Annotated in this window: 56 protein-coding genes (2 of these 56 cut by a window edge); 27 read left to right on the top strand and 29 right to left on the bottom strand. The window is 54.8% G+C overall.

Annotated features, from left to right (window positions below; genetic code table 11):
- On the bottom strand, positions 1-995 hold the start of the coding sequence (gene clpA / locus ACFL9S_RS02970; RefSeq protein ID WP_405260209.1) for an ATP-dependent Clp protease ATP-binding subunit ClpA. Its footprint begins 1282 nt before the window's first position; 995 of the gene's 2277 nt are visible here — the first part of the coding sequence; its start codon is at positions 993-995; the stop codon falls past the left edge of the window.
- 31 nt (positions 996-1026) lie between these two features.
- Positions 1027-1347, bottom strand: coding sequence for an ATP-dependent Clp protease adapter ClpS (gene clpS / locus ACFL9S_RS02965; RefSeq protein ID WP_133841056.1), 321 nt, complete (start codon positions 1345-1347; stop codon positions 1027-1029).
- Positions 1348-1666: 319 nt separating this feature from the next.
- Here clpS and cspD point away from each other — a divergent pair, with 319 nt between their 5' ends.
- Positions 1667-1894, top strand: a complete 228-nt coding sequence (gene cspD, locus ACFL9S_RS02960; RefSeq protein WP_133841057.1) for a cold shock-like protein CspD — start codon at positions 1667-1669, stop codon at positions 1892-1894.
- Between the two features lie 146 nt (positions 1895-2040).
- Here the strand turns inward: cspD and ACFL9S_RS02955 are convergent, their stop codons facing one another.
- Entirely contained in the window at positions 2041-3699 is a 1659-nt protein-coding gene (locus ACFL9S_RS02955; protein ID WP_405260208.1) for a DUF2813 domain-containing protein, read from the bottom strand.
- A 200-nt stretch (positions 3700-3899) separates the two neighbouring features.
- Here ACFL9S_RS02955 and hcp point away from each other — a divergent pair, with 200 nt between their 5' ends.
- From hcp to ltaE, 4 genes are all read left to right on the top strand, one after another.
- A complete protein-coding gene (hcp, locus tag ACFL9S_RS02950; protein WP_405260207.1) occupies positions 3900-5552 on the top strand; it encodes a hydroxylamine reductase in 1653 nt (550 codons plus the stop codon).
- A gap of 3 nt (positions 5553-5555) precedes the next feature.
- Entirely contained in the window at positions 5556-6536 is a 981-nt protein-coding gene (hcr, locus tag ACFL9S_RS02945) for an NADH oxidoreductase (protein WP_405260206.1), read from the top strand.
- A gap of 132 nt (positions 6537-6668) precedes the next feature.
- Positions 6669-8390, top strand: coding sequence for a ubiquinone-dependent pyruvate dehydrogenase (gene poxB / locus ACFL9S_RS02940; protein ID WP_405260205.1), 1722 nt, complete (start codon positions 6669-6671; stop codon positions 8388-8390).
- A gap of 66 nt (positions 8391-8456) precedes the next feature.
- Positions 8457-9461, top strand: a complete 1005-nt coding sequence (gene ltaE / locus ACFL9S_RS02935; RefSeq protein ID WP_405260204.1) for a low-specificity L-threonine aldolase — start codon at positions 8457-8459, stop codon at positions 9459-9461.
- A 1-nt stretch (position 9462) separates the two neighbouring features.
- On the opposite strand, the gene ACFL9S_RS02930 is transcribed toward ltaE, so the two are convergent.
- Both ACFL9S_RS02930 and ACFL9S_RS02925 read right to left on the bottom strand, forming a co-directional pair.
- Positions 9463-10305: an N-acetylmuramoyl-L-alanine amidase gene (locus ACFL9S_RS02930; RefSeq protein WP_405260203.1), complete on the bottom strand. Its 843-nt coding sequence runs from the start codon at positions 10303-10305 to the stop codon at positions 9463-9465.
- Entirely contained in the window at positions 10305-10628 is a 324-nt protein-coding gene (locus ACFL9S_RS02925; protein WP_405260202.1) for a heavy metal-binding domain-containing protein, read from the bottom strand. Before ACFL9S_RS02925 ends, ACFL9S_RS02930 begins: the two co-directional genes overlap by 1 nt.
- A 108-nt stretch (positions 10629-10736) precedes the next feature.
- Here ACFL9S_RS02925 and ACFL9S_RS02920 point away from each other — a divergent pair, with 108 nt between their 5' ends.
- From ACFL9S_RS02920 to ACFL9S_RS02880, 9 genes are all read left to right on the top strand, one after another.
- Positions 10737-11267, top strand: a complete 531-nt coding sequence (locus tag ACFL9S_RS02920; protein ID WP_405260201.1) for a lipoprotein — start codon at positions 10737-10739, stop codon at positions 11265-11267.
- 253 nt (positions 11268-11520) lie between these two features.
- A complete protein-coding gene (locus tag ACFL9S_RS02915; protein WP_405260200.1) occupies positions 11521-12003 on the top strand; it encodes an Hcp family type VI secretion system effector in 483 nt (160 codons plus the stop codon).
- 28 nt (positions 12004-12031) lie between these two features.
- Positions 12032-12655: an N-acetylmuramoyl-L-alanine amidase gene (locus ACFL9S_RS02910; protein ID WP_405260199.1), complete on the top strand. Its 624-nt coding sequence runs from the start codon at positions 12032-12034 to the stop codon at positions 12653-12655.
- Positions 12649-13083: a hypothetical protein gene (locus ACFL9S_RS02905; RefSeq protein ID WP_405260198.1), complete on the top strand. Its 435-nt coding sequence runs from the start codon at positions 12649-12651 to the stop codon at positions 13081-13083. The genes ACFL9S_RS02910 and ACFL9S_RS02905 overlap by 7 nt, the downstream gene beginning before the upstream one ends.
- Before the next feature lie 271 nt (positions 13084-13354).
- Complete coding sequence (gene artP, locus ACFL9S_RS02900; protein ID WP_159338116.1) at positions 13355-14083, top strand: arginine ABC transporter ATP-binding protein ArtP; 729 nt, start codon at positions 13355-13357, stop codon at positions 14081-14083.
- A gap of 15 nt (positions 14084-14098) precedes the next feature.
- On the top strand, positions 14099-14830 hold the full coding sequence (gene artJ / locus ACFL9S_RS02895; protein ID WP_405260197.1) for an arginine ABC transporter substrate-binding protein: 732 nt from the start codon (positions 14099-14101) through the stop codon (positions 14828-14830).
- Positions 14831-14833: 3 nt separating this feature from the next.
- Entirely contained in the window at positions 14834-15550 is a 717-nt protein-coding gene (gene artQ / locus ACFL9S_RS02890; protein WP_405260196.1) for an arginine ABC transporter permease ArtQ, read from the top strand.
- Positions 15550-16218, top strand: coding sequence for an arginine ABC transporter permease ArtM (artM, locus tag ACFL9S_RS02885; protein WP_405260195.1), 669 nt, complete (start codon positions 15550-15552; stop codon positions 16216-16218). The genes artQ and artM overlap by 1 nt, the downstream gene beginning before the upstream one ends.
- A 138-nt stretch (positions 16219-16356) precedes the next feature.
- Positions 16357-17088, top strand: a complete 732-nt coding sequence (locus tag ACFL9S_RS02880; protein WP_405260194.1) for an arginine ABC transporter substrate-binding protein — start codon at positions 16357-16359, stop codon at positions 17086-17088.
- A 119-nt stretch (positions 17089-17207) separates the two neighbouring features.
- Here ACFL9S_RS02880 and rlmC read toward each other — a convergent pair whose 3' ends face one another.
- Together rlmC and ACFL9S_RS02870 are read right to left on the bottom strand one after the other, a co-directional pair.
- On the bottom strand, positions 17208-18335 hold the full coding sequence (gene rlmC / locus ACFL9S_RS02875; RefSeq protein WP_405260193.1) for a 23S rRNA (uracil(747)-C(5))-methyltransferase RlmC: 1128 nt from the start codon (positions 18333-18335) through the stop codon (positions 17208-17210).
- A 55-nt stretch (positions 18336-18390) separates the two neighbouring features.
- Positions 18391-18864, bottom strand: coding sequence for a YbjO family protein (locus ACFL9S_RS02870; RefSeq protein WP_405260192.1), 474 nt, complete (start codon positions 18862-18864; stop codon positions 18391-18393).
- A 378-nt stretch (positions 18865-19242) separates the two neighbouring features.
- Here ACFL9S_RS02870 and ACFL9S_RS02865 point away from each other — a divergent pair, with 378 nt between their 5' ends.
- The 3 genes from ACFL9S_RS02865 to ACFL9S_RS02855 are packed head-to-tail and all read left to right on the top strand — an operon-like array spanning position 19243 to position 21505.
- Positions 19243-19914 carry a nucleoside recognition domain-containing protein gene (locus tag ACFL9S_RS02865; protein WP_405260191.1) on the top strand — a complete coding sequence of 224 codons (672 nt, stop codon included), beginning with the start codon at positions 19243-19245 and terminating at the stop codon, positions 19912-19914.
- Positions 19904-20377, top strand: coding sequence for a YjiG family protein (locus ACFL9S_RS02860; RefSeq protein WP_405260190.1), 474 nt, complete (start codon positions 19904-19906; stop codon positions 20375-20377). The genes ACFL9S_RS02865 and ACFL9S_RS02860 overlap by 11 nt, the downstream gene beginning before the upstream one ends.
- Positions 20378-20401: 24 nt before the next feature.
- The gene (locus ACFL9S_RS02855; protein ID WP_405260189.1) at positions 20402-21505 is read left to right on the top strand and encodes an amidohydrolase; all 1104 of its coding nucleotides are present in this window, start codon (positions 20402-20404) and stop codon (positions 21503-21505) included.
- Positions 21506-21587: 82 nt separating this feature from the next.
- On the opposite strand, the gene potI is transcribed toward ACFL9S_RS02855, so the two are convergent.
- The 9 genes from potI to ACFL9S_RS02810 all read right to left on the bottom strand — a co-directional run bounded on the left by potI (position 21588) and on the right by ACFL9S_RS02810 (position 29513).
- Entirely contained in the window at positions 21588-22433 is an 846-nt protein-coding gene (potI, locus tag ACFL9S_RS02850) for a putrescine ABC transporter permease PotI (protein WP_133841077.1), read from the bottom strand.
- Positions 22430-23389 carry a putrescine ABC transporter permease PotH gene (potH, locus tag ACFL9S_RS02845; RefSeq protein WP_405260188.1) on the bottom strand — a complete coding sequence of 320 codons (960 nt, stop codon included), beginning with the start codon at positions 23387-23389 and terminating at the stop codon, positions 22430-22432. The genes potI and potH overlap by 4 nt, the downstream gene beginning before the upstream one ends.
- 2 nt (positions 23390-23391) lie before the next feature.
- On the bottom strand, positions 23392-24525 hold the full coding sequence (potG, locus tag ACFL9S_RS02840) for a putrescine ABC transporter ATP-binding subunit PotG (RefSeq protein WP_405260364.1): 1134 nt from the start codon (positions 24523-24525) through the stop codon (positions 23392-23394).
- A gap of 127 nt (positions 24526-24652) precedes the next feature.
- Complete coding sequence (potF, locus tag ACFL9S_RS02835) at positions 24653-25759, bottom strand: spermidine/putrescine ABC transporter substrate-binding protein PotF (RefSeq protein ID WP_405260187.1); 1107 nt, start codon at positions 25757-25759, stop codon at positions 24653-24655.
- A gap of 462 nt (positions 25760-26221) precedes the next feature.
- Positions 26222-26701, bottom strand: a complete 480-nt coding sequence (locus ACFL9S_RS02830) for a YbjN domain-containing protein (protein ID WP_405260186.1) — start codon at positions 26699-26701, stop codon at positions 26222-26224.
- Between the two features lie 194 nt (positions 26702-26895).
- Positions 26896-27471 carry a YceI family protein gene (locus ACFL9S_RS02825; protein ID WP_405260185.1) on the bottom strand — a complete coding sequence of 192 codons (576 nt, stop codon included), beginning with the start codon at positions 27469-27471 and terminating at the stop codon, positions 26896-26898.
- Between the two features lie 121 nt (positions 27472-27592).
- The gene (rimK, locus tag ACFL9S_RS02820) at positions 27593-28495 is read right to left on the bottom strand and encodes a 30S ribosomal protein S6--L-glutamate ligase (RefSeq protein WP_405260184.1); all 903 of its coding nucleotides are present in this window, start codon (positions 28493-28495) and stop codon (positions 27593-27595) included.
- Between the two features lie 24 nt (positions 28496-28519).
- Positions 28520-29242: an oxygen-insensitive NADPH nitroreductase gene (gene nfsA / locus ACFL9S_RS02815; protein WP_405260183.1), complete on the bottom strand. Its 723-nt coding sequence runs from the start codon at positions 29240-29242 to the stop codon at positions 28520-28522.
- The gene (locus tag ACFL9S_RS02810; RefSeq protein WP_405260182.1) at positions 29226-29513 is read right to left on the bottom strand and encodes a YbjC family protein; all 288 of its coding nucleotides are present in this window, start codon (positions 29511-29513) and stop codon (positions 29226-29228) included. Before ACFL9S_RS02810 ends, nfsA begins: the two co-directional genes overlap by 17 nt.
- 202 nt (positions 29514-29715) lie before the next feature.
- Here ACFL9S_RS02810 and ACFL9S_RS02805 point away from each other — a divergent pair, with 202 nt between their 5' ends.
- Entirely contained in the window at positions 29716-29979 is a 264-nt protein-coding gene (locus ACFL9S_RS02805; RefSeq protein WP_405260181.1) for a GrxA family glutaredoxin, read from the top strand.
- 185 nt (positions 29980-30164) lie between these two features.
- On the opposite strand, the gene ybjM is transcribed toward ACFL9S_RS02805, so the two are convergent.
- Positions 30165-30545, bottom strand: coding sequence for an inner membrane protein YbjM (ybjM, locus tag ACFL9S_RS02800; protein ID WP_405260180.1), 381 nt, complete (start codon positions 30543-30545; stop codon positions 30165-30167).
- A 303-nt stretch (positions 30546-30848) separates the two neighbouring features.
- Here ybjM and ACFL9S_RS02795 point away from each other — a divergent pair, with 303 nt between their 5' ends.
- The 4 genes from ACFL9S_RS02795 (at position 30849) to ACFL9S_RS02780 (ending at position 35947) form a co-directional block, all read left to right on the top strand.
- Positions 30849-32534 carry an aspartate:alanine antiporter gene (locus ACFL9S_RS02795; RefSeq protein WP_405260179.1) on the top strand — a complete coding sequence of 562 codons (1686 nt, stop codon included), beginning with the start codon at positions 30849-30851 and terminating at the stop codon, positions 32532-32534.
- Between the two features lie 220 nt (positions 32535-32754).
- Positions 32755-33495 (top strand): phosphatase PAP2 family protein, encoded by a 741-nt coding sequence (locus ACFL9S_RS02790; RefSeq protein ID WP_405260178.1) that lies wholly within the window; start codon positions 32755-32757, stop codon positions 33493-33495.
- Entirely contained in the window at positions 33495-34100 is a 606-nt protein-coding gene (gene ybjG / locus ACFL9S_RS02785) for an undecaprenyl-diphosphate phosphatase (protein WP_405260177.1), read from the top strand. Before ACFL9S_RS02790 ends, ybjG begins: the two co-directional genes overlap by 1 nt.
- Before the next feature lie 563 nt (positions 34101-34663).
- The gene (locus ACFL9S_RS02780; protein ID WP_405260176.1) at positions 34664-35947 is read left to right on the top strand and encodes an HAAAP family serine/threonine permease; all 1284 of its coding nucleotides are present in this window, start codon (positions 34664-34666) and stop codon (positions 35945-35947) included.
- Positions 35948-36040: 93 nt separating this feature from the next.
- On the opposite strand, the gene ACFL9S_RS02775 is transcribed toward ACFL9S_RS02780, so the two are convergent.
- A complete protein-coding gene (locus ACFL9S_RS02775; RefSeq protein WP_405260175.1) occupies positions 36041-37246 on the bottom strand; it encodes a serine hydrolase in 1206 nt (401 codons plus the stop codon).
- Between the two features lie 275 nt (positions 37247-37521).
- Between ACFL9S_RS02775 and ACFL9S_RS02770 the strand changes: the two genes are divergently transcribed.
- Positions 37522-38178, top strand: coding sequence for an HAD family hydrolase (locus tag ACFL9S_RS02770; RefSeq protein ID WP_405260174.1), 657 nt, complete (start codon positions 37522-37524; stop codon positions 38176-38178).
- A 41-nt stretch (positions 38179-38219) separates the two neighbouring features.
- Here the strand turns inward: ACFL9S_RS02770 and ACFL9S_RS02765 are convergent, their stop codons facing one another.
- Positions 38220-39332: a PQQ-dependent sugar dehydrogenase gene (locus ACFL9S_RS02765; protein ID WP_405260173.1), complete on the bottom strand. Its 1113-nt coding sequence runs from the start codon at positions 39330-39332 to the stop codon at positions 38220-38222.
- A gap of 126 nt (positions 39333-39458) precedes the next feature.
- Here ACFL9S_RS02765 and ACFL9S_RS02760 point away from each other — a divergent pair, with 126 nt between their 5' ends.
- Positions 39459-40184, top strand: a complete 726-nt coding sequence (locus ACFL9S_RS02760) for a DUF3053 domain-containing protein (protein ID WP_405260172.1) — start codon at positions 39459-39461, stop codon at positions 40182-40184.
- A gap of 139 nt (positions 40185-40323) precedes the next feature.
- Here the strand turns inward: ACFL9S_RS02760 and ACFL9S_RS02755 are convergent, their stop codons facing one another.
- From ACFL9S_RS02755 to ACFL9S_RS02730, 6 genes are all read right to left on the bottom strand, one after another.
- On the bottom strand, positions 40324-40989 hold the full coding sequence (locus ACFL9S_RS02755; protein ID WP_405260171.1) for a DUF3313 domain-containing protein: 666 nt from the start codon (positions 40987-40989) through the stop codon (positions 40324-40326).
- Between the two features lie 99 nt (positions 40990-41088).
- Positions 41089-41994: a glutathione ABC transporter permease GsiD gene (gene gsiD, locus ACFL9S_RS02750; RefSeq protein WP_405260170.1), complete on the bottom strand. Its 906-nt coding sequence runs from the start codon at positions 41992-41994 to the stop codon at positions 41089-41091.
- Positions 41995-42003: 9 nt separating this feature from the next.
- Positions 42004-42924 carry a glutathione ABC transporter permease GsiC gene (gene gsiC, locus ACFL9S_RS02745; protein ID WP_405260169.1) on the bottom strand — a complete coding sequence of 307 codons (921 nt, stop codon included), beginning with the start codon at positions 42922-42924 and terminating at the stop codon, positions 42004-42006.
- Between the two features lie 41 nt (positions 42925-42965).
- Positions 42966-44504, bottom strand: a complete 1539-nt coding sequence (gene gsiB / locus ACFL9S_RS02740; protein ID WP_405260168.1) for a glutathione ABC transporter substrate-binding protein GsiB — start codon at positions 44502-44504, stop codon at positions 42966-42968.
- Positions 44505-44544: 40 nt separating this feature from the next.
- Positions 44545-46395, bottom strand: coding sequence for a glutathione ABC transporter ATP-binding protein GsiA (gene gsiA, locus ACFL9S_RS02735; RefSeq protein ID WP_405260167.1), 1851 nt, complete (start codon positions 46393-46395; stop codon positions 44545-44547).
- Positions 46395-47351: an isoaspartyl peptidase/L-asparaginase family protein gene (locus ACFL9S_RS02730; protein WP_405260166.1), complete on the bottom strand. Its 957-nt coding sequence runs from the start codon at positions 47349-47351 to the stop codon at positions 46395-46397. Before ACFL9S_RS02730 ends, gsiA begins: the two co-directional genes overlap by 1 nt.
- Positions 47352-47612: 261 nt before the next feature.
- Here ACFL9S_RS02730 and moeA point away from each other — a divergent pair, with 261 nt between their 5' ends.
- Genes moeA through ACFL9S_RS02715 form a run of 3 tightly spaced genes read left to right on the top strand, consistent with a single transcriptional unit; the run spans position 47613 to position 51210 of the window.
- Complete coding sequence (gene moeA / locus ACFL9S_RS02725; protein WP_405260165.1) at positions 47613-48848, top strand: molybdopterin molybdotransferase MoeA; 1236 nt, start codon at positions 47613-47615, stop codon at positions 48846-48848.
- A gap of 1 nt (position 48849) precedes the next feature.
- Positions 48850-49620 carry a molybdopterin-synthase adenylyltransferase MoeB gene (moeB, locus tag ACFL9S_RS02720; RefSeq protein WP_405260164.1) on the top strand — a complete coding sequence of 257 codons (771 nt, stop codon included), beginning with the start codon at positions 48850-48852 and terminating at the stop codon, positions 49618-49620.
- Between the two features lie 27 nt (positions 49621-49647).
- A complete protein-coding gene (locus tag ACFL9S_RS02715; protein WP_405260163.1) occupies positions 49648-51210 on the top strand; it encodes a diguanylate cyclase domain-containing protein in 1563 nt (520 codons plus the stop codon).
- A 206-nt stretch (positions 51211-51416) separates the two neighbouring features.
- Here ACFL9S_RS02715 and ACFL9S_RS02710 read toward each other — a convergent pair whose 3' ends face one another.
- The 4 genes from ACFL9S_RS02710 to ACFL9S_RS02695 all read right to left on the bottom strand — a co-directional run.
- Positions 51417-53009: an ABC-F family ATPase gene (locus ACFL9S_RS02710; protein ID WP_405260162.1), complete on the bottom strand. Its 1593-nt coding sequence runs from the start codon at positions 53007-53009 to the stop codon at positions 51417-51419.
- Between the two features lie 133 nt (positions 53010-53142).
- Positions 53143-54633, bottom strand: a complete 1491-nt coding sequence (locus ACFL9S_RS02705; protein ID WP_405260161.1) for a sugar porter family MFS transporter — start codon at positions 54631-54633, stop codon at positions 53143-53145.
- Positions 54634-55255: 622 nt separating this feature from the next.
- A complete protein-coding gene (locus tag ACFL9S_RS02700; protein WP_405260160.1) occupies positions 55256-56803 on the bottom strand; it encodes an efflux transporter outer membrane subunit in 1548 nt (515 codons plus the stop codon).
- Position 56804: 1 nt separating this feature from the next.
- Positions 56805-57671, bottom strand: the 3' portion of a protein-coding gene (locus tag ACFL9S_RS02695) for a DHA2 family efflux MFS transporter permease subunit (protein WP_405260159.1). It continues 702 nt past the right edge of the window; the window shows 867 of its 1569 coding nt (coding positions 703-1569); its start codon lies off the right edge, out of view — the gene reads right to left on this strand; its stop codon occupies positions 56805-56807.

Below are 57671 nucleotides of genomic sequence, written 5' to 3'. Positions count from 1 at the left end.
TTTTCGAAAATATTACTGAATTCCTGATAGGTGGTGGAGCCCATTACGCGAATTTTTCCGCCCGACAGCAGCGGTTTAATCAGATTCGCGGCATCCACCTGCCCACCAGACGCAGCGCCAGCACCGATGATGGTATGAATTTCATCAATGAACAGAATGCTGCTGGTGTCCTGCTCAAGCTGTTTCAGTAACGCTTTAAATCGTTTCTCGAAGTCACCACGGTATTTGGTACCCGCCAGCAAAGAGCCGATATCCAGTGAGTAGATGGTGCAATCCTTCATCACTTCCGGCACATCACCCTGCACAATACGCCAGGCAAGACCTTCCGCAATCGCCGTTTTACCGACACCAGATTCGCCCACCAGCAGTGGATTGTTTTTACGACGGCGGCAAAGAACCTGAACAGCGCGTTCCAGCTCTTTATCACGGCCGATCAGCGGATCAATTCCGCCAACACGGGCAAGCTGGTTAAGGTTGGTGGTGAAGTTTTCCATACGTTCCTCCCCGCCTGCTTGCTCTTCATTAACCGGATTCTCAGCACCCGATGCCGGGCCTGGTTCATCTTTGCGTGTGCCGTGTGAGATGTAGTTCACCACATCAAGACGACTGACTTCATGTTTGCGCAGCAGATAAGCAGCCTGCGACTCCTGCTCGCTAAAGATAGCGACCAGTACGTTAGCGCCCGCGACTTCGCTGCGGCCGGATGACTGCACGTGAAAAACAGCACGTTGCAGTACGCGTTGGAAACTAAGCGTCGGCTGTGTGTCGCGCTCTTCTTCGCTAACCGGCAAGACCGGGGTGGTTTGTTCAATGAAAGCTTCGAGCTCCTGCCGTAACGCGACAATATCCACCGTACAGGCTTCCAGTGCCTCTCTGGCCGACGGGTTACTGAGCAATGCCAGTAACAAATGCTCGACGGTCATAAACTCATGTCGGTGCTCGCGCGCTCTGGCGAAAGCCATATTTAAACTGAGTTCCAGTTCTTGATTGAGCATAGGCACCTCCCCCACAAATAGATCGCCTTATTCAGGCTTTTTCCAGCGTACAAAGCAACGGATGCTCATTTTCCCTGGCATATTTGTTCACATTAGCGACTTTAGTCTCTGCGACTTCAGCAGTAAATACACCGCATATCGCCTTTCCCTGGTAGTGAACCGCGAGCATCAGTTGCGTTGCACGTTCAACATCATAAGAAAAGAACTTTTGCAGAACGTCAATAACAAATTCCATAGGCGTATAATCGTCATTATTCAGAATAACTTTATACATCGATGGTGGCTTGAGCTCCTCACGGACTTTATCGTCTGCAAGCTTTTCAAAATTAAGCCAATCGTTAGTCTTTCCCATACCTACCCAGTGTGATCAACATTGCTTACTTACGCCAGACTAACATCATTCATGTTAGGAATAACATGAGCACAATGTTGTACAGCGCGGTTGAAATTGTGTACAGAAATCATCAATCGCGACCTTCATCACAAAATTCGCAATAGCGTTAACTGCTTCAAATTTTGATGATTTCATCCCCATCATAACCGCCCGTTTGCTTGACCCCCGATGCCAATTCTCTACAGTACAAACACAGGCTGAATGAAGATTAACCAGCCGTCAGGCTTGTAGCCTGGACACCTCACTCATTTGAATGTCTTGCGAGGGATGTAGAAGCATGGAGACGGGTACTGTTAAGTGGTTTAATAACGCCAAAGGCTTCGGTTTCATCTGTCCGGTGGGCGGCGGCGAGGATATCTTCGCGCACTACTCAACGATTAAGATGGACGGTTACAGAACGCTGAAAGCAGGGCAACAAGTCCAGTTTGATTTGCATCAGGGTCCAAAGGGCAATCATGCCAGTCTCATCGTCCCTGTTGAAGAGGCCATCGCTATCAGCGCATGACCCTTTACTCATTCTGTACAACCCTGCGACAAAATGCCAGCCAGTGATGCTGGCATTTTTATTGGGCGCCCTGCTCACTCAGTTAATATGGGTGGGCAGATGCATTTTTCAACCCAGGCAGAAGGCCGCAAACAGAAAAAACGGCATTAATCCGCTTTTCCTCGCGCCAGCCACTGCACACAGGCAAACATTTTACGCAGCAACGGCGGCACTGACTCCGTGCCGCGCGCTGCGGCGTCCATCGCCACAGAAATAGCCAATTCCGGTTTAGAAGCATACTGGAGCGCCTTGCCAATAATCCGCCGCATATTCATCGGCACATTGGGAGGAAGCCTGGCGATACGATGATAAACCGCTGCAAAACCCTCTTTGTACAGGAAATGCTCCATATCCAGTGCGGGTAATTGCGTCAGATGCTGGTGCTCAGCTGCCCGGTCCTTCTCCAGCATACTGCGCGCTGTGGCGGCATATTTCTTTCCGGCATCATCGCCATCGGTCAGAACATGCCACTCAATACCCATACGTTGGGCAAATTTTATCAACGGTTTTAGCCCGGACTGGGCAAACTCAATCACCTTCACACCTTCTGCCGCAAAATGATAACCACACTGGCGCGCCAGCTCGTTCATCACCCACACTTCGGTTTCCCCTTCCACCAGCAACCAGCAGCGGGCAAACAGCGAAGACGGACGATTAAAACGAATGTGAAAAGCGATGCGTCGGCTGTCCTCAGCGCTCATGCCTGCGGGGCCAATACGCCATGCGGCTACGTGCTGCGGTTCGCGCACCAGACGGCACACCTGCTCCACCGGCACCTGTGACAGCAGCTCACCCGAGTTAGTCGTAACGATTTTTTGCAGGGGCAGCAGCGAAAGCAGCTCCCAGGCCACTGCCAGCATGGTCGGGTGCAGACGGGTTTCCGGATCTTCCACCAGCAGTAGCGGCCGGGCTTGCGCATCCAGTTGTTGCGCACCACGCGCCTGAACCAGAAGGGCAAACATCCGCAACAGAATCAGTCGACGGCTGCGGTCGCCCCCGGCAATCAGCTGATTCATCTCCCCCAGATGACGCCAGCCGCTGCCGGATTCACGCAGATGATGAGGGACGCGGCTGGCCGGAAGTGATGCCTGGGGCGACTGAAACGAAAAATAGTGTTCCACCAGCTGTTGTAGGGTGTTCAACCCTTCGCGCAGGGCAGTATCCGTCAGATTTTGCGGGCAGGACGCCCCGCCACGCATCAGATCTTCCATCATGCTCGTCAGATCGGTCAGTGGCGCAGCCGGTGCGGCCTCGTGTGGCTGGCGGCGACTGAAACGCGCATCGCGCAGGCGCAGTACCGGATGCAGACGGATCAGGGCGGTTATCGCCTCCGTCGCCTGGTCGCCGCTGATGATGCTTTGTCCACTGGCATCACGAAACTGTCGCCGTGTCACCACCTGCTCTTCCTCGAGCAACTGCCCCTCAATACAGAGTTCGAGACGGCGCAGCCCGCCCTCACCGCGCCACCACAGAGAGGAAAATGGCTGATACTGTGCCGCTTCTGCCTCACCGGCCTCGCGTTCACAAAACGTCAGCACCACCTGCAGATTACGCCCCCGGCGATGCTGCTCACCCGGCAGGTAATGAAAGTCATGCAGCCTGAACTGATACAGATCCTGTTTAGGTGCCAGCAACAGTGTCAGCGCGTCCAGCAGACTGGATTTCCCCCAGGCATTTTCGCCAATCAGCACGTTGTTTCCTTCCAGCGGCAACGACAAGCGGTTGATGCCACGAAAGCCGACAATGGCCATTTTTTCCAGAATCATCTTTGCCCCTTTTTTGCTTTTGCATTGAGAATGGTAGCCTGTCGTCGGTGGGTCAAGCCACGCAGAAAAATCGTTATTTTCTATTGCAGAATTGCGCCAGATCAAACCCGGACAGGTTAATCTCTTCGGCTGCTTGTATCCCGGGCCGGAATCTCATACATAAAGATGCATATTAAATACATCTTATAAAAGGTGAGATCATGTTCTGTATTCAATGTGAGCAAACAATGCGTACTCCGGTCGGCGACGGCTGTGCTTACGCGCAAGGCATGTGCGGTAAAACGGCAGAAACCTCCGATCTGCAGGATCTGCTGGTGGCGGTACTTCAGGGCTTGTCGGCCTGGGCACTTCAGGCACGCAGCCTGGGGATTATCGATCACGAGGTAGATAACTTTGCCCCGCGCGCATTTTTCTCCACGCTGACTAACGTCAATTTTGATTCCACGCGTATTGTCGATTATGCGTTTGAAGCGATCGCCCTGCGCGACCGTCTGCAACAGCGTTGCGTGCAAATGGGCGGCAGCCTGTTTCTCGATCATCCGCTTGCCGCGCTGAATTTGGCCAGCCACGAAATCGCCGGTTTGCAGCAGCAGGCCGCGCAGTTTGCGCTGAACGATGGCGGAGTGGATGCCGACACGCTCGGGCTGCGTCTGCTCTGTCTGTATGGGCTGAAAGGGGCCGCGGCCTACATGGAACACGCCCACGTCCATAACCGCTTCGATAACGCTATCTATGCTGAATATCATCAGATCATGGCCTGGCTGGGGACCAACCCTTCCGCCACCAACGATCTGGTGGCCTGCGCCATGCAGATCGGCAAAATGAACTTCACCATTATGGGCATGCTGGATGAAGCGCAAACCACGGTTTATGGCGATCCGCAGCCCGTTAGCGTCAATGTACGCCCGGTCGCCGGCAAAGCGATCCTGATTTCCGGCCACGACCTGAAAGATCTGCAGTTTCTGCTGGAGCAGACCGCAGGAAGAGGCATTAATGTTTTCACCCACGGTGAGATGTTACCTGCCCACGGTTACCCGGAACTGAAAAAATACCCGCATCTGGTGGGCAATTACGGCAGCGGCTGGCAGAACCAGCAAACAGAGTTTGCCCGTTTCCCTGGCCCGATCGTGATGACCTCCAACTGTATTATTGACCCGCTGGTGGGCGATTATCAGCAGCGTATCTGGACACGCAGCATCGTCGGCTGGCCTGGCGTCAATCACCTGGAAGGGGACGATTTCTCCGCCGTCATCGACCAGGCAGACAGCATGCCGGGCTTCCCCTGGAGTGAAATTCCGCATGAGATCACCGTTGGCTTCGGGCGCAAAGTGCTGCTGGATGCCTGTGACAGCATCATCGATCTGGTCAGCCGTCAAAAACTGCGTCATGTGTTCCTGGTCGGGGGGTGTGACGGCAGCCGCGATCAGCGCAGCTATTACACCGACATGGCGCTGGCGATCCCGCAGGACTGCCTGGTGCTGACGCTGGCCTGTGGGAAATACCGTTTCAACAAACTGGACTTTGGCCACATCGAAGGATTACCTCGCCTGCTGGACGTGGGGCAGTGTAACGACAGCTACGCGGCCATTATGCTGGCGGTACGGCTGGCAGAAAAACTGAACTGCGGCGTCAACGACCTGCCGCTGTCACTGCTGCTCTCCTGGTTTGAACAGAAAGCAATTGTGGTGCTGCTCACGTTGTTATCCCTGGGGGTAAAAAACATCCGTACCGGCCCAACCTCCCCGGCCTTCCTCACCAATAACCTGCTGGCTCTGTTACAAAAAGAGTTCGGCATGATCCCGGTCAGCAGCGTGGAAAACGATCTGGCGACCATCCTTGGCAGCGGAGAGTAACCCATGAATTCAACGATACTGTGCCCCTGGCGCATGCAGGTTCACCATGTGCAGCAGGAAACCCCCGACGTCTGGACACTGGCGCTGATAAATCACGATTTCTATCGCTGGCAGGCGGGCCAGTTCGCGCTGGTGAAAATCGGTAACAGCGATGAAATGCGCGCGTATACGCTGTCATCCACGCCAGGACAAAGCGCGTTTATCACCCTGACCGTGCGGCAGATCGAACAGGGTAAAGGTTCGGGCTGGCTGACGCGGGATGTACGCCCCGGCAATGATATCTGGCTGTCCGATCCGCAGGGGGAGTTCAGCTGTCAGCGCCATCCCGCCAGCCATTATCTCTTTCTGGCGGCGGGCTGCGGCATCACACCGATCATGTCGATGTGCCGCTGGCTGCATGCGCAGCGCCCGGCGTGCAGCGTACAACTGGTGTACAGCGTACGCTCACCGCAGGATGTCATTTTTGCCCGAGAACTCAGTGCCATGCAGCCGTGGTTAACCCTGACGATTATCGCTGAGAATGGCGCCACGCAAGCGATGCTGGACGGCCGCCTTGATCGTGCGCGCCTGGCCGCGCTGGTACCTGATATCCATCAGCGCACCGTGATGATCTGCGGACCCGAAGCGTATATGGCGAGCGTGCAGCAGGATGCACAGGCACTGGGGGCAGAAAAAATCTTCACCGAGCAGTTCACCCCGGTGAATGAGGTCGCCAAAGAAGAGACGCAGTTCACCCTGCGTAGCCCGATGCGCTTACAGGGCGGCACCTTCCCATCAGGCTGGTCGCTGCTGACCGCGATGGAACACCATAAACTCCCCGTTGCCGCTGCCTGCCGTTCGGGCGTGTGCGGCTGCTGCAAAACCCGCGTGACCGAAGGCCGTTACCAAACCCGCAGCCAGCAAACACTCAGTGACACTGAGATTGCTCAGGGCTATGTACTGGCCTGCAGTTGCTACCCGGAAAGTGATATCGCCCTCGCCTGATCTCGCGTTTTACTGCCGTGTGAAACAGCTTGTTTCACACGGTATCCCCCGCCCGGTACTTCCTCATCTAAGCTTGTCGCAGCGAATTCACTCTTCCCGTCAAAGGACATCCCCCATCACTGAGGAGAACGCATGAAGCAAACTGTTGCAGCCCTGGTCGCAAAAACACTGGAAAGTGCCGGCGTAAAACGTATCTGGGGCGTCACGGGCGACTCACTGAACGGCTTGAGTGACAGCCTTAATCGCATGGGGACCATTCGCTGGATGCCCACCCGTCACGAAGAAGTCGCGGCATTTGCCGCTGGCGCTGAGGCCCACCTTACCGGCGAACTGGCGGTCTGTGCCGGATCCTGTGGGCCAGGTAACCTGCACCTTATCAATGGACTGTTCGATTGCCACCGCAACCACGTACCGGTACTGGCGATTGCAGCACATATTCCGTCAGCAGAAATCGGCAGCAATTACTTTCAGGAAACCCATCCACAGGAGCTGTTTCGTGAATGCAGCCACTACTGTGAACTGGTTTCTAACCCCGAGCAGCTTCCGCAGGTGCTGGGGATTGCCATGCGCAAAGCGATTCTCAATAAAGGCGTCTCCGTCGTGGTACTGCCGGGTGATATCGCGCTTCAGCTGGCACCGGAGGGCGCAAATAGCGACTGGTATCCTCCGCAGTTACCCCAGGTGCAACCCATCGCGGCTGAGCTGGAGAAACTGGCGACAGCACTGAATCAGGCCAGCAATGTTACCCTGCTGTGCGGCAGCGGCTGCGCAGGCGCGCACAGCGAAGTGGTAGCGCTGGCAGCAACCCTGAAAGCCCCGGTGGTGCATGCCCTGCGCGGCAAAGAACATATCGAATACGACAACCCATACGATGTGGGCATGACCGGGTTGATCGGCTTCTCCTCCGGCTACCACGCGATGATGAATGCTGACACGCTGCTGATCCTCGGCAGCCAGTTTCCTTATCGTGCCTTCTATCCGCCCAATGCGAAAATCATTCAGATCGATATCAATCCCGGCAGCCTGGGCAGCCACTGCGCGCTGGATATGGCGCTGGTCGGTGATGTCAAAGCCACGCTGACCGCCTTACTGCCACAGCTTAGCGTGAAAACCGAACGCGGCTTCCTCGATCAGGCGCTGGAGCATTATGCCAAAGCGCGTAAAGAGCTGGATGCACTCGCCACCGCTAACGATAAACAACCGATCCATCCGCAATACCTCGCGCAGCAGATCAGCCGCTACGCCAGCGACGATGCGATCTTCACCTGCGATGTCGGTACTCCCACCGTCTGGGCAGCCCGCTATCTGAAAATGAACGGCAAACGCCGCCTGCTCGGGTCATTCAGTCACGGTTCAATGGCCAATGCGATGCCGCAGGCCATTGGCGCCCAGGCGATTGATCCTGGCCGCCAAACCATCGCCCTGTGCGGTGATGGCGGATTCAGCATGTTAATGGGCGATTTCCTCTCACTGGCACAGTTAAAACTGCCGGTCAAAATCGTGGTGTTTAACAACAGCGTGCTGGGGTTTGTCGCGATGGAGATGAAGTCCGGCGGATACCTCACCGATGGCACCGAGCTGGAAAATCCCAACTTTGCGGCGATTGCTAACGCCTGCGGTGTGAAAGGCATTCGGGTTGAGCAGGCATCACAACTGGACGACGCCATTCAACAGGCGCTGGCACACAATGGCCCGGCACTGATCGATGTGGTCACCGCAAAAGAAGAGCTGGCGATGCCGCCGCAGATCAAATTTGAACAGGCGAAGGGTTTCAGCCTGTACATGCTGCGCGCGATTATTAATGGCCGTGGTGACGAAGTGGTTGATCTGGCAAAAACCAACTGGCTGCGGTAAAAAAGAGCGAAGGCCTTTTTCACGGACGCTGCGGCGTCCGTTTTACTGTTGACAGGAGAGTTGAGCGTGATTGATCTGCGTAGTGATACCGTGACCCGCCCCAGCCAGGCGATGCTGAATGCCATGATGTCGGCTGAAACCGGCGACGATGTTTATGGTGATGACCCCACCGTCAATCTCCTGGAATCAGAAGCCGCCCGCCTCAGCGGCAAGGCTGCCGCTCTGTTCCTGCCCACGGGCACCCAGGCGAACCTGGTCGCCCTGCTGTGTCACTGTCAGCGTGGTGAAGAGTATATCGTCGGCCAACTGGCACATAACTACAAATACGAAGCCGGCGGCGCGGCCGTACTGGGCAGCATACAGCCTCAGCCGATCCTCGCCGCCGCTGACGGATCGTTACCACTGGATGTGGTAGCGCAGTTTATCAAACCCGATGATGTGCATTTCGCCATCACCCGCCTGTTAAGCCTGGAAAATACCCATAACGGCAAAGTGCTGCCGATTGCCTATCTGCAACAGGCGTGGAACTTCACCCGTGAACGCAAGCTGGCGCTGCATATCGATGGCGCGCGTATTTTCAACGCGGCAGTGGCGCTGGACGTGCCGCTGGAGGCGCTTGCCCGCTACTGTGATACGCTGACTATCTGCCTGTCTAAAGGGCTGGGCACGCCTGTGGGATCGCTGCTGTGCGGCAGTGAGGCGTTTATCCAGCGAGCACGTCGCTGGCGGAAGATGACGGGCGGCGGCATGCGCCAGGCGGGGATTCTGGCCGCAGCCGGGCTGTATGCGCTGGAGCACAACGTCGATCGCTTAAAAGATGACCACGACAATGCGGCCTGGCTGGCCGGGGCGCTGCGTGAGATCGGCGTGGATGTCACCCGTTACGACACCAACATGGTGTTCCTGCGCCTGCCAGAGGCGCAGATTGCCACGCTGGGGCCGTGGATGCGCGAACGCGGTATTCTCCTCAGCCCTGGCCCGATAACACGCCTGGTGACCCACCTGGATGCCGACCGTGATGCGCTGCAACAGCTGGTTAGCCAGTGGCAGGCATTTTTAGCCGCACAGTAAGTTACTCGGAACCGTATTTCTCCAGCAGCGCAGCGGCGATGGCTTCGGTTTCAGCATCTGCCACGCCGCTGTAATCTGCCGGACGAAAGTGCATCTGAAAAGCGGCGATCAGCGCCTGCTGCTGATAGGGCTTCATCTGCGGCGTCACCTCATAACCATAGCGGGCCAACAGATCCAGCAGCCGGGTTTTATCCACGCGCTGCGTCGGCGGGCGGCCCGCCAGCCAGAACGTCACCCTTTCTGCATCAGGCCATGCGCCAATGCCCTGCGCGGCAAACCACTGCCAGGGGAACAGCGGGCCTGGGTCCTGTTTACGCAGCGGGGCAATATCACTGTGTGCCACCACATCCTGTGGCTGAATGCCGTAGCGCTGCACAATGTCACGCACCAGCGGCAGCAGTGCATCCATCTGCGACTGGGGGAACGGCTGCCAGACCACGACCCCGCCCTCACGATGCCAGCCCTGATTCTCCAGCTCAATGCCGATGGAGGTATCATTCAGCCGGGTTGCGCCACGCCAGAAACTCTCCCCGGCGTGCCATGCCAGCATCGACTCCGGCACCAGTCGCCATACCAGCGGTTGACCATCATATTTTGGCGGCGTTGCCGGTAAAAGATAGTGAGCGCTCACACGACGATCGGTCAGCGTATTCAGCGAACGTGGGAAATCCCCGGCCGTATAGTGGATCACCAGCACTTTGACGCGCGGGCGGGCACCGTATGCTTCCTGCCGGGTATCCACCATGTATCCCTGGTGCTGTTGCAGCCCATTCGGGGTGATTGAGGTATACAGAAAGACCGCCAGCAACAGCAACAGCGGACGAACAATGGACAACGGACGCATCAGTGGCGCAGTTTGACTGCGGTGCCGCTTACGCTGACCATCAGCATGCTGTTGCCTTTGCCCACGGTTTCATAATCAATATCGATTCCGACGACGGCATCAGCCCCCAGTGCTTTCGCCCGTACTTCCAGCTCCGTAAAGGCTATCTGGCGCGCCTTATGCAGTTCTTTCTCATACGCCCCGGCACGGCCGCCGACGATATCGCGGATACCGGCAAAAAAGTCTTTAAAGATGTTGGCGCCGAGAATCACCTCACCGGTGACGACGCCGCAATATTCAGTAATGGACTGGCCTTCCAGCGTTGGCGTTGTGGAAAATTTCATGTCGCTCTCCTTGTTCAATGATCGCTTCGCTCTTGCAACTACACTGAGCAGCTATACTTACGCGGGTAATTATAAAGCACCTCCACTGATAACAATAAGGAAATCAGAATGAAATACCGCCCCTTTGCTACCGTGGTACCCCTTGCGCTGTTACTCAGTGCCTGTACTACCGTAGAGCCTGCCTATAAGGACATTGGTACCCGGGTGGGGCCATGTGCTGATGGCGGCCCGGACAGCGTCGCGCAGCAGTTCTACGATCTGCGTACACAGCAACCTTCGCAGGGATTGCCGGATGCTCAACTGCTGGCAAAATACCGTCCGCTACTCAGTGATACACTCTATCAGTCACTGATTAACGCACAGGCAAAACCGCATAAAACCGCACTGCTGACGGGAGATATCTTCTCCAGTCAGAGCCAGGGTGCTACGGATGCCAGCGTGGCGGATGCCTCGACCATTCCCAACACCGATGCCCGTAATATTCCGCTGCGCGTCACGCTCAAGCGGGGCGATGTTAGCTGGCAGGATGAAGTGCTGATGGTACGTGAAGGCACCTGCTGGTCTGTCAGTGATGTGCGCTATCTTGGCCATAATCCGCATCTTTCCGGCGGCTCACTCGTCCAGCAGCTACAAAGATAAATCCCGAATACGTGCCGCGGCCTGGCGGCACGATGTCTGACTGCCTCATTCTGATTCACTCCCGCCGTATCCTTTACTTACACCACGCACGCCTGCCCTAAATAAAAATCATTGATTTACGATTTATATCTGTCGGCCATTGGCCGTAACTTTACTTGCTGTGGATAGTTAATTTATTAATCGATTAACTAACGCAACACTGTTAATTAAACAGCTATCAGTTTTATTTTTTATCAAAAAATAAGGACGTAATATGGCTCAGGATACTTTCATTAAATTCAATAGTATTGAGGGTGAGTCTCAGGATCATTTACATAAAGGCGAAATTGATGTCATCCGTTGGGAATGGTCTGTCAGCCAGACCGCCAATATGCACAACGGGAGTGGCGGGGGCGCAGGAAAATCAACCGTCAAGGATCTCTTTTTCGACCACCACATTGACAAATCCAGCCCCAATCTTCTTCAGTATTGCCTTAACGGAAAGCATATTTCGGAAGTCATACTAACCACTCGAAAAGCGGGTGGCTCGCCGTTGGACTATCTGGTCATTACGTTACAGGAAGTACTCATTACTTCAGTTGAGCCTTTTGGTTATGACACCATGCGCAGCCCGCGTGAAACCGTCGGATTATCTTTCGCCCGGTTCAGGATAGATTATGTTCTGCAAAATGCGCAAGGCAATACGGCGGGCACTGTATCCACTGGATTCGATATTAAAGCCAACGTAACAATGTAAACCCGAATAACATAAGGAATGGATAACCATGTTATATATAGATAAAGAAGGCTATATCGATGCAGAGCGCATCATCCTTAAAATGTTTAAAAATATTGAACGCGGACAAATGGATGCCGTTAATGGCATCGTGGTGCATCAAACAGATAGCACGACAGCCAGCAGCACCTTTAACAGTTATCAGACCGAAGGTGCTACAGGTGCGCACTTTTTGATTGACAAGGATGGTACTATTTATCAAACAGCATCATTGTTGAAAGTCACCTGGCATGTGGGAAGAATGCAGTCTCGCTGTTTTCTGACCAAAAAGTGTGAACCTACTGAATTAAATAAAGTAGCTGAATTGGAAAAGTCATGGAGAAATTCAGACAAAATACACAAGATTGAAAAAGTTAAAAAATTCCCTGACCGATTCCCAAGTAATGCTGACAGTATCGGAATAGAGATCGTGGGAAAATCTTCAAAGGTAAAAAATGAAAAAACAGGGAAAATGGAATCAATTTATGAATCAGTCAACGATCAACAAAATGACTCTTTAAAATGGCTAATAAAAGAGCTTGTTAGTACGTTAAATGTTTCCATGTCTGAGATATACCGCCACCCTGAAATTGGTAGAAAAACCGCTACAGAGGAGAGTACAGCAAAATGGTAAAAACCAATAAAAAACTTAACGTAGCTCTATTTCTCTTCCTCACTTTTTCGATGCAGGCTCAGGGAAGAGTAGTCAGCCACGTTGAGATAAAACAAACAGGTCAGCACGATGATGGGCGAGAAGATAAGAATGAAGTTGAGGCTTGTAAAGTATTCAGACCATCAAAAAATCAAATAGTACGATTTTTTAATCAGGCGGCCGAGTCAAAAGAAAACGGAAACTTACTTCATGAGTATTACTCACCCTGCATTTCATTCGGTACGATAAAATTTAAAGACGGCTCAAAAGGTGACTGGCAGATACAATCCAGTGGTCTGGGATTTGTTATTTTTGATAATGGCGAGTCAGCAACTTTCTTCCACAAAGGCAATCAATGGACCGATCCCTACGCCTGTACCTATGGTCTGGGTGACGATCTCATTTGTTAATCCACTGCTGCCGCTCAACGGTGTGGCAGCACTTCTTATTCACTTGCTGGCAAAATAAACAAAAAAGGCGAAGCGCCAGCCAGTGTTCCGATCGCGCGCACACATTTGCATAACAACAGCGACTTATACAGACCAAAACCGTTACATCACGCTATCTTGTGCTACTATTTAATCACCCTGCCCGCATAAATAAATTTTAACGCACAATGATTGCATAACTATGCTGTCGACGTTAAGATTCGCGGCATCAATTGCTATTCACTTTTTGCGCATGAGTATTCAACTAAACGGTATTAACTGCTACTACGGTGCCCACCAGGCGCTTTTTGACATTCAGCTGGCTTGCCCTCAGGGCGAGACGCTGGTATTGCTGGGGCCTAGCGGTGCCGGGAAGAGCTCTCTCCTGCGTGTGTTAAACCTGCTGGAGATGCCGCGTTCCGGTACCCTTGAGATCGCAGGTAACCGCTTTGACTTTACAAAACCCCCTGGCGATGCGGCAATACGCGAATTGCGTCAAAACGTCGGCATGGTGTTTCAACAGTACAATCTCTGGCCTCACCTGACTGTCGTTCAGAACCTGATCGAAGCCCCCTGCCGCGTGCTGGGCTTAAGCAAAGCACAGGCCCATGAGCGCGCGGCAAAGCTGCTCGATCGCCTGCGTCTGACGACGTTTGCCGACCGTTACCCTCTGCACCTGTCCGGTGGTCAACAGCAACGCGTGGCGATTGCCCGTGCGCTGATGATGGAACCGGCCGTGCTGCTGTTCGATGAACCCACCGCCGCACTGGACCCGGAAATCACCGCCCAGATCGTCAGCATCATTCGTGAGCTGGCGCAGACCAATATCACCCAGGTGATCGTCACCCATGAAGTGGAAGTGGCGCGTAAAACGGCCAGCCGCGTGGTGTATATGGAAAATGGCTATATTGTCGAACAGGGTGATGCCAGTCGCTTTACACAGCCGCAAACCGAGGCGTTTGCCCACTATCTTTCGCATTAATTGCAGGACATAACGATGAAAAAAATTGTCATTGCCGCACTGTTAGCCGGTTTCAGCCTGAGCGCCAGCGCCACTCAGACGCTTCGTTTTGCTACTGAAGCGTCTTATCCTCCTTTCGAATTCGTGGATTCTGATAACAAGATCCAGGGCTTTGATGTCGATCTGGCTAACGCGCTGTGCCGCGAAATCGGTGCCGACTGTACCTTTACCAACCAGGCGTTCGACAGCCTGATCCCTAGCCTGAAATTCCGTCGTTTCGATGCGGTGATGGCGGGCATGGACATCACGCCTGAGCGTGAAAAACAGGTGCTGTTCACTAAAGCCTATTACGACAACTCTGCGCTGTTTATTACCCAGAAAGATAAAGTCGCCAGCGTTGATGCGCTGAAAGGCAAACGCGTGGGTGTGCAGAACGGCACCACTCACCAGAAATACCTGAGCGAAAAGCTGCCTTCCATTAAGGTCGTGCCTTACGACAGCTACCAGAACGCGATCCTCGACCTGAAAAATGGCCGTATCGACGCGGTATTTGGTGATACTGCAGTAGTGAACGAATGGCTGAAGCAGAACCCGAACCTCGCGCCAATGGGCGAGAAAGTGACGGATAAAGCCTACTTCGGTACCGGCCTCGGCATCGCCGTGCGCCAGGGCAATACCGAGCTTCAGAGCAAATTCGACGCGGCGCTGGACAAGGTGAAAGCCAACGGCACCTACAAAACTATCTACAGCAAGTGGTTTCAGCAGTAATTAATGAGCGAACTTTATACTCTCGCCAGCGCCGCCGGGATGACCGTCGGCCTGGCCGTTTGTGCACTGATCGCCGGTTTAATACTGGCGATGGTTTTCGCCGTCTGGGAATCTGCACGCTGGCGTCCCCTCGCCTGGCTCGGAACCGGACTGGTCACGCTATTTCGCGGCCTGCCGGAAATCCTTGTGGTGCTGTTTATCTACTTCGGTGCCTCGCAGCTGCTGTTGACGCTGTCGGACGGCTTCACGGTTAACCTGGGGTTCATACAGATCCCGATTCAGGTCGCCATTGAGAATTTTGACGTCAGCCCGTTTCTTTGCGGGGTGATTGCGCTGGCTATCCTCTACTCTTCTTATGCCTCACAAACCCTGCGTGGTGCACTGAAAGCCGTACCATCAGGCCAGTGGGAGTCAGGGCAGGCATTGGGGATGAAGAAAACCGCCATCTTCTTCCGACTGATTATGCCGCAGATGTGGCGCCATGCGCTGCCGGGCCTTGGCAATCAGTGGCTGGTGCTGCTGAAAGATACCGCGCTGGTCTCCCTGATTAGCGTTAACGATATTATGTTGCAGACCAAAAGCATCGCGACCCGCACCCAGGAGCCCTTTACCTGGTATGTCATCGCGGCGGGAATTTACCTGCTAATCACCCTGTTCAGCCAGGCAATCCTGAAACGCATCGAACTGCGAACGACACGCTTTGAGCGGGGAGACTGCTGATGTTGAGTTACTTCCCTGAGCTGCTGAAAGGTCTGAATACCAGCCTGATGCTCACCGTGGCGTCATTGCTGCTGGCATTGATTCTGGCCCTGGTGTTTACCGTCATCCTGGCGCTGAAAGTCCCGGTACTTAACGCGATCACGCGTGCTTATATCACCCTGTTTACCGGCACCCCTCTGCTGGTGCAGATCTTCCTGATCTACTATGGACCAGGACAATTCCCGGCGATCCAGAATATTCACTGGTTATGGGATCTGCTTTCACAACCCTGGCTCTGTGCGCTGCTGGCGCTGTCCCTGAACAGTGCGGCCTATACCACGCTGCTGTTCCACGGTGCGGTGCGCGCCATTCCTGCCGGGCAATGGCAGTCCTGTGCGGCGCTGGGCATGAACCGCCGCGATCAGCTGCGGATTTTGCTGCCGTATGCGTTTAAGCGCGCGCTCTCCTCGTACTCCAATGAGGTGGTGCTGGTGTTTAAAAGCACCTCGCTGGCCTACACCATCACGCTGATGGAAGTGATGGGCCACGGGCAAATGCTTTACGGGCGCACCTACGACATCAGCGTGTTTGCCGCCGCCGGGGTGATCTATCTGTGCGTAAACGGGTTGCTGACCCTGATGATGCGCCTGATTGAGCGCCGGGCACTGGCGTTCGAACAGCGAAATTAATGCTCACCGATGCCCGATCCGCGCCAGCGCCCCGGGCTTCCATGAATAAAAAGCCTTCGTAGCCCTTTAATCAGCGGATGACGAACAGCTTTGGTCGTCGATACTGGTCAGGACAATGAGACCCCAAGGAATATATAGATGAAAAAACTCGTTCTGGCAGCATTGCTGGCCAGCGTTGCCTTAGGAACCCAGGCGGCAGACAAGATTCGTTTTGCCTCCTCCGCGACCTACCCTCCGTTTGAATCCCTGAACAGCGATAACCAGATTGTCGGCTTCGATATCGATCTGGCGAAAGCGCTGTGCAAACAGATGCAGGCGGAGTGCAGCTTCACCAACAATCCCTTCGACAGTCTGGTTCCGGCGCTGAAATTCCGCCGCTATGACGCCGTGATCTCCGGTATGGATATCACCGAAGAGCGCAAGAAACAGGTCAGCTTCACGCAGCCTTACTATGCCAACTCAGCGATTATTATTGCGCAGAAAGGCAAGTTCACCAGCCTGGAGCAGCTGAAGGGAAAACGTGTTGGCATGGAGAATGGCACCACGCACCAGAAATATCTGCATGATAAGCAGCCGGATATCACAGCGGTTGCCTATGACAGCTACCAGAACGCGATCCTTGACCTGAAAAATAATCGACTGGATGGCATTCTGGGCGACACGGCAGTGGTCGGCGCCTGGCTTAAAACCAACCCGAATCTCAGCGCTGTCGGCGAACATATTACGGACAGCAGTTATTTCGGCACGGGCCTGGGGATTGCAGTACGTAAAGATAATGATGCGCTGCTGAAGAAGCTGGACACCGCGCTGGCGGCACTGAAAGCGGACGGCACTATCGACAAGCTGAATAAGCAGTGGTTCCCGGAGTAATTTTCGGCATCAGGGCGCGGCATGCCACGCCCCTACCCACATAGTGCAATCATCGTAACGCGACGTACCGCGCCCAACATAATGCAATCATCGTAGGGGTCGGGCATGCCCGCCCCGCCTTAAACCCGCTGTAGCAGCGTTAAGACTTCGTAATGCGCGGTATGCGGGAACATATCAAACATCTGAACTTTGATGATGCGGTACGCTTTCAGGCGCCCGATATCGGTGGCCATCGTTTCGGCATTACAGCTGGAATAGAGTATCCACGGTGGTGCCATTTTCTCCAGATACGCGCAAAGCTCTGCACCAATTCCCCGGCGCGGTGGATTGACCAACACCAGCTCCGGCACGCTGCCCTCTCCGGTGGCAAAAGCGGTGGAGTCCAGAGCCGCAAAGCTCACCTGCGTCAGCCCCATCTGTGCCGCTGATCGTTGCGCACAGGCAATCGCCTCCTGACTGATTTCGATCCCCGTCAGCTGCATTTCGGGCGTGGCACAGTGCAGGCCAAAACCACCGACCCCACAGAACAGATCCCACATCGCGCTCACCTGCAACTCTCTGACCCAGCCGCGCGCAGTGGCATACAGTTCGGCCGCCACGCGGGGATTGGTCTGAAAGAAGCTTTTCGGCAGAATGGAGAGCGGCACGTCGTTAAGCTGCTCGGCCAGCACCTGATTCTCCGTCAGCGGGATCTCCTCCTCCCCCTCCATAATCGCCATCGCCACAGGCTGAATATTGGCAGAAATCGCCACCAGCTGCGGCAGTGCGCGCTGAAGTTCAGGCAGCGCAGCGCGCAGCTGCGCCAGCTTGGTGGTTGAACGCAGAACAAAGCGCAGCATCAGTTGCCCGTTATGCTGGCTCTCAGTCAACAGGATATATTTCAGTTCACCACGGCGGCGTGCCACGTTATACGGCGTCAGCCCGGCACGGGCAATAAACGGGCGCAGTTCAGCGAACACGCTGACAAAACTGTCAGGATAGAGCGGGCAATCGCTGAGATCGACCGGCGTACCATCGCGATGCAGCATACCCAGCAGCGGGCGTTCAACGCTGCCGCTAACCACCATTTTGGCTTTATTGCGGAATTTCTGTGGCGGCGAGAGCGCAGGCGACAACCACTGCTCAACTGGAAATGACTCCAGCAGTTGCTGTAAATGTGACTGTTTTTGAGCAACTTGCTGGGGGTAAGGCGTCTCCAGCCACTGGCAGGAACGGCAACGGCCGGCGTCGTAAAGCGCGCAATGCATGATGGAAGCCTGATCTGGGAAGCGAAATGCAGTCGGACAGTATAGCAGTGGAGGATTAGCGATAAAACCGTCTGCTACTTTGCGGCACAAACAGCAACAACAAGACCAGGATATCGGGAAGCTTTTGTACCAACAGAGAGGCAACAATCTGACTATCGTTAGTACTGTTAATGCTGAATATCTCTGGATAGACCCAGCCCATAGACGCCACAAACATATAGATCAGCACCAGCACCTGAGCGATCAGAAAACCCCAGCGCCCCCAGCTGTGCCCACGCATCAGCGCAATGGCACAGCGCAGTTCGATAAAGAAGATCAGCTGGCTGGCAATAAAGATCAGCGTTGAATCCCAGGCCTGTGCACTACGATGGACAAAGTTCATCAGCTCCATCAGCCCCAGCTCGTTGGCGAGCAGCAAAACGCCCAGGCAACGGGTGGCAATAATGGCAATACCCGCAATCCACACTGGCACCGGGATCGTCCCTGCGCCGCTGAACAGAGTTTTGCCCTCTCTTATGACTTCTGACATTTCTCTCCCCTGCTGCTGCCACGCCCTGTGATGGTGCAATTGATCCATCATGGTGTCTTACTGTCGCGCTCACAAGAATATTCCTACTGAGAAAAGAAAAAAAGTGTCTTTTATTTCTTCGCTACAAATAAATAATTGGTTTTTCACCTTTATCTGATAGCGAAATTAACCCGCCCTGCCTCAGTTCATTTCGGAAGATTAATAACATGAATGCATCCTGGCACGATCCCTGCAATCCGAACCTGGTGGTTCGATAGTTATCGGCAGCAACCACCTTATTTTTAGTCCAGGCCGGTTAATCATTCCACACGATGGAACGAAAAATCCGCTATCGACTATTTGCCTAACCTTTGATGAATTCCGGGGAGTAAGAACCAGATGTCTGAAGATAAAATAACCCAGTCGGCTGAAAAGTGGTCAGTCGGCAAAGGTGCCTGGCTGGCCTTAATATTAGCCATATTGTTTTTTTCCGGCCTGCTATTTAACGTCGAGGGTATGGCATGGCTGGGTGCTTTTGATTTCACCACGCTGGGCGGCAGTTTCGGCACCATGAAAGATCCGGCTCATAATACTTTTGTCGGTGCAGGCGGGCTGAGCGCCAAAGCCGGTTTCCTGTTTGCACTGTCGCTGGTGCCTACCGTGATGCTGGCGCTGGGGTTGCTGGAGATCTTCACCCATTATGGTGCCATTCGCGCAGCCCATAAGTTGCTGACACCGCTGCTACGTCCGCTATTAGGTATTCCAGGCCGCACCGGACTGGCCTTAATTACCGATTTACAAAGCACCGATGCGGGTGCGGCATTAACCAAAGAGCTGTACGACAACAAACAGGTAACAAAGAAAGACGTGGTGATCATGGCGGCCTGGCAATATTCCGGCGCCGGGCTGATTAATAACTACTTCTCTATCGGGTCGGCGTTATTTGCTTCGCTGGCCACACCGGTACTGGTTCCACTGGTGCTGATGTTCGTGCTGAAATTTGTTGGCGGCGCCTTTGTCCGTCTGATGCTGAATACCGTCTACAAGCGAGATTTCCAACATGCAGAATAATCCTCAGGTTAGCGTTTCTAATAATCCCTTCGATATCTTTGTGATTGGCGCACGTAAAGGCTTCCATATTGCCATTCATAATTTAATGCCGAACGTGGTGATGGCTTATGTGATTGCCGAAGTGCTGAACCTGCTTGGCGTGATGAAACTGATTGGCACGGTTTTCGCGCCCGTCATGGGATTATTCGGCCTGCCCGGTGAAGCGGTTACCGTCCTGCTGACCGCCTGGCTCTCCTCCTCTGCCGGGACGGGCGTTGCTATCAGCCTGCTGGCAAAAGGCGTACTGACCGGGGGAGATATCACTATTCTGGCTCCGGCGATCTTTTTAATGGGTTCTCAGTTACAGTATATGGGCCGCCTGCTCGGCGTTTCCGACGTACCGAAAAAATACTGGCCGCTGCTGATGCTGACCAGCATCATGAACTCAGTCATCGCCATGCTGGTCATGCGGATCATTGCGTAACAGAAGCTGAATGGAGTGTATAACGTGTCAAAAGTGTTAGAACATTACCACTACCTGCACGAAATCCCGGAGTTGGGTTTCCAAGAGTTTAAGACCTCGGCCTATATTAGCCAGCAGCTCAAAGCAGCAGGTTATGAGGTGCAGGATAATTTCAATGCCACCACCGGCATTGTCGCTGTGCTGGACAGCGGCGTTCCCGGTCCCACTCTGGCACTGCGCGCCGATATGGATGCGCTGGGGCATATCATCAACGGCATTCCCTGCGCCCGCCATACCTGCGGCCACGACGGCCACTCTTCAGTGGTGCTCACCGCCGCTCAGGAATTGATCGCCGAACAGGCGATTAAAAAAGGCCGCCTGAAACTGATTTTCCAGCCTGCTGAAGAACTGGGAACCGGCGCGCTGGCGATGATCGACGGCGGTGCCATTGATGATGTCGATATGATCCTCGGTTTCCACGTCCGTCCGGCGGAAGAGTGCGCGGTTGGCACAGCAATCCCTGCCGTATATTACTCAGCATGTGTGACCGTGGAAGCTATTATTCGTGGCCAGACCGCGCACGGCGCTCGCCCCCATCTTGGCGTCAATGCGCTGGATGCGGGCGTCAGCGCGGTGCAGGCCGTCAACGCCATTCATATGGCACCGAACAGCGTGTGGAGTGTGAAAGCCACGCGCTTCCTCTGCGATGCAGGCGTGACCAACTCAATCCCGGATGAAGCCCGCGTGGTGTTCGATCTGCGCGCAGCAAAGAACGAGGATATGATCGAACTGCAAAGCCGCGTGCAGCGTGCGATTGAGCACAGCGTTGCCGCCTTTGGCGCGCAGGTGGACGTGCTGATACTGAAAGCGATGCCGGCAGCTGAAATTGATGATGAGATGAGCGCACTGATTTCCGGCGCGATTGTCGAGGTGCTGGGCAAGGATGCCTTACTGGAGCCGCGCTCTACGCCGGGCAGTGAAGATTTCTTCCACTATCCGGTACAGCGCCCCTCCGTGAAGGCGGGGTTCTGGGGGCTGGGCACCGGGTTAGTCCCCGGATTGCACCACCCAGATATGCATTTTGATCTGAATTCACTGCCGGTCGGGATTAAGATCTTCAAAGCCTGTGTGAAGAAGGTGCTGGGGTAAGCGATTCCCAGCCGGATGGTAAATAGCGGGCGGACCGAAAAAGAAGGTCCGCCCCTACGCAAGCCTGCATTTATCGTTGCGATCAATGCCCCGCGCGCGCCCTCTGAATATCCTTCAGGCGCTGCTTCTCTTTACTGGCCATCAAGCGCCAGGCAATAAAGCCAACAATCCCCACCACCAGCAGAATCAGAGTCGCCAGCGCGTTAATCTCCGGGTTGATCCCACGGCGCACGGTGGCAAAAATCTGCATCGGTAACGTATTGGCTCCCGGCCCGGTAACGAAGTTGGAGATCACCAGGTCGTCAAGCGACAGGGTGAATGCCAGCAGCCAGCCGGTGACAATCGCCGGGGCAATCATCGGCACGGTGATCACAAAGAACACCTTCAGCGGTGTGGCACCCAGGTCCATCGCGGCTTCTTCAATCGAGCGGTCCAGCTCACGCAGGCGTGAGTTAATCACCACCGCCACATAAGCGGTACAAAAGGTGACGTGGGCCAGCCAGATGGTCAGCATTCCGCGCTCGGCAGGCCAGCCGAAGGCATTCGCCATCGCCACAAACAGCAGCAGCAGCGACAGCCCGGTGATCACATCCGGCATCACCAGCGGTGCCGTCAGGATAAAGGCAAAACCCGTGGAGCCTTTAAAGCGACCGAAGCGTACAATCACCATCGCGGCAATGGTCCCAAGGATCACCGCTGCCGTCGCCGACAGCCCTGCAAGAGAGAGGCTGAGCGTCACCGCCCGGATCATGGCATCGTCGTTAAACAATACCTGATACCAGCGCAGCGAGAAGCCCTCCCATGCCGCCAGCTGCGATGAGTTAAACGAATAAATCACCAGCAGCAGCATCGGCGCGTACAGGAAAAAGAAGCAGACGGCGAGGATAGCAGTACGCCACTTTGAGCGAATAACCGGTAGCTGGCTCATGCATTATCCCCCTCTTTGTTCTGATGTTTATGGAACCAGATAATCGGCAGGATCAGGATCAGCAGAATAATCACCGCCAGCGCCGAGGCGACCGGCCAGTCACGGTTATTAAAGAACTCCATCCACACCACGCGACCAATCATAATACTGTCCGGGCCACCCAGCAGCTCCGGGATCACGTACTCCCCCACCGCCGGAATAAATACCAGCATCGAACCGGCAATAATGCCGCCTTTGGTCAGGGGCACAATCACGCTGAAAAAGGTTCTTATCGGACGGGCGCCGAGATCCAGCGAGGCTTCCACCAGCGAGTAATCGATACGTGTCAGCGCGGTGTAAATCGGTAACACCATAAACGGCAGATAGCAGTAAACAATCCCGATATAAACCGCAAGGTCGGTGTAAAGGATGGTGAGCGGATGATCGATCACGCCCGTCCACATCAGGAAGCGGTTCAGGATACCGTTATTATTGAGGATGCCCATCCACGCGTAAACGCGCACCAGAAACGAGGTCCACGACGGCAGGATCACCAGCAACAGCAGGATATTGCGCGTAGAAGGTGAAGCATGCGCCACCGCCCATGCCAGCGGATAACCCATCGCTAAACAGATCACCGTGGCAATGCCCGCCACCTTCAACGAGTGAAGATAGGCATCAATATACAGCGGATCCTCAGTCAACATCAGATAGTTGCCGAAGTTCAGTGCCATATTCAACTGGCCGTCAGCCCAGCTTAACAGCTCGGTATAAGGCGGGCTGGAACGGGCGATATCGGCGAAACTGATTTTCAGAACAATCAGAAACGGCAGCAGAAACAGCAGCGAGAGCCAGAGATAAGGCAGGCCAATGACCAGCTTACGACCATGCGCCATCGACAGACGCGTCAACAGGCCTTTGATGCCGGTTTGCTGGCCGCTTGGCGGCTCGGGAGGGCGTTCAGAAAATGGATTCATGATTACACCGTTAAGACAACACAGCTATCGGCATCCCAGCACAGACGCACTTCGTCACCCCAGGTCGGGGTATCCTTACGGAAGCGATAGGCATTCTGCAACTGGGCACTGATCATCTGCCCGCTATGCAGGCGCACATGATAAATCGACAGATCGCCAAGGTAGGCAATATGCACCACTTCACCCACGGCAAAATTACAGCCGTCGGCCGGGATCTCATCGCATAACATCACTTTTTCCGGGCGCAGCGCCACAGAGACAGGAACGCCATCCACCACCGACACGTCAGAGGTGACTTTCAACGGATGAATCAGGCCTGGACTCTCAATAATCAGTCCATCTTCCTGACGTTCGCGCAGCAGCCCTTCAAACAGGTTAACTGAACCGATAAATTCGGCGCTGAAACGCGTGGTCGGATGCTCGTAAATCTCTTCCGGTTCACCGATCTGCACAAACTTACCCCGGTTCATGATCGCGATGCGGCCCGCCATCGTCATGGCTTCTTCCTGATCGTGGGTGACCATGACGCAGGTCGCCCCTACGCGCTCAAGGATATCCACGACTTCATGCTGCATACGGTCACGCAGTTTTTTATCCAGCGCGCCCATCGGTTCATCCAGCAGCAACAGCTTAGGGCGCTTTGCCAGGCTACGGGCCAGTGCCACACGCTGGCGCTGACCGCCAGAGAGCTGATGAGGCTTACGTTTGGCAAACTCCTGCATATGCACCAGCGTCAGCATCTCAGCCACACGCTCGGCAATCTCGCCTTTCGGCAGACGATCCTGTTTCAGTCCAAAGGCAATATTCTGCTCCACCGTCATATGGGGGAACAGGGCGTAGGACTGGAACATCATATTAATCGGGCGCTGATACGGCGGCACATGGGAGAGATCCAGGCCATCCAGCACGATTTGCCCCTGGGTCGGCGCTTCAAAACCGGCCAGCATACGCAGCAGCGTTGACTTACCACAGCCTGAGGCTCCCAACAGGGCGAAGATTTCGCCTTTATAAATGGTGAGGTTCACATCATCCACCGCATGCTGACCATCAAACGATTTGGTCAGATTACGGATCTCCAGCAGTGGCGTCAGTGCCTTACCTGCTTTGCTTTGAGGAAGGGGGATCGCGTCATTCACTACCATTATACTCCGGCGCTAAAAGGCGGGGCTGCTGTGCGGGTTTACGTCTGCCCAGGCCTAAAAAAACAAAACAGAGGCCGGTAACCGCGCCTCTGCTGCTTAACGAGTGTGAAACGGTTATTCGTTACTTACCGCTTTTAACTTTAGTCCATGCGCGCGTACGCACACGGTCAAGTTTCGGATCCTGCACCTTCAGGGTGAACAGTTTCGCCATAATTTCAGGGGTTGGATAGATCCCAGGGTTGTCACGAATGGCCGCATCAACAAACGGTAGGGAAGCCTTCACACCGCTGGCGTAAAACACCGTGTTGGAGATCTGCGCCATCACTTTCGGCTCCATCAGGTAGTTAATGAACTGATAGGCTTCATCAACGTTTTTCGCATCTTTCGGGATCGCCAGCATATCGAAGAACGCCAGCGCACCCTGCTTAGGAATGCTGTAAGCGATATTTACGCCGTTCTTCGCTTCGGCAGCACGGTTTTTCGCCTGGAGAATATCGCCTGCCCAGCCGATGGCCACACAGGTATTGCCGTTCGCCAGATCGTTGATGTACTGGGAAGAGTGGAAATAGCGAATGCTCGGACGCAGTTTCAACAGCAGATCGGTTGCCGCTGTATAATCTTTTGCATCGCTGCTGTTCGGATCTTTGCCCATGTAGTTCAACACAGTGGCGAAGATCTCTTCAGGTGCATCGAGGAAGGAGACGCCACAGCTCTTCAGCTTTTCGAGGTTTTCCGGCTTCAGGACCAGATCCCAGCTATCGACCGGGGCATCTTTACCCAGCGCGGCTTTCACTTTCTCAACGTTATAGCCAATCCCGGTGGTCGCCCACAGATAAGGGATCGCATACTTGTTGCCCGGATCGTGCTGCTCGAGCTTTTTCATCAAATCCGGGTCGAGATTTTTATAGTTTGGCAGTTTGCTTCTGTCCAGCGGCTGGAACACACCCGACTGCAGCTGACGCGCAAGGAAGCTGGAGGATGGCACAACGACGTCATAACCGGTGCTACCGGCCATCAGTTTGCCTTCCAGCACTTCATTGGAGTCGAATACGTCGTACACCACTTTAATACCGGTTTGCTTTTCAAAATCCGCCACCGTGCCCGGCGCAATATAATCAGACCAGTTATAAACGTGCAGCGTCTTGTCTGCGGCCAGTGAACCAGCAGAGATCGCCATCAGCGTACCCGCTACCACACCTGACAACCATTTTTTACGTTGGTTGAACATTTTCCATCCTCATGAACAGAGATAAGCTTTTGCCGGGCAGGTGAACCGGTGAACACCTGCCTTCTTGATAGATAATATTTGAAGCATTAGGGCTAAAGAATGAATCATTATTCACCGAGCCGTTAATACTAAAAACCTATATATCTGGGGACGTTGCACGCGTAATGCAGCCACGCAAGAATAGCCCCACTCTCAGGCTCAGACCAGCCCCTAGAGTAAAAAACGCCTTTTATCGATTTTTTATGCATGTTTCCTCTATGTGATACGCCATTCACGGCATAAACAGCGACAGATATCTGGCAATATAGGGCAAAATGCAGAATAAAAAATGGTTGTTGCTTCGCGGAAGGCGGTGTTTAAAACAGCAGTTGATTCAGCTACACAAAGTGGGCGAGGGAAACAGGGTTAAAACGGGCGAAAAGGGTATCCGCCCGCAGGAAAGCATAAAGTGAGAAATGCCGATTAATGCAGCACGGAGTGACCGGTGCTCAGAGGGGGCCGCTCGTCCTCTTCACCGATCATCAGTAGATGATTGGCAAACGCTTCCAGGACGATCATCGAAATTTGTTCTTCGCTCTGCTTCATAAAATGAACAAACTGGCCGTAAGTCAGCCCGGCGGTCACACTCAGCGACTGGCAGACAATCAGTTTTGGCAGATTATCGTCCTGAATATCAAGGAACGCCTTCACCGTCAGCGAGCTGGCGTTAATCTGTGACAGCTCCCCCAACAGCGGGATCAGCGCCGTTGGCTTGACTTCAGCCAGGGCCGAAAACAGGATGACGTTGTCCACCAAATCGAGTTTGGCATCAAACACCCCGTCAAAATTCTGCATATGCGGCAGATGAAGTGCCTGGCATGAATCACACTCAAACCAGGTAATGCTTTGCTGATCCAGCCAACGTCGCAATACGTCGAGATCCGGAACGACGAGTGAATCCATATTCTTTGTCTCTTGCCGCAATAAAATTGCGCCCTAGCTTACGTAAAAACGCCGCCAAAAACCATGATTACGACAGAAATATGACGGCTGCGGCTGGTTTTAAGCATTAACTCAGGGAGGCGCTTCCCGGTCACGCCGCCGGAAGCAACAACAGAGCGCCCCCCCTGCCGCTGCCGCATTCGGGCAGACGGATATTATGGACGGGTGGCGTGCGCCGCAATCGTCAGGTCAATTGCCACCCGGTCATCAACAATTCCGACAAGACGATCGACCCGAAATGCACTGCGGGAAATTGCGGTTGACGCATGCAGTGCCAGCGTTTGTACCTCGGGTGATAACACACCGTGATTATCCAGCGTCGCCTCCATGACGATCGGACGACGAACATCTTTGACGGATAAAAGACCGAACACTCTGAACTGGCCCTGCCCCAGCGCCACCACGCGGCTACTGGTAAACCGAATCCAGGGATAATGAACCGCATCAAAAAACAGGGCGCTTTTCATCTGACTGGTGAGGAGGATGTTTGACGCAACCAGCGTGGCGACCGGTATTTTCACCTCAATATGATCGTCCCAGTCCGCCATGGGATCCAGTGTGACCGTTCCCGTCACCCCCTCTAAATGCGCCTGAGAAAACGCATGACCAAACGCGCGCCAGGACAGCCCGATGGCGGTTTTGTCTGTCGAAATAACATAGGTTTCAGGCGCAGCATACAGAACCGGGCTGATCAGCAGTAAAAAACTCAGAAAGCAGCAAGAACGCATCATCGGTAAACCTCTCTTTAGACGTCATAGCGTAAACACCTGACCGCATGATTTTATTCACCGTGATCTCTGTACTGCCCCTTTACAGCTTCAACCCCCTGTTGGATACGATCTCTTTTTGACGTTAACCCCCCGTTTTCAAACAAAAACCTGGGCGAGCCTGTGCTTCAATCCAGCCGATCATCATCGCCGCAATATCCAGTCCGGTGGTTTTCTCAATGCCTTCCAATCCTGGAGAGGCATTCACTTCCATCACCAGCGGGCCACGGCTGGCACGCAGGATATCCACCCCGGCCACATCCAGCCCGAGCGTGGTGGCCGCTTTAATCGCAATCTCGCGCTCGCTTTCGCTGATCGCCACACGCCGGGCCGTTCCGCCACGATGCAGGTTCGAACGAAAATCGCCCTCTTTCGCCTCGCGTTCAATGGCCCCGACCACTTCCCCGCCAATCACCAGGCAGCGCACATCCCGCCCGCGAGCCTCTTTAATAAACTCCTGCACCAGAATATGCGCATTCAGGCCGCGAAAAGCATCAATCACGCTTTCCGCGGCCTGACGGGTTTCCGCCAGCACCACGCCAATCCCCTGCGTACCTTCCACCAGTTTGACCACCAGCGGCGCGCCCCCCACCATCTCGATCAAATCGCGCGTATCGTCCGGCGAATGAGCAAATCCGGTGATCGGCATCGCGATGCCCGCCCGTGCCAGTAACTGCAACGAGCGCAGCTTGTCACGCGCCCTGGCAATCGCCAGCGATTCATTCAGCGGGTAGCTGCCACACATTTCAAACTGGCGCAGTACCGCCGTGCCGTAAAAAGTCGTGGCCGAACCAATGCGCGGAATAACCGCGTCATAATGTGCCAGCTGGCGGCCACGGTAATGGATAGCCGATGCGCCGGGATTAATATTCATATAGCAGGAGAGTGGGTCAATGACGTCAATACTGTGGCCACGCGCACGCGCGGCCTCCAGCAGACGTTTACAGGAGTAAAGCGAACCATCACGGGAAAGAATAGCAATTTTCACCAATAGCCTCCGGGGCCAAAAGGATTAGCGCGTAGCCCAGCCCTGCTGATGCAGGTAGTCAAGAATAAACGGACGGCTCTCTTTGATCAGCGTCTTCTGAATATGCTCGCTCCAGCTTTCTGAACGGCGGTTGCTGTCACGCGACTGGTAATAGGCCACCAGTTCGCGGTCATATTGTGCCAGCAGCGCAGGGTCGAGCGGCTGATAGCGGTTCTCATGCATTAACAGCCCCGCAGGCATACGCGGTTTGTGGTCCGGGTCCTGCTCCGGGCTGCCCAGGCAAAGGCCAAACAGCGGCAGCACAAACTTCGGCAGGCCCAGCAGCGCCGTCACATCAGCGATATGGTTACGGATGCCGCCAATAAAGCAGCCGCCGAAACCAAGCGATTCGGCAGCGACCAGCGCATTCTGCGCCATCAGTGCCGTGTCTATGCAGCCCAGCAGCAGCTGTTCTGCCAGCCCTAGTTCGGCGTCCGGGCAGATCTGCTGATTACGATTAAAATCGGCGCAGAACACCCAAAACTCAGCGGCCCCGGCAACGTATTGCTGTCCACCGCTCAGAGGCACCAGCGCGTTGCGCGTTTCAGTATCCGTAATGCGGATAATCGAGGAGCATTGTAAAAAACTGGAAGTGGAAGCCGACTGCGCAGCATCAAGGATCGCGGCACGCTGCTCTGCGGTGATAACCTGGTCGCTGTAAGCGCGAATCGAACGGTGTGAACGCAGTAGCTCAATGGTCGGCGTCATGGGAATCTCCTGGTTTGGGCTTATCACGCGAACGGCGCGTGTTAAATAGTTCGGGTGCCATGACCTTCGCGGTCCGCCACATCATGACTGTCGCAGCGGGTAGCATCAGGGCAATACCGGCAAAGATCATCAGCGTTGCGGCAAGTTTACCGGTAAAAGGCGATGGCAAGGGTAGCATTTCATGTAACGTGAGGTAAGACAGGATCAAGAGCAAAATACCGAAGACTTCGAGGACTAGTACCGCCCGGGGCAGTTGACTAAAGGCACGCATAACGGCTCTCCTGCTAATGACGACATTCCTGCTGAATGGGGATATTAAAGCGCAGATTGTGCCCTTGTGCATAGGTGTTGCGAATCAGACTAACAGGTAATTCCTTCTTCCTTTCACCCCAGGATGCGGGCATCATATGCGCCATTGAGCATTGAAATGTGATGTTAATCACATTAAATTCTGACCCTTTGAGGAGAAACCTATGTTTGCAGTGATTTTTGGACGCCCTGGCTGCCCTTACTGTGTTCGCGCGAAAGAGCTGGCTGAAAAACTGACTGAAGAACGTGAAGACTTCAATTTTCGCTATGTGGATATTCACGCCGAAGGGATCACCAAAGCTGACTTAGAAAAAACGGTCGGTAAGCCGGTCGAAACCGTACCGCAGATCTTCCTCGACTCTACCCATATTGGCGGCTGCACCGATTTCGAAGCCTATGCCAAAGAGAATCTGGGCCTGTTCCAGTAATCATCACCGCCTTGCGGTGATGATTACTGTAGGGGTCGATCATCTTTTCCGATCGACCCGTATCACCGCCTTGCGGTGATGATTACCGTAGGGGTCGATCATCTTTTCCGATCGACCCGCATCACCGCAGCCATGATGACCGTAAGGGCCGATCGTTGAGATCGGCCCTTTGCTTTTACGCAACGTTATAAATGCCCTTTCCCATCCTGCTGGTGATGGATAGCCATCAGCGTGCGCCACAGCATCACGCCCAACGTGCCAGACCCGCACCAGAACACTGCACTGGCAATAAATGCAATCTCCTGCCCTAAGCCCACCGAGTTAAAACCATCTGACTGCATCAGCACCAGACAAGGGGGGGACGCCAGTGCGATAGCAATCACCATTGCGGTCAGGGGAGACTCTTTCGAGGTTAGCGCCGCCAGTGCGCCCGGCAACACAAACAGCAGCAGGCCCAACTGAGCATGGCCGATATAATCTGCGGGTAGCGGATAGCGCACGGCGACATAAATCGCACCGTAGAGCGCGCTACAGGCAATCAGGCCTGTCCAACGGATACCTTTCATCCACACGGGAATTTTCTCCAGGTTATTTTTAACCCAATTCAATTCGACGCATCAATTAGCCATTTCATTCACTATGGATAATTGCCGTTTTTGGTCAGAATATTCGATAAAAACAGAACCGGTAACAAATAAGCGTGCCGGAGGCTGGCTGTCAATCTGCATAGCGATTAACATAGTGGCGCAATTTATCTGACTGAGGGTAAGCCCTGTTAACCCACAGCGGATAAATGACGAACACAGGGTGAAATCTAGCGTATAAACCCACTTTCTTCAATAGGTTACTGGTAAACAAGAAGTTAAACCGTGAATATAAACATCGCAGATTTGTTAAGTGGAAATTACATTCTGTTATTATTTGTCGTACTGGCTCTGGGGTTATGTTTAGGCAAACTTCGGTTAGGTTCTGTTCAACTGGGTAATTCTATTGGTGTTTTAGTTGTTTCATTACTGCTCGGCCAGCAGCATTTTTCGATTAATACTGAAGCACTCAACCTCGGCTTTATGTTATTTATTTTTTGTGTCGGAGTTGAAGCCGGGCCGAATTTTTTCTCTATTTTCTTCCGCGATGGAAAAAACTATCTGATGCTGGCGATCGTCATGGTCACCAGTGCGATGGTACTTGCCCTTGGGCTTGGGAAACTGTTCGGCTGGGACATCGGCCTGACTGCCGGGATGCTGGCAGGTTCGATGACCTCCACGCCGGTGCTGGTGGGCGCGGGCGATACCCTGCGACAAACCCTCACCGACAGTAAAAGCCTGACGCTGGCGCAGGATCATCTCAGCCTCGGCTATGCGCTGACCTACCTGATGGGCCTGGTGAGTTTGATTATTGGCGCACGTTATCTGCCAAAATTACAGCATCAGGACCTGCCGACCAGTGCACAACAGATTGCCCGCGAACGTGGACTGGACCCTGACAGCCAGCGCAAAGTCTATCTGCCGGTGATCCGCGCCTATCGCGTTGGCCCGGAGCTGGTCGCCTGGAGTGACGGTAAGAATCTGCGTGAGCTGGGTATCTACCGTCAAACCGGCTGCTACATTGAGCGAATTCGCCGTAATGGCATTCTCGCCAACCCGGACGGCGATGCCCTGCTGCAACCTGGCGATGAAATCTCGCTGGTGGGTTATCCCGACGCGCATTCCCGCCTGGACCCCAGCTTCCGTAACGGCAAAGAAGTGTTCGACCGCGACCTGCTGGATATGCGCATCGTTAACGAAGAGATCGTGGTGAAGAACAACAATGCGGTGAATAAACGTCTGAGCCAGCTGAAGCTCACCGACCACGGCTGCTTCCTTAACCGGGTGATCCGCAGCCAGATCGAAATGCCGATCGACGACAACATCATCCTGAATAAAGGCGATGTGTTGCACATCAGCGGTGAAGCAAGACGCGTGAAGTCCGTCGCGGACCGTATCGGTTTTATCTCGATTCACAGTCAGATGACCGACCTGCTGGCGTTTTGTGCCTTCTTTATCGTCGGGCTGATGATCGGCATGATCACCTTCCAGTTCAGCAGCTTTAATTTCGGCATTGGTAACGCGGCCGGTCTGCTGTTTGCCGGGATTATGCTCGGGTTCCTGCGTGCCAATCATCCGACCTTTGGCTACATTCCGCAGGGCGCGCTAACGATGGTGAAAGAGTTCGGGCTGATGGTGTTTATGGCAGGCGTCGGTTTAAGCGCCGGTAGCGGCATTACTCATGGTCTGGGTGAAACCGGTCTGCTGATGCTGGGTGCCGGGCTGGTGGTCAGTCTGGTGCCAGTGATTATCTGCTTCCTGTTCGGTGCCTGGGTATTGAAGATGAACCGTGCTCTGCTGTTCGGCGCTATTATGGGTGCACGTACCTGTGCCCCGGCGATGGAAATTATAAGCGATACCGCACGCAGTAATATTCCAGCACTGGGCTATGCAGGAACGTATGCCATCGCTAACGTATTACTGACGCTGGCAGGGACATTGATCGTGATAATCTGGCCGATTTTGGGCTGATAAAATAATTAATCAATTTCAGAGAACTTTTATGGCGGCGTGAAGTCTTAATTTATGCCACTGCTTTTCTTTGAAATCCCCATATTGAGGAGCCCGTTAATCTTATGATTTTCGGGTTTTTTTCTTTTCTGCTTCCGCCCGACTTCCCGCTGCCTTCTTAATGTTTCCTTAAGCCCCTCACGGCAAAGTAGCACCATGTTCCTCCGGTCGCCAAAATGTCATGAAATCATCATTAATTCTAAACAAAAGCCAAACGAATCGCGCAATTAAGAGCGATTCTCTTTACCCCTTGCCCACACGCTTTTACCTTAAGCAATTCGTGCTACTGATCCTCAGCGCCATGGTTTTTATCTGGCTGTCACGCAGTGAAAGTCTCGACATGGCGATCACCCGCCTGTGGTTTGACCCGCTGACACAGCAATTCCCGTGGAAGGAGAATGACTGGCTGGATCTGATTAACCATCGCCTGCTGAAACAGGTGGTGGTCGGCGGGGGGATTGTACTGCTTCTGGCTGGCGTAGTGCGCCGCCAGCCACGCTGGATACTGGTGGCATTGATGATGGGCATTGGCCCGCTGGTGGTGGGCGTGCTGAAGGCCACCAGCGCCCACTCCTGTCCGTGGGATCTGGTGGAATTTGGTGGTAAGGCGGTCTCTTACCCACTGTTCGGCGCTGTCCCGGCGCACAGCGGACCGGGTCGCTGTTTCCCCGGCGGCCATGCCTCCAGCGGCTTCAGTGCCCTGGCGCTGTTTTTTCTGTTCTACCCACGACGCGCACGTCTGGCCTGGGCCTGCTGGTGGGTAGCCCTGGTCGTTGGCATGGTAATGGGCTTTGGACAGATTATGCGCGGCGCTCACTTTCTCTCCCACAACCTGTGGGCGGCATGGTGGGTCTGGCTGACGCAATGTGTGACTTTCGGATGCGTGACGTATCTGCTTAACAAGATGAGGAAATCAACATAATGGAAGAGCTGAACCGGGCACTGTTTCTTTGGGTCAACGCCAACGCGGCATCACCCGAATGGGTGATCGACCTGGCCACCTTTATCGCCCGCGATGTGATTGCCATCGTTCCCCTGCTGATCGTCGGCCTGTGGTTGTGGGGGCCTCGCAGCCAGCTCACTTCACAGCGCGTGCTGGTGGTCAAAACCGGCATAGCACTGCTTTACGCCCTGGCAATTTCCTGGTGCCTGGCGCAGCTCTTCCCCCACCCGCGCCCCTTTGCTATCGGTCTGGGCCATCAGTTCCTGTCACATGCGCCGGATGACTCTTACCCCAGCGATCACGGTACGGTGATCTTTACCTTTGCCATTGCTTTTATCTGCTGGCACCGCCTGTGGTCAGGTGCGGTTCTGATGATGACCGGCGCCGCCATTGCATGGTCACGCGTCTATCTGGGCGTACACTGGCCGCTGGATATGCTGGGTGGCATGCTGGTAGGCCTGCTCTCCTGCCTGTTTGCGCAAATATTCTGGCAGTTGTGCGGCGCGACATTGCTGCCTCGACTCTCTTCTCTCTATCGGGCGCTGTTTGCCTTTCCTATCAGTAAAGGCTGGGTACGCGATTAATCCGATATTATGGGTCTGATTATTCAGACCCTTTTTACATTGATGCAGATCACAGCTTTTCCTTTTATTTAAAAAATTCCCCTCTATTTGATGAAAATCACTTTTTGTTTATTGCGCAACATCATCCACTCTTCTCCCGCCTATTATTCTTGTTGCGCAACGCGCTTAAATTAACCACAAATGGCTTTGCAGCCAAAAAATAAAGCATTGATAATTAAAGTGTTATAAAAGACTATGCTGGTATTTCCACCAAACACGCTCACTATTTCACCATCCTAAAATGATAAAAATCAGTGTAAATACCTGTTTAAACACTGATTACCTGGTCAATAACCCCTTCAAAAACCCGCCCTACAGATGTTCACACTAAAAAAGGTGGTGGAAATGTGATTTTGATCACCGGTAACCCTAAAGACAGTGCTTTCTTCTATTTTTTCTAGTGGTAGAGTGTGCGCCATAAAATCAGAGTAATTAATTAAAAGCCGTCATCAGGAGTTAATTCTGATATCGCGGATGAAATACGTTTTAGTTAATTGTTTTAACATTTCAACCCTGGAGAAATCATGGACACATCCCAAACGGCGGTGTTGAGCCCCGAAGCAACGCAGGATGCCAGCGCGTGGCGTAAAACTGACACTATGTGGATGCTCGGCCTGTATGGCACGGCGATTGGTGCGGGCGTGCTGTTTTTGCCCATCAATGCCGGAATCGGTGGCCTGATCCCGCTGATCATCATGGCCGTGCTGGCCTTCCCGATGACCTACTTTGCTCACCGTGGACTTTGCCGTTTTGTCTTGTCTGGCCGTAATCCAGGCGAAGATATTACTGAAGTGGTTGAAGAACATTTTGGCGTCGGTGCCGGTAAGCTGATCACCCTGCTCTACTTCTTCGCCATCTACCCGATCCTGCTGGTGTACAGCGTGGCGATCACCAACACCGTTGAAAGCTTCATGACCCACCAGTTGCAGCTTCAGGCACCGCCACGTGCGCTGCTGTCTCTGATTCTGATTGTTGGTCTGATGATGATTGTGCGTTTTGGTAAAGAGATCATCGTCAAAACCATGAGCGTGCTGGTTTACCCGTTTGTTCTGGTACTGATGGTACTGGCGTTGTACCTGATCCCACACTGGAGCAGCGCAGTTTTCGACAACGTCAGCCTGAGCGGCAGCGGAAAAGGCCTGATGATGACCCTGTGGCTGGCCATCCCGGTCATGGTGTTCTCATTCAACCACTCACCGATTATCTCTGCCTTTGCCGTTGCCAAACGCGAAGAGTACGGCGATCAGGCAGAGCCAAAATGCTCACGCATTCTGGCACGCAGCCATATCATGATGGTGATCACCGTGATGTTCTTCGTGTTCAGCTGCGTACTGAGCCTGACACCGGAAAACCTGGTGGAAGCCAAGTCTCAGAACATCTCTATTCTGTCTTACCTGGCTAACCACTTTGACACCCCGCTGATGGCGTGGCTGGCCCCGATCATTGCGATGGTTGCCATTACTAAATCCTTCCTGGGCCACTATCTGGGCGCACGTGAAGGCTTTAACGGTACGGTGAATAAGATGCTGCGCAGCCGGGGTAAAACCATTGCCGAGCATAAACTGAACCGCTTTACCGCGCTGTTTATGCTGGTGACGACCTGGATTGTGGCAACACTGGATCCAAGCATCCTCGGCCTGATTGAGAGCCTGGGTGGCCCAATCATCGCCGTGCTGCTGTTCCTGATGCCGATGTACGCCATCAACAAAGTTCCGGCGATGCGTAAATACAGCGGTAAGCTGAGCAATGTGTTTGTGGTGCTGGTAGGCCTGGTGGCAATTTCCGCCGCGGCGTATAACCTGATCTGATTTTCACAGGGTCAGGCATGCCTGACCCCTACATAAATTCATCCCGATATGTAGGGGCGAGGCACGCCTCGCCCGATCCGATACGTTGATGATTTACGCGAACCACTTCCCGAACCAGCTATCCATCTTCATCATCACGAAGTCCCAAATGCGGGCAAAGAAACCGCCCTCTTTCACTTCCTCCAGCACCACCAGCGGGCGTTGTTCAATCGATTTGCCATTCAACTGGAAATCAATCGTCCCGACCACCTGATGTTTCGCCAGCGGGGCCGTCAGTTGGGGGTCGGTCAGCGTGAAACTGGCCTTCAGGTTTTTCATCTGCCCTTTTGGCAGCGTAATGGATGCATCCTTCGCCACACCGAGACTGACCTCTTTCCTGTCGCCAAACCAGACGCGCTGAGTAGCAAACGCGTTCCCCGTTTTAATCGGCGTGACGGTCTCAAAAAAACGGAAACCCCAGGTCAGCAGCTTTTCACTTTCGCGGAAGCGAATGGCATCGGTTGCAGCGCCCAGCACCACGGAGATCAGGCGCATATCGCCGTCCGTCGCGGAAGCCACCAGGTTATTCCCGGCCCCGGACGTGTGGCCGGTCTTGATACCGTCAACGTGCAGGTTGGTGCTCCACAGCAGGCGGTTACGGTTATGCTGGCGGATCTTATTGAAGGTAAATTCTTTCTCTTTGTGCAGGGCATACTCTTCCGGCACATCGCGGATCAACGCCTGGCCGATCAGCGCCATATCACGGGCAGTACTGTACTGACCGGAGGAATCCAGCCCGTGCACCGTTTTAAAATGGGTATTTTGCAGCCCCAGCGCCTTCACGTAGTTATTCATCAGGCCCACAAACGAATCCTGGCTGCCCGCCACGTGATCGGCCAGGGCAATACTGGCATCGTTACCGGACTGGATCACAATGCCTTTATTCAGCTCAGAAACCGGGATGCGGTCGCCGGGTTTCAGGAACATCAGGGATGATCCCTGCAATATCGGATTACCGGTGGCCCAGGCATCTTTGCCGACAGTCACCATATCATCGTTGCTGATCTTGCCTGCTTTCAGAGCCTGTCCGGTGACATAGCTGGCCATCATTTTCGTCAGGCTGGCCGGGTCAAGACGCTGATCGGCATTAGACTCAGTGAGAACTTTACCGCTGTTATAGTCCATCAGCACCCAGGCTTTCGCCTCAATCTGCGGGGCGGCAGGGGCCTGTTCTGCCCAGGCAGGGGACAGCGTTAACAGCAACAGCGTGGAGGTGGTAGCCAGTGCATAAACACGGGATGACAGGGGAATATTCTTCATGTCGTGACCAGTTATCCATTTGAAAGACAATGATTAAAAGTAAAGTCAGGAGACTAACCGTCCTACACTAAGGTGTTACATCCTGAAAAAGAACAATTTTACCGTAAAGATTTCTAGAGTTTATTCAAAATGGCAGATTTTGCCTGCAATAAGGGACAATCTAGCGTCATTTGCACAAAGAGTAAAACGGGCGTAAATCCGAATTATCGACGAACAGCTAAGCCTGTCATAAAAATCCGCTAATCTAAGAAAAGTCCGCAAGAGGAGTCACGACGATGGATTTAGCGCTGTTCGATCTCGATGAAACACTGATTTGTGAAGACAGCACCGGCCTGTGGCTGCGCTGGCTGGTTTCCCAGGGGTTTGCCCCTGCCGCTTTGCTCGATGAAGAGCGGGCACTGATGGAGCAATACTATCAAGGCTCGCTGTCGATAGAAGCCTATATGCACACCACACTCTCCCCGCTGACCGGCATGGCGGCGACGACCGTATCCGGCTGGATCCGCCGCTTTATCCAGCGCGACATTCTGCCACGCGTCTACCCTGCCGCCCGCGAGCGCATGCGCTGGCACCAGGAACGCGGTGATACCGTCATCGTTATCTCGGCCAGTGGTGAACATCTGGTTTCCCCGATCGCAGAACAACTGGGTGCGTCTGGTGCGCTGGCGATTGGCGTAGAGATCATTGATGACCGCTACAGCGGCCAGACCTACGGCACCATGACCTACAAAGAGGGCAAAGTCAGCCGTCTGACCGACTGGCTGCAACAGACGCAAACGCCGCCCTATTCGCGCACCTGGGCTTACAGTGATTCCATCAACGACCTGCCGATGCTGGAACATGCGGATCATGCCTGGGTGATCAACCCTGCCGAACCGCTCAGCCAGCTGGCACAGCAGCGTGGCTGGGAAATCTGTCACTGGCTCCGGTAACGTACAGGGCTGATCGCCTCCGGTCAGCCCTGCTTTGCGGCTTAAGGCTGCAACCCGATCTTCAGCAGCTTGCCATTCGCCTCGTCAGTCAGCACATACAGCCAGCCATCCGGCCCGGCACGCACATCACGAATACGCTCGCCACGGTCGATCAGCAGACGCTCCTGCCCCTCAACCCGATTGCCATTGAGGCTCAGACGGATCAGGTTTTTCTCCTTCAGCGCGCCGATAAACAGTGAATCTTTCCACTGCGGGAAGCGTGTGCCGCTGTAGAACGCCATACCGCTAATCGCCGGAGAGACTTTCCAGTACCAGACGGGCTGTTCGGTTCCCGCCACACGGCCACCTTTCGATCCGGGTACTTTTTCACCGCTGTAATCAATGCCCCACGTCGCCAGCGGCCAGCCGTAGTTATTGCCCCGGTGTGGAATATTCACTTCATCGCCGCCACGCGGGCCGTGTTCACTTTCCCAGATCTCACCGCTGGCCGGATTCAGAGCAAGCCCCTGCGGGTTACGCATCCCCCAGCTCCAGATTTCAGGCCGCGCACCCGCTTTGGTGGCCAGCGGATTATCAGCAGGCACGGAGCCATCGGCATTAAGACGGACAATTTTGCCTTGCAGGGCAGACAGATCCTGCGCTTTCTCCGCCTGGAAGTTATCACCAAAGGCGATAAACAGATGGCCGCTGCGGTCAAACGCCAGGCGCGTCCCCAGATTGGCACCGGTTGACAGCCCCTGCTGACGCAGTACCTCACGGAAGTCCGTTAGCTGACGATGATCTTTACTGAGCTGACCAACGCCGACGGCCGCTCCGGCGCGGCCATCCGGCCCGGCGACGGTATAACTGAGCCAGACGCGGCGGCTGCTGGAAAAATCAGGCGCCAGCACCACATCCAGTAATCCGCCCTGACGTTGCGCCCAAACCTCAGGCACGCCGGCGATCGGTTCAGACAGACCTGCCCCTGCCTGCCAGCGACGTAACTGGCCGGAACGTTCGGTGATCAACATGCCCTGGTTATCCGGCAAAAAGGCCAGCGACCACGGGTGATCCAGCCCGTCCTGTAGCACCTCAGCATGGACCGCCTCTGCCCGTATTGCGGGGCTGAGTAATAACGCAGACACCATTGTTAACGCCGCCAGGCAACCTCTCATCGTTACGCTCCTTATCGCTATTTATTCAATAAACGTAGTTAAATTACCAATAATTGCCGAATTATCTGCACTGTTACGCTATATTTCCGGGGCTGTTTTTTTTCAATACTACAAGGGATATGTCTGATGACTTCACGATTACCACAGACGGGTTTCACCCGTTTCTTACTGTTACCGTTGATCATGATGGCCCTGCTGCTGACGTTAAGCGGCTGCGGCGACAAAGAGCCAGAACAACGCAAGGCGTTTATTGAATTCCTGCAAACCCGCGTGCTGGCGAAATCGCAGGTTGCCGTGCCAACGCTGACGGAGGAAGAGACCAAAGCATTCGGTCCTTATGCCAGCGATTACGCATTACTGACGGATTATCACAAGGGGATGGGCGAGGTGTTCAGCGCCTCCCTGGGGGCGGTTTTTGAGCAGTTCAGGGGCGTAACGACTGTCAGCAGCCTGATGGCTAAGCGCGATGACATCAAAAAAATGGCCGATCAAAGTGCCACCTGGCAGCCCGTGCTGGTGAAGCTGCGTGCGGATAGCGAAAGCAAACATGCCGCGCTGAAACAGCCGGACGATCTGAAAGCGGTTTATGACCAGGTATGGGCTAAAGTGATTGTTGCACCGGGCGATGCGGCATCGCAGGTTGCCACGCAGGTGCCAGAGGTGCTGACGCTGCTGGTGAGCCAGGTGGATCTGTTGAAGCAGCAGGGAGACAAGGTCAGCATCTCCGGGAATATCGTGCAGTTTACCGACCAGAAAGCGCTGGATCAGTACAATGCCATTCAGCAGCAGCTCCAGCCGCGGGTGATGGCCCTGATGAAGACGGCGGGTCAGTTACAAGGCATGATCCGTTAAATCCGGCAAACACTAACCGGTAGTGGCTGACCTTCTGTTTCGGTCAGCCAGCAACGCCGGCCTGGCCCGTGGTGCAGACCATCAGCACGGGTCGATCGGAAAAAATGATCGACCCCTACATGCAATGCACCGTCGTTATTTACTGCGCCGGGAAGGTCACCACATCCCGCACCATCTCATCGATACCGCTTTTCAGCTCCGTCAGATTGATCGGCGCATTGCTGTTAGGAACGGTTTTCCCGTAAGCCTTACGCACCACTTCCACCACCGGCTTGCCCGTTTTGGTATCCAGTAACTGGACTTCCAGGAACAGCACGCTGTTCTGAGTGCGATGCCCGGATGCCGCCATGGTGCTGGCAACGACTGCCGCCACCGGCACCACTTCATAGAACTTCATGTCCTGATTTTCGGCATTCACCGCAGTGATCGCTGTTTTCAGGGTCAGCGTGCCGGGGCCGGGCTGATTCACCAGCGCTTTACGCTGCGCGACCGCACTTTTCAGCTGCTGGTCGAGATAGCCGCGCACCTGGTCCAGCGTGGCCTGGCTAACGCGAGCCGTCGGTTTTGCTGCCGGATAATAGACCACCGGGGTGTAATATATGCCTCGATAATCAGACAGTTTGAAATCAGGCGAAACCCAGCGCAACGTATCATGACCACTGGGAGACTCAGACGCTTTCAGTCGGGAGTAATCCGGTAAAAAACCAGAATATTGCGTGGTATCAGCTACTTTTGACGAACAGCCCGCCAGCACAAAACACAACGTTGCCAGCCCGGCGACCAGAGGGAGACGCAGATTCTGCATTGCCAAATTCCTTGCTCAGTGAAGGTTATTCAAGCATAGAGCGCACCTGCGCGTTCACCAGCGGGATAAGCAAAATATTTGATCTGACTGCGGTCTGGCTTATGTTTTCAGCTTCGGATCCAGCGCATCACGCAGGCCATCCCCCAGCAGATTAAAGGCTAACACGGTCAGGAAGATCGCCAGGCTGGGGAAAATTGCCACGTGCGGCGCCAGCACCATATCCGCCTGAGCCTCATTCAGCATCGCGCCCCACTCCGGGGTTGGCGGCTGCGCACCCAGGCCGAGAAACGACAGGCTGGCTGCCGAAATAATTGAAGTGCCGATGCGCATGGTGAAATAGACCACGATCGACGACAGCGTCCCCGGCAGGATATGCCGCAGAATGATAGTCAGATCCGATGCGCCAATACTGCGTGCCGACTCAATATAGGTCAGGTGCTTCAGCACCAGCGTATTGCCGCGTACCAGGCGGGCAAAAGCCGGGATACTGAATATCGCCACCGCAAGAATCACGTTCGACATGCCGTTGCCCATCACCGCCACCACGGCAATAGCCAGCAGAATGCCGGGGAAGGCGAACAGCACATCACAGATACGCATAATGATGCGGTCCCACCAGCCTTCGTAGTAACCGGCTAACAGCCCCAGCAGCGTGCCAATGGCAGCACCGACCGCCACCGAGAAGAAACCAGCAACCAGCGATAACCGGCTGCCCAGCAGCACGCGGCTGAAAATATCACGCCCCAGCGCATCCACGCCAAACCAGTGCACCAGCGACGGCCCTTCATTCAGCCGATCATAATCAAAAAAGTTCTCGGCATCGAACGGTGCGAGAAGCGGTGCAAACAGCGCAATCAGGATCAGCAGCAGCACAAACACCGCGGCGATCATTGCCACATGCTGGCGACGGAAACGCCGCCAGAATTCGCGCCACGGGGTGCGGACGCGATGGGGGCTGACACCCGGCAGCGCTGAGAGTACGGCGTTACGTCGCCAGTTAATCATCGTGCATCCTTACTTGTAGCGAATGGCGGGGTTGATCGCGGCATACAGCATATCAACCACCAGGTTAATCAAGATAAACTCCAGCGAAAACAGCAGCACTTCGGCCTGGATAACCGGGTAGTCACGCATTTCCACCGAATCAACCAGCAGTCGCCCCAACCCCGGCCAGTTAAACACCACCTCAACCACGATGGAGCCACCCAGCAGGAAGCCAAATTGCAGGCCCATCATCGTGATCACCGGGATCATCGCATTACGCAGGCCGTGTTTGATCACCACCACCGATTCACGCACGCCCTTGGCACGTGCGGTACGCATATAGTCTTCCTGCATCACCTCCACGAAAGAGGCCCGGGTAAAGCGCGCCATCACCGCCGCCACGGCAGCGCCGAGGGTAATGGAGGGTAAAATATAGTGTTGCCAGCTCTCGGCACCGACGGTCGGCAGCCAGCCCAGCTCCACGGAAAAGACCTGCATCAGCAGAATGCCCAGCGCAAACGCCGGGAAGGAGATCCCTGAAACCGCCAGCGTCATCCCCAGCCTGTCTGGCCAGCGGTTGCGCCACACGGCAGAGACAATGCCAATCGCCATACCAAAAATCACCGACCACACCATGCTGCTCAGCGTCAGCCACAGCGTCGGCAGAAAGCGTTGAGCGATCTCTTCCGATACCGGACGTTTCGACACCATCGAGATGCCAAAATCACCGCGCACGGCATGAGTGATGTACTGCCAGAACTGCTGCGGCAAAGGCAAATCCAGCCCCAGCTGCTGGCGCACCATCGCCACCACGTCGGCATCGGCTTCGCGCCCGGCAATCAGACGCGCCGGATCGCCCGGCAACAGGTGAACAAACAGGAACACCAGCACCGCCACAATCAGCAGCGTGGGGATCAGCCCCAGTAAGCGTTTGAGAAAATAGTTAAGCATTTTGTACCCTGCGCCTCCCTGGCGGGAGGCGCGTTAGTCCATTACTTCAGGTCAGCATCATCAAAGCTGAACGAGGTATCCGGCATCACATAGAACCCGGTCAGGTTTTTGGTGTTCGCCGAAACCAGTTTTTCTACCACCAGCGGTGCCCACGGCTGATCTTTCCAGATGCGATCCTGCGCGTCTTTGTACAGCGCGGCTTTTTTCTCGCCGTCGGTGGTATTCAGCGCGTCAGCCAGATCTTTATCCACCTGAGTGTTGCTGTAGAAGGCGGTATTAAAGATGGTTGGCGGCCAGGACTGAGTAGCAAACAGCGGCGTTAACGCCCAGTTGGCTTCCCCGGTAGAAGCAGACCAGCCAGTGTAGAACATGCGCACGCCGCTCTCTTTCTGGCCTTTATCTTCCACCTGTGCTGCACGCTGACCGGCATCCATCGCCGTCAGTTCCACTTTAATGCCCACCTGTGCCAGCTGCTGCTGGGTGAACTGCAACACCTTCTGCGCGGTGCTGTGGTTATGTGAAGACCACAGCGACGTGGTAAAGCCGTTCGGGTAGCCCGCTTCCTTCAACAGCTCACGCGCTTTCGCCGGGTTGTATTCCGGGGCCGGGTAGCTCTGTGAGTACTGGATCGACGGCGGCACAATCCCGGTTGCCGGGGTGGCATAACCCGCGAAGGCCACTTTCGCCAGCGCCTCACGGTTAATCGCGTAGTTAATCGCCTCACGCACTTTCGGGTTATCAAACGGCTTCTGCGTCACGTTAAAGCTGATGTAACGCTGCATGATGGACGGCGAGGTCACCAGATCCAGCTTGCTGTTTTTCTCCAGCAGTTTGGCCTGCTCAAACGGGATCGGGAAAGCAAAGTTAGCTTCACCCGTTTGCAGCATCGCGGAGCGGGTATTGTTATCCACTACCGGGCGCCAGGTAATGCTGTCCAGCTTCGGATAGCCCGCTTTCCAGTAACCCGCAAACTTCTTCACTTTCACAAAGTCAGTCTGATTCCAGGTGACGAACTCGTATGGACCGGTGCCGACCGGGTGGAAGCCGATATCCTTACCGTATTTTTTCAGCGCATCCGGGGAGATCATCGCCGCTGCGGGGCTGGCCAGGGTATTGATAAACGCGGAGAACGGCTGCTTCAGGGTGATTTTTACTGTGTTAGCGTCCACCGCCTCGGTGCTGGCGATGGTTTTAAACAGGTTATAACGCTTGAGATGATTATCCGGGTTGCTGGCGCGATCGAGGTTGGCTTTCACCGCTTCAGCGTTAAACGGCGTGCCATCCTGGAACTTAACGCCGGTTTTCAGTTTGATGGTATAGCTCAATCCATCCGGGCTGGCCTGGTAGCTTTCTGCCAGCACGTTTTCCAGCTTCATCTCTTTATCAAAGCCAAACAGCCCCTGATAAAACGACTTTGCCACCGCCTGCGACAACGTGTCATTCGCATCGTACGGGTCCAGGGTGGTGAAGTTTGAAGCTACTGCAATGGTGACATCTTTCGCCGCCCAGGCAGGCAGTGCAACAACGCTGCCGAGCAGGCCAGCGGTTAACAGCAATTTACGCGTGTAGTGATTCATCATGTCATCCCTTGTTGTCGTTCTACTCTGGAGTAAACAGTTTCTAGGTGCGATTTATGGCATGGCGCGCCACATAATGCCCGGCGCTGACCTCAACCAGCGGTGCCACATCCGGTTCGTCGCCGAGGGCGCGGATCGGGCTGGGTATTTCATCAACCAGCAGCGCGCGTTCACGTCTGCGGTGCGCAGGATCGGCCACCGGTACGGCGGCCATCAGCTTGCGAGTGTAAGGATGCTGGGGGTGTTCGAACACGGCCTGGCGCGGACCGATTTCCACAATCTGTCCGAGGAACATCACCGCCACCCGGTGGCTGATGCGTTCCACTACCGCCATATCGTGCGAGATAAACAGAAACGCGATGCCAAATTCACGCTGCAAATCGAGCATCAGGTTAATGATCTGTGCCTGGATCGACACATCCAGCGCGGACACCGCTTCATCGGCGATCACCACTTTCGGATTAAGCGCCAGCGCCCTGGCAATGCAGATGCGCTGACGCTGCCCACCGGAGAATTCATGAGGATAGCGTTCGGCGTGCTCAGGCAGCAGGCCAACGCGCTCCAGCAGAGCGGCCACACGCTGCTCCGCCTCCCGGCCACGGGCAATACCGTGCACCAGCAGCGGTTCCATGATCGAATATCCGACCGTCAGGCGCGGGTCGAGCGAGGCGTAAGGGTCCTGGAAAATAAACTGAATATCGCGACGCAGATGCGACAGCGCGCTCCCGGTGAGATTATCGATGCGCTGGCCGTTGAAGGTAATGCTGCCGCCCTGGCTTTCAACCAGCCGCAGCAGTGAGCGCCCGGTGGTGGACTTGCCGCAGCCGGACTCGCCCACCAGCGCCAGCGTTTCGCCGGGGCGCAGATCAAAGCTCACCTTCTCCACCGCATGCACACGGCGCTGGACCCGGTTGAGCAGACCGCCGCGAATATCAAAACGCGTCACCAGGTCGCGCACCTGAAGGATCGGCGTATCCTGCGGGTTCACCGTATCCTGCGGCTGCTCTTCCTCCGGCTCACCTTCACGGATCAGCGGGAATTTGGCAGGCCAGCGACGCCCGGCCATTGCGCCCAGTTTTGGCACCGCCGCCAGCAGCGCACGGGTATAAGGCTGCTGAGGCTGGCTGAAGATGGCCTCGACGCTGCCGGTTTCCACCACATCACCGCGATACATCACCTGCACGCGGTCGGCCATCTCAGCCACCACGCCCATATCGTGAGTGATAAAGATCACCCCCATCTGCATCTCTTTTTGCAGCACACGGATCAGCTGAAGTATTTGCGCCTGAATCGTCACATCCAGCGCGGTCGTGGGTTCATCGGCAATCAGCAGCGCCGGACGGCAGGAGAGCGCCATGGCGATCATCACTCGCTGGCGCATCCCGCCAGAAAGCTGATGCGGATAGCGCGCCAGTACATTTTTCGCTTCAGGGATACGCACAAGGTCGAGCATGCGCTGCGCCTCGACCAGTGCCCCGGCGTGGCTTTTCCCCTGATGCAAACGAATGGATTCGGCAATTTGCTCACCCACCGGGAACACCGGATTCAGCGAGGTCATCGGCTCCTGGAAAATCATTGCCATATCGGCGCCGCGGATGGAACGCAACTGCGACGACGACTGTCTGGCCAGATTGACCAACTGGTGATTGCGGCGACGCAGCCACATTGCCCCGCTGTCAATAGTGCCCCCGCCCTGCTCCACCAGCCGCATCAGGGCCAGTGAAGTAACGGATTTACCGGAACCGGACTCGCCGACAATCGCCAGCGTTTCGCCACGGCGAACCTCCAGTGACAGGTTATTGACCGCCTGAATGCGCTGACCTTCATGCTGGAAGCTGACGCTGAGATCGCGTATCGACAACACCACATCATCCTGATGGGGTAACTCACTCATCAGGGTTCCTCCCGATAAATAGCCACGACGGGCAGCTCGCCGACCACCGCATAAGCGCGATACATACCTTCGCTGTTAAACGGCAGCACGACATTGCCCGCGGCGTCGATGGCAATCAGCCCGCCGCTGCCACCCAGTGCGGGAATATTTTCATGGATCACTTTGTCACTGGCCTGTTGTAACGACAGTCCGGCGTAGGTCATCAGCGCGGCAATATCATAGGCAGCCAGCGTGCGCATAAAGACTTCTCCGGTGCCTGTACAGGAGACGGCCACGCTGTCGCTGGCATAGCAGCCTGCGCCAGGTAAGGGGGAATCGCCGACACGACCGGCCTGCTTGTTGGTCATCCCGCCCGTGGACGTCGCTGCCGCAAGATTCCCCGCCAGGTCGATCGCCACCGCGCCCACCGTGCCAAACTTACGGTCAGGGTCCAGCGGATCGCCGGGCGCATCGCCATCATGATCCAATACGGTTTGCTGTGTGGCGATGGCGCGATCAAGCTGCGCACGGCGCTCTGGCGTGGAGAAAAATGCATTTTCGACCATTTCAAGGCCATGTGACGCCGCAAACGATTCCGCACCACGGCCAATAAACAACACATGTGGGCTGTTTTCCAGCACTGCACGTGCCGCCAGCACAGGATTCCGCACGCGGGTCACACCCGCCACCGCGCCGACTTCACGCGTACGCCCCTCCATAACGCAGGCATCCAGCTCGTGCGTACCTTCATGGGTAAACACGGAGCCGACCCCGGCATTAAACAGGGAACACTCCTCCAGCTGGCGTACCGCCTCGGTCACCACATCCAGTGCACTGCTTCCCGCGGCCAGCAGCGCCTGGCCGCCGGCAACGATCTGTAACAGCGCCTGGCGATAGAGCAGCTCTTTCTCCGCATCCATGCTGGCACGCGCGATAGCTCCTGCACCACCGTGAATTGCAATCGTCGCTATGGCCATAATTCATTTTACCCTGTGTGCCAAATCAGCATGAAAAACACTGAGTTAGAATGTATTTGTCGAAAAATAGCAGTTTTTGACTATAGGCAGGCAATATAGCGATGTAAAGCGGAAAGTTCGCACCCTGATAATAACCATTAATTCTAAGATAAACTTTATAGCCGGTTATCACTTACCCAGGCGGGCAAACGTGACCCTGCGACGGATTCACGCCATAATGAACCCATCAGATTTTTTCCCGAATCCCGGAGAAATAACCAAATGGAAGCTTTCACGGCGGGGTTGATCTCGCTTGATGATGCACTCAGTACCCTGCTCTCACGCGTGACCCCTGTTCAGCAACACGACACCGTTACTTTGCCGGATGCCGCTGGCCGTATTACCGCCAGCGCGGTGATCTCCCCCATCGATGTGCCGCCTTTCGATAATTCCGCCATGGACGGTTATGCCCTGCGCATGGCCGATCTCACCCCAGGCAGCGCGCTGCCCGTGGCGGGGATTGCCTTCGCCGGCAGCCCGTTTAGCGGCAACTGGCCGGTGGGGAGCTGCATTCGCATTATGACCGGCGCCCCTGTGCCTGTGGGCTGTGACGCGGTGGTGATGCAGGAGCAGACGGAACTGGAGGGTGAAGCCATCCGCATCACGGCCAACGTCAACGCCGGGCAAAATATCCGCCGGGTGGGTGAAGATATCCGCCAGGGCACCCAGGTACTGGAAGCCGGGGTGAAACTGGGTGCGGCCGAATTGCCGCTGCTGGCATCGCTGGGCATTGCGCAGGTCGCGGTGCTGCGTAAGCTGCGGGTTGCCCTGTTCTCCACCGGCGATGAATTACAGCCGGTTGGCCAGCCGCTGGCAGCGGGTCAGATCTACGATACTAACCGCTTTGCCGTGCAGCTGATGCTGAACAAACTCGGCTGCGAGGTGATCGATCTCGGGATTATCCGCGACGACCCGGCTGCGCTGCGTGCTGCCTTTATTGAGGCGGATAGCCTTGCTGATGTGGTGATCAGCAGCGGCGGCGTATCGGTAGGTGCCGCAGATTACACCAAACTGATGCTGGAAGAGCTGGGTGAAATCGGCTTCTGGAAGCTGGCAATAAAACCCGGTAAACCTTTTGCTTTCGGCCGCCTGCCGAACAGCTGGTTCTGCGGCCTGCCCGGCAACCCTGTCTCGGCGGTGGTGACCTTTTACCAGCTGGTGCAGCCGCTGCTGGCGAAGCTGACCGGACAGGCAGGTCCGGCGCTGCCGCCACGTCAACGGGTGCGTAGCGCCAGCTATCTGAAAAAGTCCCCGGGTCGCCTCGACTTCCAGCGCGGCGTTTTGCAGCGCAATGCGCAAGGTGAGCTGGAAGTGGCCACCACCGGCCATCAGGGTTCACATATCTTCAGCTCCTTCCAACAGGCTAACTGCTTTATTGTGCTGGAACGGGATCGCGGCAACGTCGACGTCGGAGAATGGGTCGAAGTCGAACCGTTCAATTCCCTGCTGGAAGGCTGATATGTTACCCGAACTGAACGATGAAGAGATGCTGCGCTACAATCGCCAGATCGTGCTACGTGGCTTCGATTTTGACGGCCAGGAGCGGCTGAAAGCTGCCCGGGTGCTGGTTGTCGGGCTGGGCGGCTTGGGTTGCGCCGCCAGCCAGTACCTTGCCTCGGCCGGTGTTGGCCACCTGACGCTGCTCGATTTCGACAACGTATCGGTGTCGAATTTGCAACGTCAGGTCCTGCACGGCGAAGCGCAGGTCGGTATGGCAAAAGTGGACTCGGCGCGTCTGCGGCTGGCGGCCATCAATTCCCTGATATCCCTTGAGGCGATCAACGCCCGGCTGGACGATCAACGGCTGGAGGAGAAGATCGCCACGCATCATCTGGTGGTGGACTGTTGCGATAACCTGGAAACGCGTGAACAGCTCAACCGGCTGTGCCATGCGCACAAAATTCCGCTGGTATCCGGCGCGGCCATTCGCATGGAAGGCCAGATCAGCGTCTTCACCTGGGGGGACGATGAACCCTGTTATCGCTGCGTCAGCCGCCTGTTCGGTGCCGCGACCCTGAGCTGTGTGGAAGCGGGCGTGATGGCACCGCTGGTCGGCGTCATCGGCTCATTGCAGGCGATGGAGGCGATCCGCCTCCTCACCCACTACGGCAGCCCGGTGGCGGGAAAATTGTTGCTGTATGATGCGATGACCTTGCAGTTCCGAAGTATGAAGCTGGCCAAAGATCCGGCTTGTGAAGTGTGCAGCATCGCCAACCAACACTATAGTTAATGGGATGCATAAAGGATTGATAAGCACATGATTGATGAGCCGAGTGGGATAAGCGTGAGCGAAAAATCGTCATTACGTAAGATGATGATTATTTTTCTATTGGTGATTGTTACCGCTGTTATTGCGATTAACAGCTGGATCGTGTGGAGTTCGTGGAACCGCATGATTTCCACGTCGAAAGATGGTGCGCGCAATCTCTCCCAGTCCCTTTCCCGCCAGGCGGAAGACACCTTCTTACAGGTTGATCTGACCTTACAGGATCTGCGTGATCGTGTTTCCCTGATCGGCCTGCGCGACGATCAGACCGATTACCTGCGTGAGATACTGACCAACCGTAAGGCCAGCCTGCCCCAACTGCACGGTCTGTTTATCTTTGACGCCAGGGGCAGCTGGCTGGTGACCTCTGACGGCAACATTCCCAAACGTGCCAATAATAATGACCGCGAATATTTCCATTATCACCAGCAGAACACCAGTACCAAGGTGCATATTGGCAAGGTTATCCGCAGCAGAACTACCGGAGATCTGGTTGTCCCAGTGTCCATGCGTCTGGATAATTACGATGGCTCATTCCGCGGCGTGCTGTTGGCCACCGTCAAACTGAGCTATTTCAAGCAGACTTACAGCTACTACAACCTCGGCGAGCATGATGTACTGGCACTAATGCTAAAAGACGGCACCATTCTCTACGTCCGCCCTTTCCCCGATGACACTATTAACCGCAATATTTCCGACAGCCCGCTTTTTACCAGCCTGCTCAAAGATGCGGCCAGCGGCACCGCCATTTATCGTTCGGCGCTGGATGGTGTCGAACGGGTGTTTGGTTACTCCAGCCTGAAGCGATATCCGCTGGTGGTGGCCGCAGGCTACGACAAAAATCATCTGCTGGAAGTATGGTTCTCCGATATCAGCATCTCTATTACCCTTTGTACCATTCTGTTGCTGGTGATTGCCCTGCTTGGTTTCCTCGTGCTGCGCCATATTTCGCTTAACCTGAAAAATCAGCAGGAGCTGACCCAGGTACGCGACAGGCTGACCTCAATGAACCGGACTCTTCAGACGCTGGCGCTGGTAGACAGCCTGACCGGATTAGCTAACCGTCGGCAGTTTGATCTCTATCTGCAGCGCAGTGCGGTGCGGTCGGCAAAAATGCATAGCCCGCTGGCGCTGCTGATGATTGATGTCGACAGCTTCAAACTGTTCAATGACAGTTACGGTCATCTGGCTGGTGATGATTGCCTGAAGCTGGTGGGCGATACGCTGGCGCAGTTACCGCGCAGACCTGAGGATCTGGTCGCACGTTACGGAGGGGAAGAGTTTGCCGTGGTGATGCCAGGGGCGGACCGGGCTGCCGCGCTGCGTTATGCTCATCAGGCCATCGCGGCGATTGCTGCCCTTGCCATTCCTCATCAACATGCCGAAAAAACGGGCAATGTGGTAACCATCAGCGTGGGAATGCATGTGATGAATGCCGAACGTAATGTCGACATCAGCCTGTCACTGATTGCGGAGGCGGATAAAGCGCTGTATGCAGCGAAAAAAGCGGGGAAAAACCAGGTGGCGGAAAATCAATCTCAGGCGAGTGCCTGATATAGCGTGCTAACCCTGACACGGGTCGACCGAAACAAATGGTCTTCATCACGGTGGGTGCAAATCATCGGCACGGGTCGACCGAAACAAATGGTCGACCCCTACGGATTTGGCGTGGGGGGGACCGGAAAAAATGGTCACCCCGTGCGGGGTTGGCGTAGGGGCTGACCTTCTGTTTCGGTCAGCCCGCATCCACAAAACTAACCTTAAACGATACCCTGGCTACGCAGGTAATCTTCGTAATCACCGGTAAAGTCGTTGATTTTACCCGGCGTCATTTCAATCACGCGTGTCGCCAGCGAGCTGACGAATTCACGGTCGTGAGACACGAAGATCAGCGTACCTTCGTACATCTCCAGCGCCATGTTCAGCGCTTCGATGGATTCCATATCAAGGTGGTTGGTTGGCTCATCCATGATCAGCACGTTAGGCTTCTGCATCATCAGCTTACCAAACAACATACGGCCCTTTTCACCACCGGACAACACTTTCGCAGGCTTCTTGATATCGTCCTGGCTGAACAGCAGACGACCGAGAATACCGCGTACGGCCTGCTCGTCATCACCGTCCTGCTTCCACTGGCTCATCCAGTCGAACACATTCAGATCGTCAGCAAAGTCATGTGCATGGTCCTGCGCGTAGTAACCAATCTGCGCATTTTCAGACCATTTCACCGTACCGTTTTCTGGCAGCAGTTCGCCGATAAGGGTTTTCAGCAGCGTGGTTTTACCGATACCGTTTGGCCCCAGGATCGCCAGCTTCTCGCCCACTTCCAGCAGCATGTTGACGTTTTTAAACAGCGGGCCATTGTCGAAACCTTTGGTCACCGCTTCCAGCGTCAGCGCGTTACGGAACAGCTTCTTGTCCTGCTCGAAACGGATAAACGGGTTCTGACGGCTGGAGGCTTTCACTTCGTCCAGTTTGATCTTATCAATCTGCTTAGCACGTGACGTCGCCTGGCGAGATTTAGAGGCGTTGGCGCTGAAACGGCTCACGAAGGATTGCAGTTCGTTGATCTGCGCTTTCTTCTTGGCGTTATCTGACAGCAGACGATCGCGGGCCTGGGTGGCCGCCGTCATATATTCATCGTAGTTACCCGGATAAACACGCAGTTCGCCGTAATCCAGATCCGCCATGTGCGTACACACCATATTCAGGAAGTGACGGTCATGCGAAATGATGATCATGGTGCTGTTACGTTCGTTCAGCACCTGCTCCAGCCAGCGAATAGTATCGATGTCCAGGTTGTTCGTTGGTTCGTCAAGCAGCAGAATTTCCGGGTTAGAGAACAGCGCCTGTGCCAACAGCACACGCAGTTTCCAGCCGGGAGCCACTTCGCTCATCGGGCCATAATGCTGCTCCAGCGGGATCCCCACGCCCAGCAACAGTTCACCGGCACGCGCTTCCGCAGTGTAACCGTCCATCTCGCCATACTTCTCTTCGAGGTCGGCCACTTTGTAGCCGTCTTCTTCGCTCATTTCCGGCAGCGCATAGATCGCATCACGCTTTTCTTTCACCGCCCACAGCTCACCGTGGCCCATGATCACAGTATCCAGCACGGAATACTGCTCAAAGGCGAACTGGTCCTGGCGTAATTTACCCAGGCGTTCGTTCGGGTCGAGAGCAACGTTGCCGCCAGATGGCACCAGGTCGCCGCCCAGAATTTTCATAAAGGTGGATTTGCCGCTGCCGTTGGCGCCAATCAGGCCATAGCGGTTGCCGCCGCCAAATTTGACAGAGATGTTTTCGAACAGCGGCTTACTGCCAAACTGCATGGTGACGTTGCTGGAAACTAGCACAGAGATAGCCTTTAATTTTTGATGTGAGTATGTGAGTCAGCGCGCATTATGCCAAAAAAAAGGCGCGCGGCATACAGCGGGAAATCCTGGAGAGGGGGGACATCAGGGCCGGGAAGAAACCCGGCCCTGGCGGTTAATGACTTTCTGCTTTGCGTTTCGACGCGGTTAATCCCTTGCTCTCTTCTTCATTACTGAGCCAGTCATGCAGATAGTGCTCAATCTGTTCAAGACTGCGATTGCGTGTTTCCGGGATACATTTGATCACAAACACCGCCCCGACAATACCAATCAGGCCAAAGATAAAGAACGCCCCGGAAAGCCCCACGCTGGCAAGCAGCATCGGGAAGGCGAGAGAAATAAGGAAGTTGGCAATCCACATGGCAAAGACTGCCCCGCCCATAAAGATACCGCGTAGCCGGGTTGGGAATATTTCGGACAGCAGCAGCCAGGTCACGGGCGATAACGCCCCCTGCTGGAAGCTCAGGAACATCAGCATCCCCAGCAACACCATATAGCTGCGTAACATATCCACCTGACCGTTGATGGTCTCTGGCATGAAATAGCTGACGGCACCAATAAAGAACAGGCAGGCGGTACAGCCAAACTGGCCTATTTTCACCATCGTTCGTCGGCCAATTTTACCCAACAGCCAGATACCCACGAAGGTCATCAGCACCGAGATAGCGCCATTGGCGATGGTGGCAAACAGTGCCGCATCCGTACTCATCCCCACCGCTTTCAGCATCGTCGGCGCATAGTACATAATGGTGTTGACGCCGGAGGTTTGCTGGATCACCGCCACGCCGATACCGATCAGGAACAGCTTAAACAACCAGGGCTTTTTCAGTTCACGCACGCTGGCTCGTGTCTGCGCTTTGTCCTCATCCTCCAGCGTTTCGGTGATCTCCTCCAGCTCCCAGTCAACGTCCTCTTTGGCGCGAGTGCGTTCCAGTACTTTACGCGCTTCTGCCAGGCGTCCTTTCATCGCATACCAGCGCGGCGTGTCCGGCATAAACATCATGCCAAACCACAGCAGCACCGCCGGAATGGTGGCGACAGCCAGCATCCAGCGCCAGGTTTCATGGCCGCCCCACGCCGCGTTAAATCCGGCATTGGAGATATACGCCAGCATCTGGCCGGAGACGATCATCAGCTCCTGAATCGTCACCAGTTGCCCACGCTTATTCGCTGGCGCGATTTCAGCAATGTAGATCGGCACCGTGGCGGATGCACCGCCAACGGCTACCCCTAAGACCAGTCGGAAGAAGATCATCCATTCCACATTTGGCGCCAGGGCGGTGCCCATTGCGCCGACAGCGAAAATAATCGCCAAAATGATAATGATCTTTTTACGCCCGGCAGAGGCAGCGAAATGCCCGGAGAACAATGCGCCAAAGGCTGCACCAAACAGCAGTGAACTGGTGACCAGCCCGGTAGTGAAGGGGGTAAGGTGTAATTCATCGCCCATAAACAGCAGCGCGCCGGAGATAACCCCGGTGTCATAACCGAAGAGTAATCCGCCGAGGGTGGCAACCAACGCAATGACCTTAACAAAGGGTTCTGTTTTGGTATTGCTGTTGGGCCCTGATGCCCGGTTAGGTGTTAAATATTGTTCTTTTGCCATGGTGACTACAGTGACCTCTCATCGACCTGGTTAGTAGGGTGCAGAGGGGGAAATCATTATTTTGCTTAACCGCTCACCGCCTCTGAACCTTAATTTAGACTATTTTTTTCATTTAAATTAACAATGAAAATTAAATTCTGGGTGTTGCATCGCATTATTTCATTTTAATTGAGATGTTAATCACATAAATAAGCCAATTACGTTGTATTAATGTGATCTTACTGGCGCAAAGGTATTTTGAGAATATTTCATCTCAAATGAAATAACGGTTGTTTATTTCATTTCAAACAGACGAATGATAATAAAACATCAATTTAATCAACCGATTAATCTGAGCAATTTATTGATAAAAACCATTAATAACAATGCATTAAAATAATGATAGTTTACTATCATTCGATTAAATAAAACTATCTCTGGTTATTATCAGCCTCTCATTCACCGTCGGAAACAATGAAATACAGGGGGTAATCCATCGTCATCGTTTGCACAGGTGCGGAAAGTGAAACAGAGGAAACTCTCATTTCTTGCTTTTTATGAGGAAAAAACCAATGGGGTTAAAACCAAAAAAAGCGCGGCAATCTGATGACAGCCGCGCTTTTTAACGAGAAGGTCATAACGATTAAGGCGTTTCAGCCGGACCAAAAACGGAATATTCCGGCATCTGCACGTTCTGCCAGCCTTCCCAGCCACCACCCAGTGCTTTATACAATGCCACCAGGTCAAGCGTGCTCTGCACCCGGGCTTGTTCCGCCTGCTGTTGGGCCTGTGCCAGCTGGCGTTGCGCATCCAGCGCCTCAATAAAGCTCGACAGTCCCTGCCGGTAGCTGTCGCTGGCCAAAGTAAAGGCGCTTTGCAAGGCGGCCACCGTCTCATCCAGCCCTTCGACCTGCTGCTGGTCGCTACGGTAGCTGACCAGCGCATTTTCCACATCCTGCAACGCCGTCAGCACCGTCTGACGATAACCCAGCGCCGCGCTCGCCTGCTGTGCGCGGGCCAGTTTCACACTGGAAACCAGCCGACCGCCCTGGAAGATCGGAATAGTGACTGACGGCCCGTAGCTGTAGAAATGACTGCTCCAGTTATCCAGATAGCTGGCATCGCTGTTACGCATGCCAAACTGCCCGGTCAGCGACAGGCTGGGGAACAGCTGCGCCACAGAAACGCCGATGTTGGCCGTCGCCGCGTGCAGGCTGGCTTCCGCTTCACGCACATCCGGGCGGCGGCGCGCCAGCTCGGATGGCACACCGACCGGCACCGCTTTCGGCAGCGCAGGCAGCGGTTTGGCCGTCATTAACTCCGCATCCAGTGCGCCGGGAACTCTGCCGGTCAGCACCGCCAGGCCATTCATCGCCTGGTGGATCTGCGCCTGATACTGCGGGAGCTGGGCACGGAGTGAGTTCACCTGCGCACGCGCATTTTCTACGTTAGTTTGCGGAGCCAGCCCGTTACGCTGCTGACTTTGCGTCAGCTCCAGCGTCTGCTGCGCCACATCAATCTGCGTTTGTAACGTCCGGGTAATGGCCTGTGCGCCCCGCAGTTGCAGGTACGCCCGCGCCACTTCAGCCTCCAGTGACACCAGCGCATCGTTGCGGCTTTCTATTGACTGCTGCTGACGCGCACCCGCCATCTCAACTTCACGCCGCACCTTACCCCACAGATCCAGCTCCCAGGAGGCATCAAAACTGCCCTGATACAGCCCGACCGGTTTCGACAAACTGTCGAGCGCCGGGCGTAAATCAGTTTCACTGTTCGCCTGGTCAAGCTGGTCATACACCCCTTCGGACTCCAGCTCGCCTTTAATGCCCAGCTGCTGACGAGTGAATCGCGCGTTGCCGCTGACCGACGGCGCCCAGGCACCGCGTGACTGGTTAAGCTGCTGACGTGCTCCGGCAATGCGCAGTACCGCCTGTTGCAGGGATAAATTGCCTTTAATGGCACGGGCGATCAGGCTGTCCAGCTGCGGATCGTTAAATGACTTCCACCAGTTCGGGTTGGTTGCTGCCGCCAGCGGCGCCGATCCGCCGTCCGGCTGCATGCTGTTAAAACGTTCCGGTGTCGCGGGCTTCGGTGCCTGGTAATCCGGGCCAACGGCACAGCCACTGATCATCAGGGCGACGGCGACCAGCGCACCACTGCGCGAACGCAAAAAAGAAGAAGGAACGTTCATGTCAGTGTGCTCCTGCACTGCCCTGGCTCTTGATGGGCGCCAGTAACAGACAAAATGGAATAAGGATCAGGGCAACAATACTGAGGCCCATAAAGACATCAATGTAGGCGAGGAAGCGCGCCTGCACGATCATCTGTTTATACAGTTGCCCGGTCGCCATCGTTACCGGATCACCCGCCGTGTGCACAAAGTCCCTGATGCCCTGCGCCCAGCGCTCAACCGCCAGATTAAACGGCTCATTGAGCGGGGTCATGTTGTGCACCAGCTGCGCACTCCGTGCCTGGGATCGTTCGGTGATCATTGCCGTCGACAGTGAAATACCAATTGATCCGGCCACGTTGCGGAACATAGTAAACAGTGCCGAGGCATCAGCATTCAGCCGCTGCGGAATGGTGACAAAGGCGATGGTGGTCAGCGGGACAAACAGGAAGCCGAGGCCAATGGTCTGGAAACTGCGCATAATCACCAGCGTGGTGAAGTCGATATCCGGCGTCAGCGTCGATGAGTAGATAAACGATACCCCAAGTAGCGCAAAGCCGAAGGCAATCAGCAGACGCGTCTGCACGATGGGCATCAGCTTCAGCACCAGCGGGATCGACAGCACAATCAGCACCGCCCCGGGCGATAACACCAGCCCCGAGAGCGTGGCGGTATATCCGAGGTCCTGCTGAGCCAGCTGAGGGATCACCACCGAACTGCCATACAGGATCGCGGCCATGCCCGCCATCAGCAGGCAGGCCACCGCAAAATTACGGTCTTTCAGCACGTGCAGATCAACCACCGGTTTTTTGGCATACAGCAGCCAGTAAATCGCCCCGACAATTCCGGTCAGTGCCAGCAGCGCGAAGGTGACGATAAACCCCGACTG

Source organism: Erwinia sp. AnSW2-5 (assembly GCF_045107195.1).
Taxonomy (GTDB): Bacteria; Pseudomonadota; Gammaproteobacteria; order Enterobacterales; family Enterobacteriaceae; genus Erwinia.
This window is presented reverse-complemented; position numbering and strand designations above follow the sequence as displayed.

Coding starts and splice junctions, on each gene's coding strand:
- clpS (WP_133841056.1), bottom strand. CDS start 1,347: ATGGGAAAGACTAACGATTGGCTTAATTTTGAAAAGCTTGCAGACGAT.
- cspD (WP_133841057.1), top strand. CDS start 1,667: ATGGAGACGGGTACTGTTAAGTGGTTTAATAACGCCAAAGGCTTCGGT.
- ACFL9S_RS02955 (WP_405260208.1), bottom strand. CDS start 3,699: ATGATTCTGGAAAAAATGGCCATTGTCGGCTTTCGTGGCATCAACCGC.
- hcp (WP_405260207.1), top strand. CDS start 3,900: ATGTTCTGTATTCAATGTGAGCAAACAATGCGTACTCCGGTCGGCGAC.
- hcr (WP_405260206.1), top strand. CDS start 5,556: ATGAATTCAACGATACTGTGCCCCTGGCGCATGCAGGTTCACCATGTG.
- poxB (WP_405260205.1), top strand. CDS start 6,669: ATGAAGCAAACTGTTGCAGCCCTGGTCGCAAAAACACTGGAAAGTGCC.
- ACFL9S_RS02930 (WP_405260203.1), bottom strand. CDS start 10,305: ATGCGTCCGTTGTCCATTGTTCGTCCGCTGTTGCTGTTGCTGGCGGTC.
- ACFL9S_RS02925 (WP_405260202.1), bottom strand. CDS start 10,628: ATGAAATTTTCCACAACGCCAACGCTGGAAGGCCAGTCCATTACTGAA.
- ACFL9S_RS02920 (WP_405260201.1), top strand. CDS start 10,737: ATGAAATACCGCCCCTTTGCTACCGTGGTACCCCTTGCGCTGTTACTC.
- ACFL9S_RS02915 (WP_405260200.1), top strand. CDS start 11,521: ATGGCTCAGGATACTTTCATTAAATTCAATAGTATTGAGGGTGAGTCT.
- ACFL9S_RS02910 (WP_405260199.1), top strand. CDS start 12,032: ATGTTATATATAGATAAAGAAGGCTATATCGATGCAGAGCGCATCATC.
- ACFL9S_RS02905 (WP_405260198.1), top strand. CDS start 12,649: ATGGTAAAAACCAATAAAAAACTTAACGTAGCTCTATTTCTCTTCCTC.
- artP (WP_159338116.1), top strand. CDS start 13,355: ATGAGTATTCAACTAAACGGTATTAACTGCTACTACGGTGCCCACCAG.
- artJ (WP_405260197.1), top strand. CDS start 14,099: ATGAAAAAAATTGTCATTGCCGCACTGTTAGCCGGTTTCAGCCTGAGC.
- artQ (WP_405260196.1), top strand. CDS start 14,834: ATGAGCGAACTTTATACTCTCGCCAGCGCCGCCGGGATGACCGTCGGC.
- artM (WP_405260195.1), top strand. CDS start 15,550: ATGTTGAGTTACTTCCCTGAGCTGCTGAAAGGTCTGAATACCAGCCTG.
- ACFL9S_RS02880 (WP_405260194.1), top strand. CDS start 16,357: ATGAAAAAACTCGTTCTGGCAGCATTGCTGGCCAGCGTTGCCTTAGGA.
- rlmC (WP_405260193.1), bottom strand. CDS start 18,335: ATGCATTGCGCGCTTTACGACGCCGGCCGTTGCCGTTCCTGCCAGTGG.
- ACFL9S_RS02870 (WP_405260192.1), bottom strand. CDS start 18,864: ATGTCAGAAGTCATAAGAGAGGGCAAAACTCTGTTCAGCGGCGCAGGG.
- ACFL9S_RS02865 (WP_405260191.1), top strand. CDS start 19,243: ATGTCTGAAGATAAAATAACCCAGTCGGCTGAAAAGTGGTCAGTCGGC.
- ACFL9S_RS02860 (WP_405260190.1), top strand. CDS start 19,904: ATGCAGAATAATCCTCAGGTTAGCGTTTCTAATAATCCCTTCGATATC.
- potI (WP_133841077.1), bottom strand. CDS start 22,433: ATGAGCCAGCTACCGGTTATTCGCTCAAAGTGGCGTACTGCTATCCTC.
- potH (WP_405260188.1), bottom strand. CDS start 23,389: ATGAATCCATTTTCTGAACGCCCTCCCGAGCCGCCAAGCGGCCAGCAA.
- potF (WP_405260187.1), bottom strand. CDS start 25,759: ATGTTCAACCAACGTAAAAAATGGTTGTCAGGTGTGGTAGCGGGTACG.
- ACFL9S_RS02830 (WP_405260186.1), bottom strand. CDS start 26,701: ATGGATTCACTCGTCGTTCCGGATCTCGACGTATTGCGACGTTGGCTG.
- ACFL9S_RS02825 (WP_405260185.1), bottom strand. CDS start 27,471: ATGATGCGTTCTTGCTGCTTTCTGAGTTTTTTACTGCTGATCAGCCCG.
- nfsA (WP_405260183.1), bottom strand. CDS start 29,242: ATGACGCCGACCATTGAGCTACTGCGTTCACACCGTTCGATTCGCGCT.
- ACFL9S_RS02810 (WP_405260182.1), bottom strand. CDS start 29,513: ATGCGTGCCTTTAGTCAACTGCCCCGGGCGGTACTAGTCCTCGAAGTC.
- ACFL9S_RS02805 (WP_405260181.1), top strand. CDS start 29,716: ATGTTTGCAGTGATTTTTGGACGCCCTGGCTGCCCTTACTGTGTTCGC.
- ybjM (WP_405260180.1), bottom strand. CDS start 30,545: ATGAAAGGTATCCGTTGGACAGGCCTGATTGCCTGTAGCGCGCTCTAC.
- ACFL9S_RS02790 (WP_405260178.1), top strand. CDS start 32,755: ATGAAATCATCATTAATTCTAAACAAAAGCCAAACGAATCGCGCAATT.
- ybjG (WP_405260177.1), top strand. CDS start 33,495: ATGGAAGAGCTGAACCGGGCACTGTTTCTTTGGGTCAACGCCAACGCG.
- ACFL9S_RS02780 (WP_405260176.1), top strand. CDS start 34,664: ATGGACACATCCCAAACGGCGGTGTTGAGCCCCGAAGCAACGCAGGAT.
- ACFL9S_RS02775 (WP_405260175.1), bottom strand. CDS start 37,246: ATGAAGAATATTCCCCTGTCATCCCGTGTTTATGCACTGGCTACCACC.
- ACFL9S_RS02770 (WP_405260174.1), top strand. CDS start 37,522: ATGGATTTAGCGCTGTTCGATCTCGATGAAACACTGATTTGTGAAGAC.
- ACFL9S_RS02765 (WP_405260173.1), bottom strand. CDS start 39,332: ATGAGAGGTTGCCTGGCGGCGTTAACAATGGTGTCTGCGTTATTACTC.
- ACFL9S_RS02760 (WP_405260172.1), top strand. CDS start 39,459: ATGACTTCACGATTACCACAGACGGGTTTCACCCGTTTCTTACTGTTA.
- ACFL9S_RS02755 (WP_405260171.1), bottom strand. CDS start 40,989: ATGCAGAATCTGCGTCTCCCTCTGGTCGCCGGGCTGGCAACGTTGTGT.
- gsiD (WP_405260170.1), bottom strand. CDS start 41,994: ATGATTAACTGGCGACGTAACGCCGTACTCTCAGCGCTGCCGGGTGTC.
- gsiC (WP_405260169.1), bottom strand. CDS start 42,924: ATGCTTAACTATTTTCTCAAACGCTTACTGGGGCTGATCCCCACGCTG.
- gsiB (WP_405260168.1), bottom strand. CDS start 44,504: ATGATGAATCACTACACGCGTAAATTGCTGTTAACCGCTGGCCTGCTC.
- gsiA (WP_405260167.1), bottom strand. CDS start 46,395: ATGAGTGAGTTACCCCATCAGGATGATGTGGTGTTGTCGATACGCGAT.
- ACFL9S_RS02730 (WP_405260166.1), bottom strand. CDS start 47,351: ATGGCCATAGCGACGATTGCAATTCACGGTGGTGCAGGAGCTATCGCG.
- moeA (WP_405260165.1), top strand. CDS start 47,613: ATGGAAGCTTTCACGGCGGGGTTGATCTCGCTTGATGATGCACTCAGT.
- moeB (WP_405260164.1), top strand. CDS start 48,850: ATGTTACCCGAACTGAACGATGAAGAGATGCTGCGCTACAATCGCCAG.
- ACFL9S_RS02715 (WP_405260163.1), top strand. CDS start 49,648: ATGATTGATGAGCCGAGTGGGATAAGCGTGAGCGAAAAATCGTCATTA.
- ACFL9S_RS02705 (WP_405260161.1), bottom strand. CDS start 54,633: ATGGCAAAAGAACAATATTTAACACCTAACCGGGCATCAGGGCCCAAC.
- ACFL9S_RS02700 (WP_405260160.1), bottom strand. CDS start 56,803: ATGAACGTTCCTTCTTCTTTTTTGCGTTCGCGCAGTGGTGCGCTGGTC.